This window comes from Psychrobacter fjordensis (assembly GCF_904845995.1).
GTDB lineage: Bacteria > Pseudomonadota > Gammaproteobacteria > Pseudomonadales > Moraxellaceae > Psychrobacter > Psychrobacter fjordensis.
Genome location: NZ_CAJGYP010000001.1, coordinates 1,672,474 through 1,730,144 on the forward strand (window position 1 = coordinate 1,672,474; position 57,671 = coordinate 1,730,144).

General features: G+C 41.7%; 57 protein-coding genes and 1 pseudogene (1 of these 58 running past the window's edge). 39 read left to right on the forward strand and 19 right to left on the reverse strand.

Annotation, left to right across the window (positions count from 1 at the left end):
- Nucleotides 1–232 precede the first annotated feature (232 nt).
- From ispH to JMW61_RS07090, 11 genes are all read left to right on the forward strand, one after another.
- Nucleotides 233–1,189 carry a 4-hydroxy-3-methylbut-2-enyl diphosphate reductase gene (gene ispH / locus JMW61_RS07040; protein WP_201550068.1) on the forward strand — a complete coding sequence of 319 codons (957 nt, stop codon included), beginning with the start codon at nucleotides 233–235 and terminating at the stop codon, nucleotides 1,187–1,189.
- Between the two features lie 59 nt (nucleotides 1,190–1,248).
- Nucleotides 1,249–1,494 carry a hypothetical protein gene (locus JMW61_RS07045; protein WP_201550069.1) on the forward strand — a complete coding sequence of 82 codons (246 nt, stop codon included), beginning with the start codon at nucleotides 1,249–1,251 and terminating at the stop codon, nucleotides 1,492–1,494.
- A gap of 28 nt (nucleotides 1,495–1,522) precedes the next feature.
- A complete protein-coding gene (locus JMW61_RS07050) occupies nucleotides 1,523–2,338 on the forward strand; it encodes a thioesterase family protein (RefSeq protein ID WP_201550070.1) in 816 nt (271 codons plus the stop codon).
- 470 nt (nucleotides 2,339–2,808) lie between these two features.
- Entirely contained in the window at nucleotides 2,809–4,776 is a 1,968-nt protein-coding gene (gene htpG, locus JMW61_RS07055; protein WP_201550071.1) for a molecular chaperone HtpG, read from the forward strand.
- Between the two features lie 421 nt (nucleotides 4,777–5,197).
- Nucleotides 5,198–6,676, forward strand: a complete 1,479-nt coding sequence (locus tag JMW61_RS07060; RefSeq protein ID WP_201550072.1) for a C13 family peptidase — start codon at nucleotides 5,198–5,200, stop codon at nucleotides 6,674–6,676.
- A 39-nt stretch (nucleotides 6,677–6,715) separates the two neighbouring features.
- Nucleotides 6,716–7,606, forward strand: coding sequence for an S-formylglutathione hydrolase (gene fghA, locus JMW61_RS07065; RefSeq protein WP_201550073.1), 891 nt, complete (start codon nucleotides 6,716–6,718; stop codon nucleotides 7,604–7,606).
- A 298-nt stretch (nucleotides 7,607–7,904) separates the two neighbouring features.
- Nucleotides 7,905–8,153, forward strand: a complete 249-nt coding sequence (locus tag JMW61_RS14390; RefSeq protein WP_320158104.1) for a TIGR03643 family protein — start codon at nucleotides 7,905–7,907, stop codon at nucleotides 8,151–8,153.
- A gap of 112 nt (nucleotides 8,154–8,265) precedes the next feature.
- On the forward strand, nucleotides 8,266–8,955 hold the full coding sequence (gene rpe / locus JMW61_RS07075; RefSeq protein WP_201550075.1) for a ribulose-phosphate 3-epimerase: 690 nt from the start codon (nucleotides 8,266–8,268) through the stop codon (nucleotides 8,953–8,955).
- A gap of 140 nt (nucleotides 8,956–9,095) precedes the next feature.
- Nucleotides 9,096–9,452 carry a hypothetical protein gene (locus JMW61_RS07080; protein ID WP_201550076.1) on the forward strand — a complete coding sequence of 119 codons (357 nt, stop codon included), beginning with the start codon at nucleotides 9,096–9,098 and terminating at the stop codon, nucleotides 9,450–9,452.
- A gap of 120 nt (nucleotides 9,453–9,572) precedes the next feature.
- On the forward strand, nucleotides 9,573–9,884 hold the full coding sequence (locus JMW61_RS07085; RefSeq protein WP_110923264.1) for a hypothetical protein: 312 nt from the start codon (nucleotides 9,573–9,575) through the stop codon (nucleotides 9,882–9,884).
- 184 nt (nucleotides 9,885–10,068) lie between these two features.
- A complete protein-coding gene (locus JMW61_RS07090) occupies nucleotides 10,069–10,380 on the forward strand; it encodes a hypothetical protein (protein ID WP_201550077.1) in 312 nt (103 codons plus the stop codon).
- Nucleotides 10,381–10,490: 110 nt separating this feature from the next.
- On the opposite strand, the gene rpmG is transcribed toward JMW61_RS07090, so the two are convergent.
- Nucleotides 10,491–10,646, reverse strand: a complete 156-nt coding sequence (gene rpmG / locus JMW61_RS07095; RefSeq protein WP_010201403.1) for a 50S ribosomal protein L33 — start codon at nucleotides 10,644–10,646, stop codon at nucleotides 10,491–10,493.
- Between the two features lie 133 nt (nucleotides 10,647–10,779).
- Nucleotides 10,780–11,016, reverse strand: coding sequence for a 50S ribosomal protein L28 (rpmB, locus tag JMW61_RS07100; RefSeq protein ID WP_010201401.1), 237 nt, complete (start codon nucleotides 11,014–11,016; stop codon nucleotides 10,780–10,782).
- Nucleotides 11,017–11,471: 455 nt separating this feature from the next.
- On the opposite strand from rpmB, the gene purU reads away from it, so the two are divergent.
- Nucleotides 11,472–12,404, forward strand: coding sequence for a formyltetrahydrofolate deformylase (gene purU, locus JMW61_RS07105; protein WP_227687378.1), 933 nt, complete (start codon nucleotides 11,472–11,474; stop codon nucleotides 12,402–12,404).
- Nucleotides 12,405–12,495: 91 nt separating this feature from the next.
- Here the strand turns inward: purU and JMW61_RS07110 are convergent, their stop codons facing one another.
- Entirely contained in the window at nucleotides 12,496–13,287 is a 792-nt protein-coding gene (locus tag JMW61_RS07110; RefSeq protein ID WP_406947825.1) for a cytochrome C assembly family protein, read from the reverse strand.
- Between the two features lie 385 nt (nucleotides 13,288–13,672).
- On the opposite strand from JMW61_RS07110, the gene ffh reads away from it, so the two are divergent.
- The 7 genes from ffh (at nucleotide 13,673) to JMW61_RS07145 (ending at nucleotide 20,054) form a co-directional block, all read left to right on the forward strand.
- A complete protein-coding gene (ffh, locus tag JMW61_RS07115; protein WP_201550079.1) occupies nucleotides 13,673–15,223 on the forward strand; it encodes a signal recognition particle protein in 1,551 nt (516 codons plus the stop codon).
- Nucleotides 15,224–15,468: 245 nt separating this feature from the next.
- Nucleotides 15,469–16,161 carry a tRNA (adenosine(37)-N6)-threonylcarbamoyltransferase complex dimerization subunit type 1 TsaB gene (gene tsaB, locus JMW61_RS07120; protein WP_201550413.1) on the forward strand — a complete coding sequence of 231 codons (693 nt, stop codon included), beginning with the start codon at nucleotides 15,469–15,471 and terminating at the stop codon, nucleotides 16,159–16,161.
- Between the two features lie 89 nt (nucleotides 16,162–16,250).
- The gene (locus JMW61_RS07125) at nucleotides 16,251–17,093 is read left to right on the forward strand and encodes an undecaprenyl-diphosphate phosphatase (protein ID WP_201550080.1); all 843 of its coding nucleotides are present in this window, start codon (nucleotides 16,251–16,253) and stop codon (nucleotides 17,091–17,093) included.
- A 49-nt stretch (nucleotides 17,094–17,142) separates the two neighbouring features.
- Complete coding sequence (locus tag JMW61_RS07130; protein ID WP_201550081.1) at nucleotides 17,143–18,045, forward strand: class I SAM-dependent methyltransferase; 903 nt, start codon at nucleotides 17,143–17,145, stop codon at nucleotides 18,043–18,045.
- 93 nt (nucleotides 18,046–18,138) lie between these two features.
- Nucleotides 18,139–18,381: a hypothetical protein gene (locus tag JMW61_RS07135; RefSeq protein ID WP_201550082.1), complete on the forward strand. Its 243-nt coding sequence runs from the start codon at nucleotides 18,139–18,141 to the stop codon at nucleotides 18,379–18,381.
- Between the two features lie 94 nt (nucleotides 18,382–18,475).
- Nucleotides 18,476–19,393: a 4-hydroxybenzoate octaprenyltransferase gene (gene ubiA / locus JMW61_RS07140; protein WP_201550083.1), complete on the forward strand. Its 918-nt coding sequence runs from the start codon at nucleotides 18,476–18,478 to the stop codon at nucleotides 19,391–19,393.
- Entirely contained in the window at nucleotides 19,386–20,054 is a 669-nt protein-coding gene (locus JMW61_RS07145) for a DUF4112 domain-containing protein (RefSeq protein ID WP_201550084.1), read from the forward strand. The genes ubiA and JMW61_RS07145 overlap by 8 nt, the downstream gene beginning before the upstream one ends.
- A 99-nt stretch (nucleotides 20,055–20,153) precedes the next feature.
- Here the strand turns inward: JMW61_RS07145 and JMW61_RS07150 are convergent, their stop codons facing one another.
- From JMW61_RS07150 to JMW61_RS07160, 3 genes are all read right to left on the reverse strand, one after another.
- The gene (locus JMW61_RS07150) at nucleotides 20,154–20,789 is read right to left on the reverse strand and encodes a hypothetical protein (RefSeq protein ID WP_201550085.1); all 636 of its coding nucleotides are present in this window, start codon (nucleotides 20,787–20,789) and stop codon (nucleotides 20,154–20,156) included.
- A gap of 67 nt (nucleotides 20,790–20,856) precedes the next feature.
- Nucleotides 20,857–21,294, reverse strand: a complete 438-nt coding sequence (locus tag JMW61_RS07155) for a secondary thiamine-phosphate synthase enzyme YjbQ (RefSeq protein ID WP_201550086.1) — start codon at nucleotides 21,292–21,294, stop codon at nucleotides 20,857–20,859.
- A 7-nt stretch (nucleotides 21,295–21,301) separates the two neighbouring features.
- Nucleotides 21,302–21,934 carry a hypothetical protein gene (locus JMW61_RS07160; protein ID WP_201550087.1) on the reverse strand — a complete coding sequence of 211 codons (633 nt, stop codon included), beginning with the start codon at nucleotides 21,932–21,934 and terminating at the stop codon, nucleotides 21,302–21,304.
- Between the two features lie 149 nt (nucleotides 21,935–22,083).
- On the opposite strand from JMW61_RS07160, the gene yiaA reads away from it, so the two are divergent.
- Nucleotides 22,084–22,644, forward strand: a complete 561-nt coding sequence (gene yiaA, locus JMW61_RS07165) for an inner membrane protein YiaA (RefSeq protein WP_201550088.1) — start codon at nucleotides 22,084–22,086, stop codon at nucleotides 22,642–22,644.
- 22 nt (nucleotides 22,645–22,666) lie between these two features.
- Here yiaA and mnmC read toward each other — a convergent pair whose 3' ends face one another.
- From mnmC to ispZ, 4 genes are all read right to left on the reverse strand, one after another.
- Nucleotides 22,667–24,772, reverse strand: a complete 2,106-nt coding sequence (gene mnmC, locus JMW61_RS07170) for an FAD-dependent 5-carboxymethylaminomethyl-2-thiouridine(34) oxidoreductase MnmC (protein ID WP_201550416.1) — start codon at nucleotides 24,770–24,772, stop codon at nucleotides 22,667–22,669.
- Nucleotides 24,773–24,820: 48 nt separating this feature from the next.
- Nucleotides 24,821–25,261: a hypothetical protein gene (locus JMW61_RS07175; protein ID WP_227687379.1), complete on the reverse strand. Its 441-nt coding sequence runs from the start codon at nucleotides 25,259–25,261 to the stop codon at nucleotides 24,821–24,823.
- Nucleotides 25,258–25,587, reverse strand: coding sequence for a YciI family protein (locus JMW61_RS07180; protein WP_201550089.1), 330 nt, complete (start codon nucleotides 25,585–25,587; stop codon nucleotides 25,258–25,260). Before JMW61_RS07180 ends, JMW61_RS07175 begins: the two co-directional genes overlap by 4 nt.
- A gap of 174 nt (nucleotides 25,588–25,761) precedes the next feature.
- Nucleotides 25,762–26,313 (reverse strand): septation protein IspZ, encoded by a 552-nt coding sequence (gene ispZ, locus JMW61_RS07185; protein ID WP_194197699.1) that lies wholly within the window; start codon nucleotides 26,311–26,313, stop codon nucleotides 25,762–25,764.
- A gap of 369 nt (nucleotides 26,314–26,682) precedes the next feature.
- On the opposite strand from ispZ, the gene JMW61_RS07190 reads away from it, so the two are divergent.
- Together JMW61_RS07190 and JMW61_RS07195 are read left to right on the forward strand one after the other, a co-directional pair.
- Nucleotides 26,683–27,564, forward strand: coding sequence for a PHP domain-containing protein (locus tag JMW61_RS07190; RefSeq protein WP_201550090.1), 882 nt, complete (start codon nucleotides 26,683–26,685; stop codon nucleotides 27,562–27,564).
- Nucleotides 27,565–27,838: 274 nt separating this feature from the next.
- On the forward strand, nucleotides 27,839–29,266 hold the full coding sequence (locus JMW61_RS07195; protein WP_201550091.1) for a GGDEF domain-containing protein: 1,428 nt from the start codon (nucleotides 27,839–27,841) through the stop codon (nucleotides 29,264–29,266).
- Between the two features lie 87 nt (nucleotides 29,267–29,353).
- On the opposite strand, the gene truD is transcribed toward JMW61_RS07195, so the two are convergent.
- Nucleotides 29,354–30,619, reverse strand: a complete 1,266-nt coding sequence (gene truD / locus JMW61_RS07200) for a tRNA pseudouridine(13) synthase TruD (RefSeq protein ID WP_201550092.1) — start codon at nucleotides 30,617–30,619, stop codon at nucleotides 29,354–29,356.
- Nucleotides 30,620–30,841: 222 nt separating this feature from the next.
- Here truD and JMW61_RS07205 point away from each other — a divergent pair, with 222 nt between their 5' ends.
- Nucleotides 30,842–32,515: an FAD-dependent oxidoreductase gene (locus tag JMW61_RS07205; RefSeq protein WP_201550093.1), complete on the forward strand. Its 1,674-nt coding sequence runs from the start codon at nucleotides 30,842–30,844 to the stop codon at nucleotides 32,513–32,515.
- A 365-nt stretch (nucleotides 32,516–32,880) separates the two neighbouring features.
- Nucleotides 32,881–33,504 carry a GNAT family N-acetyltransferase gene (locus tag JMW61_RS07210; protein ID WP_201550094.1) on the forward strand — a complete coding sequence of 208 codons (624 nt, stop codon included), beginning with the start codon at nucleotides 32,881–32,883 and terminating at the stop codon, nucleotides 33,502–33,504.
- A 45-nt stretch (nucleotides 33,505–33,549) separates the two neighbouring features.
- On the opposite strand, the gene JMW61_RS07215 is transcribed toward JMW61_RS07210, so the two are convergent.
- Entirely contained in the window at nucleotides 33,550–33,711 is a 162-nt protein-coding gene (locus JMW61_RS07215) for a hypothetical protein (RefSeq protein ID WP_227687380.1), read from the reverse strand.
- Between the two features lie 502 nt (nucleotides 33,712–34,213).
- On the opposite strand from JMW61_RS07215, the gene JMW61_RS07220 reads away from it, so the two are divergent.
- Nucleotides 34,214–34,675: a DUF2846 domain-containing protein gene (locus JMW61_RS07220; RefSeq protein ID WP_201550096.1), complete on the forward strand. Its 462-nt coding sequence runs from the start codon at nucleotides 34,214–34,216 to the stop codon at nucleotides 34,673–34,675.
- A gap of 139 nt (nucleotides 34,676–34,814) precedes the next feature.
- Here JMW61_RS07220 and gorA read toward each other — a convergent pair whose 3' ends face one another.
- The 3 genes from gorA to JMW61_RS07235 form a co-directional block, all read right to left on the reverse strand.
- Entirely contained in the window at nucleotides 34,815–36,179 is a 1,365-nt protein-coding gene (gene gorA, locus JMW61_RS07225) for a glutathione-disulfide reductase (protein WP_201550097.1), read from the reverse strand.
- A 182-nt stretch (nucleotides 36,180–36,361) separates the two neighbouring features.
- Nucleotides 36,362–36,814 (reverse strand): threonine/serine exporter family protein, encoded by a 453-nt coding sequence (locus tag JMW61_RS07230; protein WP_110923241.1) that lies wholly within the window; start codon nucleotides 36,812–36,814, stop codon nucleotides 36,362–36,364.
- Nucleotide 36,815: 1 nt separating this feature from the next.
- Nucleotides 36,816–37,604 (reverse strand): threonine/serine exporter family protein, encoded by a 789-nt coding sequence (locus tag JMW61_RS07235; protein WP_197101838.1) that lies wholly within the window; start codon nucleotides 37,602–37,604, stop codon nucleotides 36,816–36,818.
- Nucleotides 37,605–37,826: 222 nt separating this feature from the next.
- Between JMW61_RS07235 and JMW61_RS07240 the strand changes: the two genes are divergently transcribed.
- The 3 genes and pseudogenes from JMW61_RS07240 to JMW61_RS07250 form a co-directional block, all read left to right on the forward strand.
- Nucleotides 37,827–39,638 carry a hypothetical protein gene (locus JMW61_RS07240; protein ID WP_201550098.1) on the forward strand — a complete coding sequence of 604 codons (1,812 nt, stop codon included), beginning with the start codon at nucleotides 37,827–37,829 and terminating at the stop codon, nucleotides 39,636–39,638.
- A 632-nt stretch (nucleotides 39,639–40,270) separates the two neighbouring features.
- Complete coding sequence (locus tag JMW61_RS07245) at nucleotides 40,271–41,050, forward strand: M48 family metallopeptidase (protein ID WP_201550420.1); 780 nt, start codon at nucleotides 40,271–40,273, stop codon at nucleotides 41,048–41,050.
- 171 nt (nucleotides 41,051–41,221) lie between these two features.
- Nucleotides 41,222–41,359 (forward strand): annotated as a pseudogene (locus JMW61_RS07250) (DUF503 family protein); the annotation flags it as partial.
- A 128-nt stretch (nucleotides 41,360–41,487) separates the two neighbouring features.
- Here JMW61_RS07250 and JMW61_RS07255 read toward each other — a convergent pair.
- On the reverse strand, nucleotides 41,488–41,982 hold the full coding sequence (locus tag JMW61_RS07255) for an REP-associated tyrosine transposase (protein WP_201550099.1): 495 nt from the start codon (nucleotides 41,980–41,982) through the stop codon (nucleotides 41,488–41,490).
- A gap of 208 nt (nucleotides 41,983–42,190) precedes the next feature.
- Between JMW61_RS07255 and JMW61_RS07260 the strand changes: the two genes are divergently transcribed.
- Nucleotides 42,191–42,376 carry an acyl-CoA thioesterase gene (locus JMW61_RS07260; RefSeq protein ID WP_201550100.1) on the forward strand — a complete coding sequence of 62 codons (186 nt, stop codon included), beginning with the start codon at nucleotides 42,191–42,193 and terminating at the stop codon, nucleotides 42,374–42,376.
- 198 nt (nucleotides 42,377–42,574) lie between these two features.
- Here JMW61_RS07260 and JMW61_RS07265 read toward each other — a convergent pair whose 3' ends face one another.
- The 3 genes from JMW61_RS07265 to uvrA all read right to left on the reverse strand — a co-directional run bounded on the left by JMW61_RS07265 (nucleotide 42,575) and on the right by uvrA (nucleotide 47,341).
- Nucleotides 42,575–43,645 (reverse strand): WG repeat-containing protein, encoded by a 1,071-nt coding sequence (locus JMW61_RS07265; protein ID WP_201550101.1) that lies wholly within the window; start codon nucleotides 43,643–43,645, stop codon nucleotides 42,575–42,577.
- Between the two features lie 150 nt (nucleotides 43,646–43,795).
- The gene (locus JMW61_RS07270) at nucleotides 43,796–44,065 is read right to left on the reverse strand and encodes a hypothetical protein (protein WP_201550102.1); all 270 of its coding nucleotides are present in this window, start codon (nucleotides 44,063–44,065) and stop codon (nucleotides 43,796–43,798) included.
- 369 nt (nucleotides 44,066–44,434) lie between these two features.
- A complete protein-coding gene (uvrA, locus tag JMW61_RS07275) occupies nucleotides 44,435–47,341 on the reverse strand; it encodes an excinuclease ABC subunit UvrA (RefSeq protein ID WP_201550103.1) in 2,907 nt (968 codons plus the stop codon).
- 592 nt (nucleotides 47,342–47,933) lie between these two features.
- Here uvrA and JMW61_RS07280 point away from each other — a divergent pair.
- The 10 genes from JMW61_RS07280 to JMW61_RS07325 all read left to right on the forward strand — a co-directional run.
- On the forward strand, nucleotides 47,934–49,298 hold the full coding sequence (locus tag JMW61_RS07280; RefSeq protein WP_201550104.1) for an MFS transporter: 1,365 nt from the start codon (nucleotides 47,934–47,936) through the stop codon (nucleotides 49,296–49,298).
- A gap of 145 nt (nucleotides 49,299–49,443) precedes the next feature.
- On the forward strand, nucleotides 49,444–50,091 hold the full coding sequence (locus tag JMW61_RS07285; RefSeq protein WP_265090107.1) for a DUF3833 domain-containing protein: 648 nt from the start codon (nucleotides 49,444–49,446) through the stop codon (nucleotides 50,089–50,091).
- 291 nt (nucleotides 50,092–50,382) lie between these two features.
- Nucleotides 50,383–51,018, forward strand: coding sequence for a single-stranded DNA-binding protein (gene ssb / locus JMW61_RS07290; RefSeq protein ID WP_201550105.1), 636 nt, complete (start codon nucleotides 50,383–50,385; stop codon nucleotides 51,016–51,018).
- An 828-nt stretch (nucleotides 51,019–51,846) separates the two neighbouring features.
- Nucleotides 51,847–52,491: a hypothetical protein gene (locus JMW61_RS07295; protein WP_201550106.1), complete on the forward strand. Its 645-nt coding sequence runs from the start codon at nucleotides 51,847–51,849 to the stop codon at nucleotides 52,489–52,491.
- Between the two features lie 106 nt (nucleotides 52,492–52,597).
- Nucleotides 52,598–53,116, forward strand: coding sequence for a BLUF domain-containing protein (locus JMW61_RS07300; RefSeq protein ID WP_227687382.1), 519 nt, complete (start codon nucleotides 52,598–52,600; stop codon nucleotides 53,114–53,116).
- 53 nt (nucleotides 53,117–53,169) lie between these two features.
- Complete coding sequence (locus JMW61_RS07305; RefSeq protein ID WP_110923227.1) at nucleotides 53,170–53,607, forward strand: BLUF domain-containing protein; 438 nt, start codon at nucleotides 53,170–53,172, stop codon at nucleotides 53,605–53,607.
- A gap of 436 nt (nucleotides 53,608–54,043) precedes the next feature.
- Nucleotides 54,044–54,367, forward strand: coding sequence for an H-NS histone family protein (locus tag JMW61_RS07310; RefSeq protein ID WP_201550107.1), 324 nt, complete (start codon nucleotides 54,044–54,046; stop codon nucleotides 54,365–54,367).
- Between the two features lie 924 nt (nucleotides 54,368–55,291).
- Nucleotides 55,292–56,227 (forward strand): TatD family hydrolase, encoded by a 936-nt coding sequence (locus tag JMW61_RS07315; RefSeq protein ID WP_201550108.1) that lies wholly within the window; start codon nucleotides 55,292–55,294, stop codon nucleotides 56,225–56,227.
- 117 nt (nucleotides 56,228–56,344) lie between these two features.
- Nucleotides 56,345–57,223 carry a tRNA threonylcarbamoyladenosine dehydratase gene (locus JMW61_RS07320; protein ID WP_201550109.1) on the forward strand — a complete coding sequence of 293 codons (879 nt, stop codon included), beginning with the start codon at nucleotides 56,345–56,347 and terminating at the stop codon, nucleotides 57,221–57,223.
- Nucleotides 57,224–57,244: 21 nt separating this feature from the next.
- Nucleotides 57,245–57,671 carry the start of a GAF domain-containing hybrid sensor histidine kinase/response regulator gene (locus JMW61_RS07325; RefSeq protein WP_227687383.1) on the forward strand. Its footprint extends 1,391 nt past the window's final position, so 427 of the gene's 1,818 nt are visible here — the first part of the coding sequence; it begins with the start codon at nucleotides 57,245–57,247; the stop codon falls past the right edge of the window.

Consider the following 57,671-nt stretch of genomic DNA (forward strand, 5'->3'; position numbering starts at 1 on the left):
AAGTAAGTCATTATAAACTGCTTTTGTGGCTTTTATTTTAATTAAAGCCACTCTTGTCCAGACGCTACTGTTATATCAGTGAGTTGTATCACTCATTGCTATTAGTACATGCTATTTTCAAGAGCAATAAAAGCAAATTATGCTAAAGTAGCAGAATGAATTCATCCCAATATTTGAATTGAAGCTTTTTAAATAAGCTTTAACTATAAATTATCTAATGATAGGCCTTCTTATGCAAATTTATCTTGCCAATCCACGTGGATTTTGTGCTGGTGTGGATCGCGCGATTGCGATTGTGAACGAAGCATTGACACGTTTTGAGCCACCCATTTATGTTCGCCACGAGGTGGTACACAACAAATTTGTCGTTTCTGACTTGGCCAATCGCGGTGCGGTATTCGTCGAAGAGCTTCACGAAGTGCCAGATGGCTCTATTGTTATTTTCTCTGCTCATGGCGTGTCAAAAGCGGTGGAAGATGAAGCGGAGCGTCGTGATTTGACGGTATTTGATGCTACGTGTCCGCTAGTGACCAAAGTCCACATTGAGGTCGCTAAGTTTGCACAAGATGGAATGGATGCGGTATTGATTGGTCATGCCGGACACCCTGAAGTGGAAGGCACGATGGGACGCTTTAACCGTCGCCATGGTGGTCATATTCATTTGGTTGAAGATGAAAGCGATGTCGCAGCATTGACCGTACAAGATGCTGAGCGTCTAGCATTCGTCACTCAAACCACTTTATCTATGGATGACACGGCGCGCGTCATCGATGCGCTGCGTGAGAAGTTCCCTAGTATCCAAGGCCCACGTAAAGATGATATCTGCTATGCCACCCAAAACCGCCAAGATGCGGTAAAAGACTTAGCCAGCCGCTGTGAGGTGGTCTTAGTCGTTGGCTCACCAAACTCATCGAATTCTAATCGTCTGCGTGAATTAGCAGAGCGTATGAATTGCCGTGCTTATTTGATTGATAATGCCAGTGAAATGGACAGAAACTGGTTGGATGGTGTGCAGAGTATAGGTGTGACTGCTGGTGCATCAGCGCCTGAAGTATTGATTCAAGAAGTACTGCAGCAGCTACAAGACTGGGGTGGCGACCTGCCTAGCGAGTTATCAGGTATTGAGGAAAACGTGATATTTAGTTTGCCTAAAGCGCTACGTATTCCGATTACCCAAGTCGGTAAGTAGCGTAAAATCAACTACTATGAAAGTTCACGATTAAAATAACCTACTATGAGCACAGTAGAATGAACAAGCAAAACAATAAATTTGTACTAGCAACTGCCACTCTCTCTGAAGTTAATAAGCAATTAAAAATTAATATGCTGGTGACTGTGGTAGTAGCATTTGTGTTGTTTATGAACATGATGAAATTTATGTCAGAAAAAACATTTTTTTATGCAGCACTCGTCGTGCTGATGATTTTTTTATTATTTTTTATAAGAAAAGCTCGTAATATCCTCATGCTAAGAAAGCAAGAGCTTACTCAATAGAATAAAAAACAAAAAATATAGGACAGTTATGACCGCTTATTATAAGTTTATCAAACGAGAACAGCAGGATGATGGCGTTAGCGTTGCATACTATCAGCCGACCAAGCATGCACAAGGTGCTTGGAATGAGCATGAGCAACACATGGCACCAGCGACAGGCTTGCTTACTGCTGAACTAAAAGGCTATGCACCGCAAGCAGGTACTCGTATTGCCCGTATCAGTCTCGATATTTTAGGGCTAATACCGCTTGATGATTTTACCATTACCACGCGTTGTATTCGTCCGGGCAAGACCATTGAGCTGGTTGAGGCAGTGATGAGCAGTCGCGGTCGTGATGCCATCATTGCACGAGCGTGGCGACTCATGACGCAAGATACCAGTCCTATAGCAGGGCTTGAAGACCAAAAAGCCAAACATAGACCTGAAGATTTACCAGTTTGGGAAGATATGAAAGGCTGGCCGGGTGGTTTTATCGAAAGCGTACGCCTAGTTGCGGAACCTGACCGTCGCCCTGGTAAAGGGATGGTGTGGATTACCAATGATATGGAAATGATCGAAGGCGAACCTACCGATGACATGGTGCACTTGCTAGGCATGGTTGATACTGCCAATGGTGTCGTACCGCGACTTGGTCTTGGGTTGTCAAAGTTAGAATGGATGTTTCCAAACACTGATTTGCAAATTCATATGCACCGTATACCACAAGGTCGTTGGCTCGGTATCGAAGCGGTGCAGCAATACGGCGATGATGGAATAGGGCTGACCAGTGCGGTGTTACATGACGTACAAGGGCCGTTTGGTCGCAGTGAGCAAATTTTAACGATTCGTCCGATGCCGCGCTAAACGTTTAATGATTTTTATTGTTTTAAAAAACAAAACAAAAATATGTATTTAATATATTTTACATAATCATAGTAATCGGTTGTAATGGTGTCTACCAAGACAATATTACTGCACTGAAGGTTACTATGGAAAAGAACAATCGTTTTTCAAAAAAATTAACTACTATTCTGGATATATTGCTAGAAGCTTATTCAGAGTAAGCTGTGCAACTTGAGTTGTTTACTATTGGAAGAAAGCTTTTATGAGTACTGAGCAACAATAAGTACTATCTGAAAACACCGCTTTAGGAAACTAAGGCGGTGTTTTTTATTGAATAACCTATTTACGCTTGAAATTTTCTTCTATGCCCCTATTAGTATAGACAGTTTAACGATATTGCGCACGGCAGGTTTTCTAATATTAGTAGGTCAGCTCTGGCAAATTTATCGTTATCTTATAATAGGTCTTTCATAGAATTTAAAGGAGTTTTTATGAGTGAAGCAACTCAAGCTGAAGGTCTGAATCCAGAATTAAAAAAACATACGTTTGAAGCGGAAGTGGCGCAGTTGCTGCATTTAGTGACGCATTCACTGTATTCTAACGCTGACATCTTTGTCCGTGAGCTAGTATCTAACGCCTCTGATGCTTGTGACAAATTGCGTTTTGAAGGTACCAATGATGATAGCCTTTATGAAGATGATGGCGAGTTAAAAATTCGCATCGCTGTTGATGAAGATGCTAAAACCATTACTTTTACCGATAATGGTATTGGTATGAATGAAGCGGATGCTATCGAAAACTTAGGTACGATTGCCAAATCAGGTACCAAAGCATTTTTAGATAAACTTTCTGAGTCGCAAAAGCAAGAAGGCCAACTAATCGGCCAGTTCGGTGTTGGTTTCTATTCAGGCTTTATCGTGGCAGATACCATCAGTGTTGAATCACGCAAAGCAGGCGAGCCTGCGGATACAGGTGTACGCTGGGTATCAGATGGTACAGGTAGCTTCACAGTTGAGCCTATCACCAAAGCCGCACGCGGCACTGCGATCACTTTGCATTTAAAAGAAGAGTACTCTGAAGGCGAAGACAGCTATTTAGATCGTGGCAAAATCAAGCGCTTGGTGAATAAATATTCTGACCATATCAGCTTACCGATTCAGATGCGTAAAGAGATCTGGCAAGAAGATGTAGCCGAAGACGACAGCACTGATGATCAGGCGCCTGCTGGTGGCGAGATGGTATTGACTGACGAATGGGAAACCATTAACAAGGCCAGTGCACTATGGACACGTTCAGCATCTGAAATTGAAGATGATGAGTATGTTGATTTTTATAAAAACATCTCGTATGACATGGATGCGCCGCTTACGTGGACACATAACCGTGTAGAAGGCCGTGTTCAGTATACGCAGCTTCTGTATATCCCTAAGAAAGCACCAGAAGATTTGTACACTAGAGAGCAGCAACATGGCCTCAAGTTATACGTCAAACGTGTTTTCATTATGGATGAAGCAGAGCAGCTGCTACCGATGTATTTGCGCTTTGTTAAAGGCGTTATCGATTCAGCAGACTTGCCACTAAACGTCAGCCGTGAGCTGTTACAAGAGTCACGTGATGTGAAGTCTATCCGTGATGGTAACGCGCGTCGTATCTTGACGACATTGGCAAGTTTAGGCAATAGCGAAGATAGCGATAAGCAAGAAAAGTTTGCACAGTTCTATGCAGAGTTTGGTGATGTTATCAAAGAAGGTCTTGGCGAAGACATGGGCAATCAAGAACGTATTGCCAAATTGCTTCGTTATGCCACCAGCACGCAAGACGGTCTAAAAACCAGTTTTGAAGATTATAAAGGCCGTATGAAAGAAGGCCAAAAAGCCATCTATTATCTAACAGCTGATAATTTGGCTGCGGCAAAAAATAGTCCGCAACTTGAGCTGTTCAAAAAGAAAGGCATCGAAGTTATTTTGATGACCAGTCGTGTCGATGAGTGGGCGATGAACTTCTTAACCTCATTTGATGAGACACCGCTGCAAAACATCGCGAAAGGCGCAGTAGATTTAGGTGACTTGCAAGATGAAGCAGAGAAAGCGGAAGCGTCAAAAGCAGAAGAAACCTTAAAGCCAGTAGTCGATAAGCTCAAAGCAGCTCTAAGCGAGCGTGCTAAAGACGTTAAAGTGTCTACTCGTTTGGTTGATAGCCCAGCTTGTTTGGTTGTGGGTGAAGGCGAGCTGTCACCGCAGATGATTCAGATGCTTAAGCAGATGGGACAGGACGTACCAGAGAGCAAACCAACGCTTGAGGTAAACCCTGATCATCCATTGATTAAGAAGCTTGAAAGCAGCGAACAGTTTGATGATTTGGCGCAAGTGATTTTTGATCAAGCATTGCTCGCAGATGGTGGTCAATTAGAAGATCCAGCCGCTTATCTAAAACGTGTCAATGAGTTATTGATGAGATAATGACTGGTATTTGATAAAAAAAGAGGTCTTGTACGCAAGGCCTCTTTTTTGTTGGTTTTTCAGCTCAAATATGAGCAAATTTTACAAATCAGCCTTATCCTCTTGACCGACAATCCGTTACAATCGCGATAGATTAGCGAGCTAAACTATTAGGCAGTATTTAATGCCGCTTATAATCATTTCATAGTGAATTAAATATAAAATTGATATTTATATGCCATGCAAAAATGTAAATTAATGGCATTAAATGGCTAACATATCAAAATATAGTCAAAGTATGAGTAGGTTGATACGGTGCTAATCTTGTGTGTGGTACAGCTGTACTATTTACACTCGGTTGCCTTGTACTAACTCTAAATTACCCCGACTATACTTATCATTGACTCACTTTATTTTCTCGGCTGGCTAGAGGTCTAAGTCTTTGTCACTTGCGTCGTTAAAAACCGTATCTCTTCAGCGCTTTTCGCTCAACTTCGCTGCCAATATTATTGCAACCTTATGGATGCTGGTAGGGTCGACGCGTGCGTTTTCTTGGGTCAAGCCCACTTTTATACAGTTTGCCGTGTTTGCGCTATTAGCACTCGGTAGCAATGTCTTGTTTTCTTGGTTGGCTGCCGAAAGTGGCAGTATCTTTAATGAGCAAGGGTTGGTCAGTTATCTAATTTGGCCGATGATTATCCTATTGAGTGGCATTATTCTGGCACGGCGTGCTGGTAATCAAGCGCTGGTTTTTGTGCCCGTGGTGTTGTGGTTGGTTGCTGATACATTGTCAGCGCTATTACAGAGCTTGGTGCAATACTTGAGTAGCTATGGTTGGTTGCCCAATTGGAGTTATTCATTTTTACCCGTCTTATTTTTAGTGCTGTTCTTATGGCAGACGTTAGCGTTGATGTGGATTTTCTTCCATCGCTTGCGTATACCGTGGTGGGAGCGGGTTATCGTACTGGTAGGTGCTGTTGCACTTCTCACGATTTGGCAGCGTAATGTCGCTGACCAACCGATATTTAAGCAGATTCCTGTAGAGCCTGTTTTAGAAGAAGCGGCATTATATGAGCAGCCACGTTTATTACAGCAAGCATTAAACAGCATTGATCCAAGTACGCCAGGTAAGACCGACTGGTACTTTATGGGCGTTGCAGGCTTCTCTGATCAAAACGTTTTCCGTTCTGAGATTAATAAGGTGCGTGAGCTGTTCGATGTGCGTTTTGGCACCAGCGGACACTCACTATCACTGATCAACAACACCTATAGCTGGATGGATGAGCCAATCGCTACCAAGACAAGTATTTTGCGTGGTCTGAAAAGAATCGGTCAACAGATGAATGCCGATGAAGATGTTTTATTTCTCACGCTATCTTCACATGGCAACGAGGACATCGTACAACTGGCAAATCCACCGATTGAGATGGATAATTTAGATGCCGCTTGGCTACGTGAGGCGCTAGATGCGTCAGGTATTCGCTGGCGTGTAATTGTAGTATCCGCTTGTTATTCAGGCTCATTTATTGATGACTTAGCGTCACCGACTACAGTGGTGATTACCGCATCTGCTGCTGATAAAGCCTCATTTGGCTGTACCAATACAGCAGAGATGACTTATTTTGGACAAGCATTTTTTGCTGAGAGTCTGCGAAGTAACACCAGTTTTGAGACAGCATTTAAAGACGCGAGATTGCGTGTTAGTGAACGCGAGAACTTAATGGGCTTTGAGCCATCAGAGCCGCAGATGGTCATCGGCAGCCTCATGGAAACAGCATTGCCTGCATTTGAGCAGGTATTATTTGATAACACACGACCATCCGTCGCTAGTATCACTAACGAGTCTGATACGGCTATTAATATCGTTAATGATAACGATGGTAATCAGCCAGTCGTTGAGACCGCCAGTACTACAAACTAAATATTGTGTATTTTGCTTTGAACAAAAGGAACATCACTCATGAATCATTCTTATAATCACAGTTTATCCGCCAATTCACCGCTGACAAAGAAAAGTGTGAATCGCTGTTTTGATGGCGAGCAACACTATTATAGTCATCAATCAACGTCTACCAAAACGCCAATGACGTTCAGCATCTACCTGCCTGACGAAGCGCTTGCGGGCCGACTTTGCCCAGCGATTCTTTACTTATCAGGTCTTACTTGTAATGCTGACAATGTCACGCACAAAGCGCATTTCCAGCAGAAATGTAGTGAGCTTGGCATGATATTAATCGCGCCTGATACTTCTCCTAGAAGCAGTGAAGGCCATGACGTACCCAATGATGAACGCTATTTTGTGGGTCAAGGGGCTAGCTATTATGTCGATGCTACTCAAGCACCTTGGGCAGACAACTTCAATATGCAAAGCTATATCGTCGATGAGCTATATGACTTGCTGCGCTCAGAGTTCCCAATCCATAGCATTGGTATCACAGGGCACTCAATGGGTGGTCACGGTGCTTTACTACTAGGATTCAAATTCCCAAGTAAGTTTGTCAGTGTTTCTGCACTGTCGCCAGTATGCGCTGCCAGTGAGTCAGCATGGGGTGAGGCTGCTTACACTGAGTATTTTGGTAAGGATGAGTCACTATGGTCGCAAGCAGATGCCTCAAAAATGATCGAAAAAGTCGGTCAGCAGTACTCTAGTATTTTGGTTGATCAAGGCGGGGCTGATAATTTTTTAGCAGAAGGTCAGTTGCAAACTGCTAAGTTACAACAGGCTTGTGAAAAAGCCAAACAGCCTTTAACATTGCGTTATCAGGCGGGTCACGACCACAGTTATTATTTTATTCAGAGCGTTATCAACGACCATATCGAACATCATTGGCGCATGGCACAACTTAGCTAGGCATTGAAGCGGAAATCTTTTCACTAAGCCGCTCAACACGCGCTAATGTTTAAAAGGTAAAATTATGGCAAGTTATCAAGATTTAACAGCATCTAATTCCAATGCGAATTCAATACGTGAGACCCATTCAATACGTAACACCCACTCAGAGTCTAAAAGTGCGCCGTCAGCACTTGCGACTATGCAAGCTGATATGGATGCCGCTCTAAAAAATAAGCAGCATAGCAACAGTGAGCAAGTCTCTAAAGCTAACTCAGATGAGTTTGTCGCAAAAAACATCAATGACGCTGGTGATAGAGTGCTTGATGAGATTCAAATCTCGCGAGTGATAGAGATGGCATGGGAAGACAGGACACCATTTGGCGCTATCGAGCACAGCTATGGTCTCAATGAAGCAGGGGTTATTAAACTCATGCGCCAAGAGCTCAAGCCGTCGTCTTTTCGGTTATGGCGTCAGCGAGTGAGCAACCGCGCTACCAAACATCAAGCGAAACGAGATTTTGGCGTTGGGCGTGCTTATTGTAAAACTCAGTACAAGCAGCGCTAGTCATTTGCACTCAATATCAGTCGCTTGATGCCTGCTATAATAGACACACCAGTTGCAAGTTTCTTTCTATTTTATTAATACTTTATTTATACATCAATTAGGTAGCTCAATTATGATTAGTCCTTCTAAACCATATCTTATTGCACCATCGATACTCTCAGCTGATTTTGCACGTTTAGGCGAAGAAGTTGAAAAGGTATTAGAGTCAGGTGCCGATGTGATTCATTTTGATGTGATGGACAATCATTACGTACCCAATTTGACGTTTGGTAGTATGATCTGTAAGGCACTGCGCGATTATGGTATTGATGCACCTATTGATGTACACCTGATGGTGTCACCTGTCGATAGTATGATTGAGCAGTTCTTGGAAGCGGGTGCGAGCATTATTACTTTTCATCCAGAAGCCAGTGGACACATTGACCGTTCGTTACAGCTCATTAAAGATGGTGGTGCTGAATGTGGTCTGGTATTAAACCCGGCAACGCCATTACATTATTTAGATTATGTCATGGATAAAGTGGATCAAATTCTACTGATGAGTGTCAATCCTGGCTACGGTGGACAGTCGTTTATTGAAGGTACTCTAGACAAGGTACGCCAAGTTCGTCAGCGTATTATCACCAGTGGCCGAGACATTAGATTAGAGGTTGATGGTGGTGTCAAAGCCAGTAATATTCGTGCGATAGCTGAGGCAGGTGCTGATATGTTCGTCGCGGGCTCTGCGATATTTAATCAAGAAGACTATAAGTCTGCTATCGACGCGATGCGTGTAGAGCTTGCATTGGCTAATAACTGTTAATAATTGCCAATAGCTGTCAGTCACTGCCGTATAGTGTGATAGCGAAAATGCCCCAATGCTATTGGCGCAAAAGAGTCTTAAAATATGCTGTATAACTTATAACGATGCCTAACAGCAAGTTACGTAAAGGTAGGTGGAATATGGACATAAAAAATTCAATCAACTCGTCAGTGTCGCCGGAACCAGCAGCAAGCACAGCGCAGCAACGTAGCTTAGTTCCGAAAGGTATCACTATTGGCCTAGCGGTGTTTGCGCTCGTTTTGAGTCTAGCAGGTTATGGTTTTCGTCTAATGGTCGGCGATGATGTCGGAGAAGTATTGCGTCATGCAGCCGTAATCGTGCCCTCATTTGTACTGGGTATTCCCCTGTTGTTCTGGGTAGGATCACGTATTTTTAACAAGGTTAAAGGTATGCATATCGAGAGCTGGAATGCTATTAGTTTGGGCTATTTGACGTCTTGTATTTCGATGCTATGGTTGATGGGTACTTATAGTTAAAGGCTTTAGCAGCAAAGACGATGCTACTTAATACAGGTAGCGTTGTCATATTTTATAAGCTGTTTTCTATACACTTTTTAATCATGAAGTCATGCTATATAAGTATGACTGGGATTTTACATGCGAATTATGCCAGCCAGTATTGCCAGAATTATTTACCCAAAAGATTTACCAAACGGTTTGTTTACGAGCTTAATTATAGCGTGTTTGCTATTGGGCTTGGCTTCGTTACGTAATGGTACGGATTTACAAGGTTGGCTAAATGTCATTGAAAACTGGCTACTCATGCTGTTGATACTGCCTACCGCGACTGCCACTGTTGCACTACCGTTCAAATATCGAGATCGCACGCTTGAGCTAAAGCTTGTTTATTACCTTGGCATGTTTGTGGCCTTCTTATTTACCTTAGGAAAGCTGCGTTACTGGCATTGATTTTATAAGAAACATCTCATTTAAGTGCTCATCTATGTAGAAGACTTATGTGACAGCCCTTGAATTCCAAGGTGAAAGCGTCCATTGTATGAGTAAGACAGTTTTACCCGTATTACTGCAAAACAATAATGTGGCTATATGCGATTTTTTGCCAGTATTGGACGGGATAATAAGGAGCAAATTCATGCCATACGATATCGATAACGATATAGAAGTAGATAACGAGAGTACCGATCAACTTGCAGGATTTGCCAAAGAGACCACACTTGAGCTAGTAGAAGCGGATGATGGTAGGTTGCTTTTGCGTGATGCCGAACAAGATGAAGCACCATTGATGACCATTGATTTTTCTGAAAAACTCAAAGAGCTGCTTGGTAGTGACACTCAAGCGATTGGTCAGCATATGATTCATGCAGCGATTCAGGTCATTATGCAAAAGCAGATGAGCCAATGGCATGCACATGTCTATGACAAAGAGCCAACGCACTACAGCTGATAAGTGATTTGATTAGTCGTCAGTGATGGATAATTAATCAAAACGAAAAAAAGGGTTTATCAATTGATAAACCCTTTTTTTTCAGATAAAACCATTGATAAAAATGGTAATTATTTGATTTTAGCTTCTTTAAAGATTACATGCTGGCGTACTTTTGGATCAAACTTTTTGATTTCCATTTTGCCAGGCATAGTGCGCTTGTTTTTAGTAGTGGTGTAGTAATACCCAGTACCAGCTGTTGATACTAACTTAATTTTATCTCTCATGATAGCTTTCCTGTAAATGAGGGGTCTTCAAACGATAGGTACGGATCTAAAATATTAAGTAGCTACATAAGATGTAGCAGAAAAGCAGCTCAATTGCTGAAAATCATCAACATATCAAGCTGCAAGTCTTAACTTAAACTTTTTGACCTTGTGCGCGCATATCTGCTAACACTTTATCGATACCAAGTTTGTCAATAGTGCGCATACCTTTGGTAGACACACGTAGACGTACAAAACGATTTTCAGACTCTACCCAAAAACGATGGTTATGAAGGTTTGGTAGAAAGCGACGACGGGTTTTGTTGTTTGCGTGCGAAACATTATTACCCACCATAGGGCGCTTTCCAGTCACTTGGCAAACTCGAGACATGGCGAACTCCTAATCTATGAGGTATGAGTTTTTCTCATACCAGTCTGGGCAAGTTGCACGTTTTTGCGGCATGGACACAGCAAGCGGCAGCTTTGCACCAAACAAAACTATATGAATGTTGAGTTGATATTACTGTTATCTAAAGGCAAATAACAAGCATACCAATTCAGAAAATTTTAAAGCCGACATTTATACCATAAAAGAGATGAATACTCAAATATTTTTATGATTATTGTTGGTTTAAAGGGTGGTCATTATACCCTGAAATGAATGGGCTATGTTGTTGATTGTTTAATAGTAAAGATTAATTTTCACTTGAGGTTATTTTGTATCAGTTATTATAAAAAATCATCAACTCAGTCAGCAAAGACTCGCAAAAAAGACTAAAATAGCCAGTTTCCTGTGCTACTAGCATTTGAACCTAGTAGCGAGTTTTATTTTTAATTGGGCTTACTATGTCAGATAATACAAAAACGGTTTCATCATCGAATATACAGTCGAGTACCACTTCTATAAATACAGCCGCTCCAGTTGCTATCGATACCGCGACATTGCTGATTAAATGCAAAGATCAAGCAGGCATCGTACAAGCTGTATCTGAGTTTATACATCGATATGGCGCCAATATCATTACTCTCGATCAGTATTCAACTGCCCATGAAGGCGGTCAGTATTTTATGCGTTTAGAATTTGCCTTAGCAGGACTGAGCGATATTATTGATAATTTTGAAGCCAGTTTTGGTCATACAGTAGCCAAACGCCACAGTATGGAATGGCGACTACACAATAATGCAATTAAAACCAAGGTCGGTATTTTGGTATCGAAGTTTGATCACGCGTTATTAGATTTGTTATGGCGTCATCAGCGCGGTCTTCTTGATTGCGAGATTACCTCTGTCGTCAGCAACCATCCTGACTTACGTCAATCGGTAGAAAACTTTGGTATTACTTTTCATCATGTACCAGTGACTAAGAATAATAAAGCTGAGGCAGAAGAGCAGATTCATAAATTGATGGCAGGCAATGACTTGCTCGTATTGGCGCGTTATATGCAGATATTGTCGTCTGACTTTGTGAAGCGTTGGCCGATGCAAGTTATCAACATTCATCATTCATTTCTACCAGCCTTTGTGGGGGCAGATCCTTATCGTCAAGCCTATGATAAAGGCGTGAAGCTGATTGGTGCAACGGCGCATTATGTTACTGCTGAACTGGATCAAGGGCCTATCATAGAGCAAGACGTGCATCGTGTGACGCATCGTCAAGGTGTGACGGAGCTGCGTGCTATTGGCCGTGATATCGAGCGTAATGTACTGGCGCGCGCTGTGAACTGGCATGTGCAGAACCGTGTGATTGTGGCAGGGAACAAGACCGTAGTTTTTAACTAAGACAAAGCGAATAGAGAACTCATGTAATGTGATGGTGGTCGGCAGTAATAACTATTGCTGTCGACCATGATGCCTTTGCTGATTTTATCTTTTATAGCAGCATCTCTAAAACAAACTTGCTACCGACAAAACCAATGGCCAGTAGAATAAAGGCATAAATGGTAATATTAGCAGCACGCTTACCACGCCACCCTGCGCGCCAACTACCAAATAGTAGTGTGCCAAACAACAACCATGAAAGCAGGCTAAAGACGGTCTTATGGACAATGTGCTGAGCCATCAGGTCTTGCACATAAATAAAACCAATGCCTAGCGCAATACTGAGCAAGACAAAGCCCACCAAAAGCATATCGAACAATAAGCTTTCCATACTTTGTAGTGAAGGGAGTTTGTTGACCCAAAACCGATGAATCGTATGATGCTTAAGCTCGCGGATTTGTAGGCGTAAAAATAGCGCTTGCACCGCTGCCATCAGCAGCACACAATAGGCGGCGAGAGAGAGCAGTATATGAGCCTCAAGCCCGATACTGATATCAGTAATGGGCTGATAAGGGGCACGACCAACATAACCAATGGTCATGCCCATAAGTGCCGTTGGCGAAGCTAAGATGCCAAGGCTAATGATGGGGCGATAGAGACTAAATAGCATATAGAAAAACAAGAAAAACAAACTAATCAGGCTAATGGTATTAAACAGATTAAAATTTAGACCATAAAGAGTTACGACATAGGGATAGAGCAGCACTGCGTGCGCGACCATGCCAGCCGTCAATAGACCCAAGCTGATGTCTTTCCGAATAGGTGTGCTTCGAATCAGCGCCCAACCGATGTAAATGCTGACTAAGATATAAGCTAGGCTAGCAAGTAAGAATGCAAGGTGCACAGACATAAAGCCTCGTCTCATACTGAGTGAAAATAGCCGCTCAGGTGAATGCTAAAGTGGTATTATTGGAATGATTAGAATAATTATCCAATTTATCATAAAATGGCAGCCAATTGAGTACCATCTTGCGTATTCCTTATAAATGTTTAGCCAGAGTAAGTTAAATAGAACAGATAGCTCTAAATGATATATTTAGGAGTGAATGATTTTGCAAAAACCCTATAAGTTTTGCGCCTGCTTGATGCTATAGTATTGATAATACGATTTTTTATAGGGCATTTTTAGAGAATGTGAGCCAATGGCTAACATCTCATAATGCACCCTAATATTATTTATAAGCCATTCAAATGGTTTAACCGAGAATTATTTTAACTGAGAGTTATTTATGTTTGATACCTTAACAGAACGCTTATCGTCTAGCCTGCGTAATATCGTGGGTACTGGACAGCTGACCGAAGACAATATCAAAGACACTATGCGTGAAGTGCGCATGGCGCTACTGGAAGCTGATGTGGCACTACCTGTCACTCGCGACTTTGTTAAGCGTGTTAAAGAGCAAGCACTTGGTGCTGAGGTGCTTAAAGAGCTTGCCCCAGGCCAAGCATTTGTCAAAATCGTCCATGACGAACTGACTGAGATGATGGGCAGTGCCAATCAACAGTTAGAGATGACGGGTAAGCCACCTGTTGTTTATTTGCTTGCAGGTCTGCAAGGTGCGGGTAAAACCACTACTGCAGGTAAGTTGGCTAAGTTTTTACAAGAGCGTCATAAGAAAAAAGTCATGTTGGTTTCAGCTGACGTCTATCGTCCAGCCGCCATCAAGCAGCTTGAGCAAGTAGCAGGTCAGGTCAACGCCAAGTTTGTGAATTCAAGCGCTGACGAAAACCCAATCGATATCGCGCTACGTGCTATCGAAGAAGCAAAAATCCAATATCAAGATATTTTGATTATTGATACGGCTGGTCGTCTACATATCGACGATACAATGATGGATGAGATTAAGGCGCTAACCGCTGCTGTCAATCCGTCTGAGACGCTATTTGTCGTTGATGCAATGACAGGTCAAGATGCTGCCAATACCGCCAAAGCCTTTAATGATGCGCTGCCGTTGACAGGTGTTATTCTGACCAAAACAGATGGTGATGCACGCGGCGGTGCGGCACTTTCTGTACGTGCGATCACAGGTAAGCCGATTAAGTTTTTAGGTCGCGGTGAGAAACTAGATGAGTTAGAGCTGTTCCATCCTGAGCGTATTGCTCAGCGTATTCTTGGTATGGGTGATGTACTGAGTTTGGTGGAAGAAGTCGAGCAAAAAATCGACCGTGATAAAGCCGAAAAAATGGCGAAAAAGATGCAAAAGGGCGGCGAGTTCGACCTTGAGGATCTCTTGACGCAGTTCCAGCAAATGAAAAGCATGGGCGGCATGGCAGGATTTTTAGACAAAATGCCAGGCATGGGCGGCTCTGATATGCAAAAAGCAGTCGAAGATGCCAAGCCAGAAGAAAAAGTGCGTGAAATGGAAGCGTTAATCAATTCTATGACACCATTTGAGCGTAAAAATCCCGATAAGATTAACCCAAGCCGTAAGCGCCGTATTGCTGCGGGCTCTGGTCGTGAGATTCAAGATGTCAATCGCTTGCTCAAGCAACATAAGCAAATGGCAAAAATGATGAAAATGATCTCCAAGCCTGAAGGCATCAGTAAAATGATGAAATCTATGCAAGGACTGATGGGCGGCGGCGGAGCAGGTGGCGGCGGTGGTGGTCCACTATTCGGTGGCGGTGGTCAACAAGGCAGCCCAAAAGATGTGAATCCAGAGCAAATGGCAAAGCAGATGGGCCTTGATCCAAATAACATGCCAAGCACCGAAGAGATGCAAAAGCAGATGCAGGAAATGCAGAATCAAGCGCCAAAGAAGTTTAAAACGCGCTTTTAAACCATAGCTGTCTGTATTGTCTATGACTTTCTGATGGAAGCCTCAAAACTGATATGGTTTTGAGGTTTTTTCTTTTTCTCTAATTCAATTCAGCGCTCATGGATAAAGTATGGAAAACGCAGAAAGTAATAAAATTCGTCAGTCCTAAATGCTATGATAGGCGCTATTTTATGAAGCTAGCACGCTTTTATAATATTCAGTTATCAAGTTACTTTAAAATGCCCAGACTATAAGCCGAGGTTATGATGTTTTTAGCAATGGATACCGTGTTTGATCAGTGCTCAATCGCAATTTTGGATTCGAATGGTCAGGTACTATCGAGTCATACCGAGACTGGTAAACGTCAGCAGACTCAGCAGATTCTGCCAATGATTGATGCGGCTTTATCCGAAGCGCAGTTAAAGCTTGCTGATATACAGGCATTGATATTTAATCGAGGTCCTGGTGCATTTAGTGGTATTAGAATCAATACGGCAGTGGTGCAAGCGCTATCTGTGGCACATGATATCCCATGTGTGGGCATATCTAGCTTGCAAGCAATTGCGCAGAGTGCGTATCAGCAGTATGGTCTGACGCAAGTATATAGCGCGCTTGATGCCCGTATGCAGCAAGTGTATTTTGGACAGTATGCAGTAATTGATAGTGAAGCAGCCATTATGCAGCCAGTGCTGATTGCTGATAGTGATAGCACTGAGCAGCTGTTAGATTATGACAGTCAGACTACGTTCGATATAGCTATTGTTGGTAATGGCTCAGGTCTATTAACGTTGCATGATAATCAGATTTTTCATGAAGACGTGTCGCCGGATGCAGTAGTTATCGGTCAGCTCGGTATTGCCCAGTTTATGGCGGTAGGTGGGACCGAAGCATCGCAAGCTTTACCAAAATACTTACGTAACCAAGCTTGGAAAACCCTTAAAGAGCAAGGTAAAGCGTAGTCAACCCCCATCATTTTTAGCGCTACGTAAAATACAACAACACACTAAAAACTGTACTAACCAATAGGTCTGTATCTAGGAAAGCCACCGTGGATATCATTTTATTAATTCAAGCTGTCATCATGGGTATCGTTGAAGGTATCACTGAATTTTTACCCATTTCTAGCACTGGCTACCTAATTTTATCAGCAGATGTAATGGGATTTTGGACCAAAGAAAAGGTCGATTTGTTTGTCGTCGTCGTCCAATTGGGTGCTATCTTGGCCGTTATCTATGACTATTGGGGCAGACTATGGCAAGCGCTCATGGGTTTGCTAACGGGTAAAGCAGAAGGCATGACCAATCCAAGACAGCTGGGACTTAGCTTAATTGTCGCCACCATTCCTGTGATGATCGTTGGCTTTACCTTCGCTGATGAGATTAAAGCTTATTTATTCAATCCTATCGTCGTTGCGATTATGCTTATCATCGGCGGTCTGCTGATATTTTATGTAGAAAAACGCCCTAAGACGGTCATTGCAGAAGAAGCAGAAGACGTCAGTCTAAAAACTGCGCTGATGATTGGTCTGCTTCAATGTCTAGCTCTCATACCAGGGACCTCACGCTCGGGTGCGACTATTATTGGTGCACTGTGGCTTGGTGTCTCGCGCAAAGCGTCAGCAGAGTTTTCATTCTTTTTAGGTATCCCAGTTATCGTAGGCGCGGCATTATTAGACTTAATCAAACATGGTGACGTATTGACCAATAGTGAAGACTGGCTAGTACTAGGCGTTGGTACAGTCGTATCATTTATCATCGCTTTACTCTGTATTCGCTTGCTAGTAGCATGGGTGAGCCGTCGTGACTTTACGATCTTTGCTTGGTTACGCATTATCACTGGTATCATTGTATTGGTCGCCGCTTGGGGCTTTGGTTATCAAATGGCAGGTTAAGCCATTATGATGGTTGATGGCCTTATGAGTAGTAAAAAAGAGGGTAGTCATGAGTAGTTTGCCACACGCTTCTAAACAGGCTAATGCCTTTATGCAATGCCAGTTACTCTATGTTAATGAGTCGCAGCAAGACCAAGTAGATAGCTTGCAAGTATTGATAGAGCAGCACCGATTACCCATCGAATTAAATGCTGAGTTGTCTGTCGATAAATTAACGCAAAAACGTCGTCAGCAATTAAGCCAAACAGCCATTCAACCTATCTTGTTATTGGACGATAAAAATAAACTATCATGGCTTAGTGATGGGTTAAGTGTCGCACCAGAGTGGGACAAACTGCAACGTCGTGTGGTGAGTGCAGGACGAAAGTCTGAATTGCTATTACAAGCTACCAAGCTCACATCGGATAGCTGCATCATTGATGCGACGGCGGGTTTTGGGCATGATAGCTTGATATTGGGTAGTACGGGCGCCCAAGTCATCATGCTTGAGCAGCAGCCTTTGATGGCATTGCTCTTACTTGTAGAGCAACAGCGCATGAGTACGTTGCCGAATTGGCAAAAGCTGATGTCACGTTTACATATCATAAATACGGATGCGCTTAGTTATTTTGAAGGACTAGACGTTGAGTCAGATGCTAGCGAGAGTAACGTCATCGATGTCGTCTATCTGGACCCTATGTTTCCAGAGGATAGCTATCAAGATAGCAAGACAGGCAAGGGCGCTAAAGTTGGTAAGCACATGCAAGCATTGCATCAGTTGGCAAGCCCTCCAACATTGGACGAAGAATGCCAGCTGCTAGCATCCGCAAAAGCTATTGTCAGTAATAAACCTGCACAGCACTCTGGGCGCGTTATCGTAAAACGACCTCAGCATGCACCATTGTTAGCAAGCCAACAACCCGATGAAAGCTGGCATAATGAAGCAGTTCGTTTTGACGGTTATTTTGTTTAGAATGCTTTAAATGTGGTATTTGGTGATAAGGACGAGCCTTAGTTAGCAGGTTTATAATCATTAAGTTTAAAAAAATGGATTTAGGAGCAAGGAATGTCAACGCTAATTATTTGGGCCATGGGTGCAGTGCTATTATTGATCAATATCATTTTGCGTACCCGAATCCTTCGGCTTGAAGCGCGTCTAAAAGAGCTGAGCAATCCACAAGAGCAATTGGCATTTTTGCGTCAGCAAGCAGCAAAGAAAAATAAGATTCCGGCGATTAAAGCGTTACGCAAACAGTATCCTGAGCTGTCACTGGTCGAAGCCAATCGATTATGGCAACAAGTTCAGTAGCCAGCAGTCAGTTCATTAAGCAGTCATTCTAGGCGCTCTTAGCAAAGTCTATAAACACGCACACAACATATTATATTGATGATAATAGAAAGCCATGACATTTAAAGACAAATTACAGGCCTACATCCAACTAACCCGTTTTGATAAGCCAGTGGGCATTGAATTGCTGCTATGGCCAACATTATGGGGCGTGCTGCTGGCTGCGATGGGTCAAGCACAGCAGCAAGGAGCAACGGCAGCGCTGCCAAGTCTCAAAATATTTATAATATTTGCATTAGGCGCAATCTTTATGCGGGCGGCCGGTTGTGCGATTAATGATTTTGCTGATCGAAAGGTAGATGGCCATGTGACCCGTACCAAAGGACGCCCATTAGCTGACGGGCGCTTATCAGGTAAAGAAGCCGTCGCTGCGTTTTTGGTGTTGGTGTTATTAAGTGCCAGTCTGTTATTTTTCTTACCTATTGCCGTGTTTTATTGGTCGTTTGGTGCCGTTATATTGGCATTTATTTATCCCTTTATGAAACGTTATACACATTTGCCGCAAGTATTCTTAGCAGCAGCTTTTGGTTGGGCGATACCGATGGCTTATGTGGCGGTACAAGGTGCTCCTGACATCTGGTGTTGGTTATTGTTTTTAGCCTATATGTGCTGGACGGTGGCTTACGATACGCAGTATGCAATGGCTGACCGCGAGGACGATTTGAAAATTGGGGTGAAATCAACGGCGATATTATTTGGCCGTTATGATGTGATTATCATCTCGCTATTACAAACGTTGTTTTTGCTTATTATGGGCGTGGTCATGTGGCATTATTTTGCGCCGACTACGTTGGGTGTCATACCAGTATTTGGTTTGGCATTAGTCGCTATGATGTTTGCCAAGCAAAACAGTGCTTGTGCTAGCTACAATGCATTGGCTTGCTTTCAGGCATTTTTGGCTAATATTTGGGTAGGACGTTACGTCTTTGCTCTCATTGCCATCGCTTGTATATGGACGACGTTCAATGGATAAATTGTCGAAATTAAAAGCGAAAGGAAGTTCTGCCGCTAATACGCCTATTATCGATTATCAGGCAAGACTGGCTGAGCATGGTCTCACACGCGAGCAAGTCATTGCGACCGAGCGTAAATTGGCAAAGTTTGCCAATACAATGGATTCGTTGGTACGGATACCGTTTACCAAACAGGGTATGGGTGCGGATGCGGCGCTTTCAACCATTCCATTGGCGGGCGATTTAGCAGGACTGGCACTGACGAGCTATGCATTTATATTGGGTCGTCAATTGGGTGTGCCAGCACATAAGATGACGCCAGCAGTTAGGCTAGCACTTATTGATATGGTAGTAGGTATCGTGCCTGGTATTGGGACGCTGCTCGATATATTCATTCGTCCGAGTCGTAAGACATTGGGTATCGTGCATGAGCATCTACATGATGAGTATGGCATCACTGAAACCATGCATATGGATCGACCATTTTTACATCAATCGCTAGAAGATAAGCAACAGCAAAGTCGTTTTGGTTTTTTTTGGCGTAATCCAATCGTTGCTTGGCTGTACCTGCATATCCCTGATATTTTAGGATTAATCGTCATTGTGGTGATTGGTTTGGGATTATGGGCAATGATAAGTTGGTTGGTCAGCCTATTCGGGAAAACCACAGGGTTTGGCTAAAATAAAAGAATAAGTAAAAAGGCGGCATACGTTACTATTTAATCGTAACGTATGCCGCCTTTTTTATGGCAAATTTTTATAAATGTTAAGGTTCAGATATTACTCAGTGATGACTTCTGCTTCTGCACTGACAGCATCAAAGCTAGTGATTTTGTTATTTTGGACAAGGTCGATAGTACCACCACCAGCATGACTGACAAGCTCGATACTGCCATCATTTGAGCGATAGGTGGGGTTATTACCTTGGCCTTCTGGTGCACTTAGCGTCAGCTTTGGTTTATTGGGCAAGGTGAGGATAGCATTAAGCATACCTGCTGCCGAGGTTTGAAAGACAACGGATAGGGTTTCACCTGCTGCACTTTTATAACGGACATCCGTTATTTGTGCACCCGTAATGGCTTGCTCAGGATTGGGTGCTACAGCAGCACTGTTTGCTAATGTATTAGTAGTATTAAGATCACCCTCTAACTCACTCAAGTTAATATCACTCTCTGAATCGGTTGGTTGCGCTGTGGTACTGTCGGTATTGCTGTCTAAGTTTTCATCAGCATCAATGCCGTTGATATTAGTCGTGACGGGCGTTGTTTGTACCGCTGTCTCCGTCTGTACTTCATTAGCGGCTTCAGATTCTGGATTTTTTTGGCAGGCAGTCAGTAGCAATGCACTAAAGAAAACAGCAGGGATTACTTTATAGTAAGACTTGGATTTTAGTGGGTTTAAAGTAAGGTTGTTCATAATAGGGTAGTTATCCAATAAGCGTACTTTATTTAAGCACAGTAAGATGCAAGAGTCAGTGGTGCTGTTAAATATTAACCGTAATAACCAGCTTTCGCTGCTCACCATATTTTTCAAGATGGTATCTATGCTCACACAAGTAAATACCTTGCCACGACCCCAATCCTAGCGTTCCATTAATAAGTGGAATGGTCAAACTCACGCCAAACAGCATACTTTTAAAATGGGCTGGCAAGTCATCTGAACCTTCTAGGGTGTGGCGATACTCTGGTTGATCAGCGGGTGCGATTTTATTAAGCCAGTCTTCGGCATCTAGCCTGACATCTGGATCAGCATTTTCGTTAATGGTTAGGCTAGCAGAGGTATGCTGCAAAAACAGATGTACCAATCCTGCATTGTCAGAGTGAGGTATCAGCTGGTCAATCGCGTCTTCAACTATCGGAGTAATGATGTGAAGACCGCGTGCATAAGCAGGTAACGTAAGAGTGGTTTGGTGATAAGACATACGAGACTCACTTTATCTTTAGACTATCGGCTGCCATGCCACTTTCTTTATAGACATCATCCAGATATCGGCGGCTAGCCAGTAACTTATCAACGACCCCATTTTGGCTTTGGGTATTCAGCTTTTGTGAAAAGTCCAAAATTGAATTTAACTGACTTAACACGACGTCATAGCTGGTATTTTGTTGATTCTTGTCGATGATGACCGTTTTTGCATAGTGCTGATCAAGGCTCAAATAGTCAGTAATTAATTCTGGCACACGTGTCGCGATGAGCTTATTAAGGGTGAATAATTGCGATTCAGTGATTTCATCATGATGAGTAGATTCATATTGCTGCCCAATATCATCCATCGTGGCTCGAAAGACCTTAGGAACTTGCTCATCATAGAGCAATTTAATAAAAGGGTGGTGAGCTGAAAAATTAATAACGTCAAGTTTGTTAGTTTGGCTATTCTCTACCTTTTCTCTTAAGGCTAGCTCTGCTTGAGACTGGATCGCGATATGATGTGCAGATGCTAGATACTCTTGATGACGTTGTATAGAGTCATTCTGAGTGTGCTTAGATTTTTCTTTCATCACAAAAAATATGGGCACGATGAGAATTAGACTAAGCAAGATGAGTAAGGCAAAAAAAGACATGTCGGGACTCTGGCATTAAAAAGGCTGTTTATCTTAAAAATAATTTTAGATTACAATATAACACGCTTGTGTTATGTTAAGGCAAAACAGAGGTCGATAAAAGTTGCCCCTCTTTACCGAATATTTGCTTATTTTAATTAAGGACCATGATGAACAATGACACGATTACTAAGAGTCAGCTAGCTGCGTATAAGCCGACAACTGCATATGTCGGGACGTCTTGGGCAGTCATGCTGGTCGGTGTGCTTGCGTATCTACTGGGACTATGGAATGCACAAAGTATGTTATTGAATGAAAAGGGCTATTATCTAGCAGTGCTGGCGCTTGGTCTTTATTCGGCGATCAGTTTGCAAAAAACCTTGCGTGATCGTAGTGAGGGTATTCCAACGACGAATATGTATTACTTAATCAGTTGGGCAGCTTTAGGATTGTCTATTGCACTTATCGTGATAGGTCTAATGAATGCGGGAGGCTTAAGTCTCAGTGAAAAAGGCTTTTATATGATGGCATTTACCATGAGTTTGTTTGCTGCTGTGACCATTCAAAAGAACACGCGTGATGAGGCACAAATTCGAACCTTGACTGCTAGCCCCATGGCTACAGTAAAAAATGATGGCAGCGCTAAAATTGCTCATCAAGGGGCACCTGAATCTGATTCTGGCAAATCCCTCTTCGGTTCGGTTAAATCTAGAATGGAGGGCAATGATTAAAGCTTTCCATTAAAAGAAAAAATTAAGTCAGCGGTGTTTGCAAACGCGTACGATTTGGTGATAGGCGTGCTAGCATCGCGGTTGATATAGGTGTAAACGAGCCTAGCATCATATCTACTAATGCCTCAGCGCATAGTGGCGCAATAGCATAGCCTTTAGCACCCATCGCACTCATTACCCAAACGCGTTCGCTATCAATCAATTGTCCAACGATGGGGTGGTAGTCAGGTGTTTGGGTACGAACGCCAGCACGTCCTTGCCATAAGCTCATATCTGTTGGAATGACCGAATCCATCTCGGGAATAGCAGTAACTAGTTTATTACGGCTAATCTGATGCTCTTCCTCACGGATGTCCGTGTCCGTATCATTACGTATAAAGCTTGCCCCTAGTAGAAACTGAGGGCTGCACTCTATAACATCGTTTAATTGCCCGTCATCTACTTGGGCAGTGAATGGCGTACAGTAACCACTATATTTGAGCGGTATTTTAGGTAAGCTTGCGAATTGTTCGGCTGTAGGCGTAAACCAAGAAAGCTGCCCACGAATTTTACGACAGTCAAAAATACGCTGATCTAACTGATGGCTCTCAAATGCCGCACAAACCACCACATTATCAGCAGTTATAGATACTAATTCTTGATTTTGATTATCCCCTTCAACACAAACATGACCTTCCATCTCGCTAATATTATTGACGGCTAACTGTTGAAAGTGGATGAGCGGATGGTTCAGAATCGTATCTTTTAAGGCTTGTGGATTGACCAAGCCGGACTGCGGTAGATATAGATTCTCCGATACATCCTGTGTTCTTAACCCGCTGGCATCTTGCGCCTGTAAAAGCGATAACGTGGTTGCCATGTCATCAGGATAGTCTGCAATTTTCTCTGTACCGATATTGGCTTTTATCAGTAAATCAAGGGCGCCTGTTGGCTCTAGTATAGGCGCTATATTTTGCTGTGCAGCTGTTTCATTTAGCACACGATACAGCCTGCTGCTGTAGAGATAACCCATGGTATGTAAATGTTCATCGACATGATGAATAGGCGTCATTTTGGGAGCAAGTAAGGCGCGGGGGTTGCCTGATGCGCCTGCTAAGGGTGCTGATTTGTCTAACAAAGTGACTTGGACGCCACGATTAGCCAACGACCAAGCCGTTAGCAATCCTGAGACACCAGCGCCAATGACGATACTATGATCAGGCTTAAGGTTGCTATGAGTAGGAGTATTATGTGTGCTGTTAGCAGGCTTGCTCTGACTATAATTTTCAGATAAACAAGCAGCCTCAGTCATGACGGCTGTTAGCATTTGGTTTTTTCGCCCAAAGCCTTTTACTTTGCTAATCTCAAAGCCATTCTCTCTTAGCCCACGTTTCACAATACCTGCACTGCTATAGGTCGCAGCGGTAGTGTTTGGGCATGATAAGCGTTGTATCTGAGCAAAGATATTTTCTGCCCATAAAGTGCTATTACAGGAAGGGGCAAAGCCATCTAAAAACCATGCATCAACGTAGGGTGTAGGTTTTATAGAAATGTCTAATGCTAACCTAGCCAAACTCTCAGCAGCATCACCAAACCACATATCAACGGTTAAATTATCATCAAAGAAATTCAGACGATGAGAGCCAGCGATAAGGGGTGGGTAGGCGGCCAAAAGAGGCGCAATCAATTCTGCAAGCTCAGGCGCACGCTGCGCCCACAGTGTAAGGATGTGTGTTAAGTCTGCAAGGGGTATAGGAAATTTTTCGGTGGTAATAAAATGTAGGCGAGCCGTTGCTAATTGTGGGTGATTCTCGCGTAACTGTCGCCATAGCAGCCAAGTGGCTAATAGATTAAGTCCTGTACCAAAGCCTAATTCAGCGATCGTAAAGCATTGTCTTGGGGCAAGGTTTGCCAGTCGCTCTGGCAGTTGGTTGTATGCCAAAAACACATATCGCGACTCTGCTAGACCATCCGCATGTGAAAAATACACATCGCCAAACTCACCTGATACGGGTACTTGATTACCCGTATCGTCTACCTGCCAATCAATCTTGGCAGGAGTAATAATGTTTAGTGAATTAGCAGTTTTAGATTGCGCAGGAGAATCAGGCGTTTCTTTGGGTGCAGACGTGGACTTAGACGTGAACATAATAGACATAGACACTCACATAGGACAGAGCAATAAAGAGAGAGTGTGCTACCAGCGCTCGCGGCGTACAAACACTAGCCATGAAATAAAGATACCAACCAATAGACTGATCAAGACTGTAAATGCCCCGTACAAGAAAATCTGACCCTTACTTTCATAAACCAAAACGTTTGCTTGAGTCTGCAAGTCGTTTACTTGGCGCTGCAGCTGGGCATTACGACTTAGTAACTCTTGATTGGCATCAGACAGCGCCTGTTTAGACGGCTGCAGTTGCGCTGCTAAAGTACGATTGATATCCAATGCCGAGTTACTGGTTGGTGGCGCGTCTAGTGCTTCAGGTTCTGTCACCGGTATCGTTGCTAATGGGTCGGTCACATCCATAGTAGTGACTGTTGGTGCAGCTTGTACCGATGCAGCAGCCATAAGCATTAGGGTAGCTATGCTGAGTTTATAATGACGTGTATTCAAATAAGAGACACGCTGACTCACGACGCTGCTACTTTGTCTGATGTGCTGTCATCGGGTTTTGGTAGTGCTTGAATGAATGGCTTGATATCTACATGGCTGTACACACCATCGCGCAAGTAAGGCTCTTCGTTTGCCCATGCTTGTGCAGCCTCAAGAGAGTCAAAATCAGCAATGATTAGACTGCCTGACATAGCGCTTTGACCATGCTCGATAGGGTTTGGACCTGCAATAATGAGTCGCTGCTCATTGTTCAATACTTTAAGACGTTCAAGATGTTCGATACGAGTAATCTGACGTTGCGCGCTGCTCTCTGCAACATCGTGACCAATAATGGCAAATAAGGACATAAGACTTCCTCAATAAAGTGATGATTGATGTAAAGTGTGTTTAGGGTCTATTGAATGTTCAACAGACCCTAATCAATAAAGCTCAATTCATAGCGACTAATGCCGTTGCTATAAATATTTAAAATACTATGGATATTCAAAAATCGTATTTATTATAAAATAATAGCTTAAGTATTACTTAGTGGTTTTGTTTGTCAGTTCTGGATTTAAGTAATTTTTTAATACTGCAAACTGAGCCACAACGAATACCAACATAATTGGAATCCAACCGTACGTTTTAAAGTTGATCCATGCTTCATCTGACATCGTAAACGCTGTGATATAATGTAAGACGCCCATCATGGCAAAAAACAATGCCCAAGCGATGGTGAGTTTTTTCCAGCCACTCATCGTGAGCGAAAAAACATCCTTCATTGCTAGCTGCATCAGAGGCTTATTAATCGCGGCACTTACTAATAGCGTCAAAGCAAAGATACCGTTGATAATTGGTGACTTCCAACGCAGATAGATGTCATCACGTAAGATTAAGGTACCACCACAAAACAGAATGGTTAATAGTAAAACAACCCATTGCTGCTTATCAAACTTGCCTTTTTGGCGGATAAAATGAATCGCATAAACGATAATCGTGGCGATGAGTAAAGCACCGGCCCCTGCCAAGATGCCACTGTGACGCGCACCAATGAAAAAGGCAATTAAAGGAATAAAGTCTAATAGGGCTTTCATAACAAATAGGGTGTCCACCAAAAACGTATGGGGTAGTTTACACGTCTACTGCACCAAAAAAAAGCAATCAACGCGATAATCGTTCTACATGATGGGCTTGCTTCGTAATACTCTATGATTATGGCTCATGAGCAGCGCTGCTACCAAATATAACGATTCGATAATGTCAATAGTTCTATATATTAAATGCAGTCATTCCATTATAAAAGCGTTACCGCGTCAACCTCGCTTGAAGTATTTAATATACATCGACACTCGGTTTGCTTGAATGACTTTCATATTGAATAGACTACACAACGGCTAGCTACTACTGTATTTCTCTTTTTACTCCCTTTAATGCTTATTATTTTAAAATGCTAAGGCTTATTTATGAAATTCGATCTACATTGTCACAGTACTTGCTCTGATGGTACTTATGGGCCAACGGAAGTAATACAACGCGCCCACGCGGCTGGTGTCAATGTATTGGCTCTGACCGATCACGATACCCTCGCAGGAATTGATGAGGCGAGAGTCGCTGCGACGGCCTGTGATATGCAACTTATTAATGGTGTTGAGATCAGCTGTGAGCATACACTTAGCGGTGGTTATGGTAAAAACAAATCGACCAACAAGATTATCCATGTACTTGGTCTTGATTTTACTGATCTTGAAAAAATGCATGCAACATTGCAGCAGCTGCAAGACAGTCGTGCCACGCGTGGTCAGAAAATTACTGAAAAGCTCAGTGAATTGCTAGATATCAGTTATGACGAGTTGTGGCAAGCTGTACTTGTGAAAGCAGGTGGCAATCCACAAGCAGTAGGGCGTGCGCATATTGGTCAAGTATTGTTTGAGCGTGGTGAAGTAAAAACCGTACAAAAGGCCTTTGATAAATATCTGGCGGATAATAAACCTGCTTATGTGGCAATCGAGGCGCTAACGATGCAGCATGGTATCGAGCTAATTCATGCTTGTGGTGGCAAGGCTGTACTGGCGCATCCGACTCGCTATCAACTCTCAGCCACTCGTGTGCGTAAACTGATCGAAGAGTTTGCCCAGTTAGGCGGTGATGCTTGTGAGCTGCCCGCCAATAGTGAGCCAGTTAGCACTCGCAGAATGGTCGATCGTAGTATCGCTGAGCACGATCTTGTCACATCAATTGGCAGTGACTTTCATGGTAGTAATATGCCGTGGCGACGTTTGGGCGATGTACCGACGTTGAACCCTGAACAGCAAGGGGTTTGGCAGTCTTTTAAGATGTTTGCTTAATCTGTGTTACAACTATTCAAAAAATACCTATAAAATTCACTGAAAAGTGGTTGATTATCGGTTAATCTTGGAGGCTGCCTGAGTTAATATATATATTTAAATAATGTTTAAAACAAAGCGTCAGGTATTGACGTGTGAATCCATCAAATGAATTGATAACTCAGGCATAAATGGCCACACTGAATAAGTAGTTTTGGTTTCAGTAGTAATCATGAGTTGTCAGTTATTGTTCTGGCTTTAGCTCCATCATTTTTTTTATTTCCGGTAGCCCATTATGGCTGTATCTAAGTTTTATCTAGGCTACAAACAGCTTTCTAAAGCAGTTTTTGAATGGCAAGCAGCTGATAGGACGGCACTACTGGCAGCATTCATGGTAATGGATGTTTTTTCGCATTGGCTGTGGTGCTTATTTGTTTGGTATCGCCGTGATACTTATAGTAATTACATTGATATGAATCTGCTGTATCCAATATGGATTGGTGTGTCCATGGTAGGTGTGTTTTTGCTATGGATGTCCAGTCGTTTTTCACCGGTTAGAAGTGCCAATAGCAATATCTATACATGGCAAGCGATACTTATTACTATTTATAGTGCCTACATTACCTTTATTGTCGCAGTATTGGGACATAGTAGTTTGGTAGCGGGTGTCTCGTTAGTAGGTGGTACGATGTTGGGTATGATGCTCATTAGCCGGCGGTATGTATGGCGAGCATTTATAGGGCAAATCATTGCTATTTTGGTGGTAACACTCATTCCTTATGCTGGTATTACGATACCCAATCTACGACAAATGGTTGCCACGACGCTGCCTCCTAACATTCATAGTTATATGACTTATAATGAAATGGTTATAATGAGGAATCAGGCGTTAAACTGGGATGATATCAATTATCTACGCCAGTCTTCTAATCTGTTGTGGCGTTCTACACATATTTATATGTCGCTACCAAAAGCTATTTTTATTATTTATATGTTCCGTACTTTGTTGGTGATATTAGATGACAGTAGAAAAGAAACCTTACAACATGCCAATCAAGATGAGCTGACACAACTAAAGAATCGTCGTTATGGTCTGATGCAAATGAAGCAAGCATTGGTGACGATAAAGGAGTCTCAAGATATCAGCGTGATCTTATTGGATTTGGATTGGTTTAAGGAAGTTAATGACAATTACGGTCATGATGTGGGTGATCGAGTCTTGAGCACAGTGGCACAGACGCTGTCGCAGTCTTTAACGGATGATACAATTGTTAGCCGATATGGTGGCGAGGAGTTTTTGATTGTACTGGCAAATACAAAGCATGATAGTGCGATGGTCATTGCTGAGCAGCTACGGCTAAGCATTGCTGAACAAACCATTGTGGTCGATAACAATATTACCTTTAACGTGACCGCTAGTCTCGGATTGTATACGCTGACTTATAAAGAATGCATGTCTTTTAAGAAAGCGAATCGAGCGGCAGGCAAAACAGAAACGGGATGTCAGCTTGATCATTCACAGCTAAAAAAATCGTATATTGGAAGAACGTTTGATAACCAAACCGAACTCACACAATTGCCTCAAGATATTTGCCAGCGCTTGATCTGTAGGGCAGATAAGGCTTTATACAAGGCTAAGGGCCGCGGGCGTAATCAAGTTGTGAGTGCGAATGAGATGTTAAAATCAGGCGATGACAAGATAGATTCGCTTTATAGTCATTAGAAAGTAATCAAGCAGCTGAACATTCATAGATGACTACTGCCATCGATATGAATGTTCTAATCTGTACCTACCGATAACTATAGTTGATTAAAAAACTAACTGCTGTACCAAACTCGCCAATACACTCGTTGCAAAGCTGCCAGTCGTTAGCGTGAAATCCAACACGAGTGTCTGAGACTCCTCTTCTGAATCACACCATACCCACGCTAACGCTTCGATAGGTAAACGCAGCGCTCGTCGTTGTGCCTTTATATCTCGTTGTTCTAAACCAGCAGCTAACTGCGTCAATAAAGGGCTATGTTGTACGGTATCATTTTCAACGTCTGCCGCCGCATTACTGACTTTATCATTGTCTATGCCCCACATCACAGCCGTTGGATGGATATCACCACTAGCCATTCGTTCACGTAATGTGTCGTCTACCTCTTCACTCGTAAAGATTGATCCTGAGCCATCCAAATTAAACACTTCACCGGATAGACCAGTATTCCAGCTACCATCTCGTACGCGTGCTGCCAAGATCTCATTAAATATCAAGCTACGCGCTGCAGACAGCTCCATCGTGTTTTGCTCTCGCGGTGCACGCTTGCTTTTGCTTTTTTTAGACGATGGGCGAGGCGCTCGTAGTGGACGGGCAAACAGTGATAATGCCTCTCTGATGTTATTGCCTTGACGACCAAAACGCTGTGGACCAAAATAATTGGGGACACCACTTTGGCTAATATTCGATAAATACTGCTCGACTGCTTCTTTTGCAGACAATAGCTGCTCAGATTCTGGTGTCTCAGTATCGATATTTTCAAACTGAATATCACGTAAGGTAATTACGAATTGATTGGCACGATGCGTACCACGATTGAGCTTTTTGTTATGCCAATGCTGAGCGAGAATAATGACTGACTCTGTCTCTCCGATATCTATCGGTGCAAACTCAGTGGCCGGTAACTGCTTCTTGGGTATTCGTAGGCTAAACCACTGTGTTGTTAGTGCATGACGGTCTTTCAGTCCTGAATATCCAACATCACGTAATGGAATCTCTGCCCACTCTGATAATAGTTTGGCCAAATAAGCAGTGTTCATGCCTGATTTCTGAATATGCAACCATAGGTGCTCACCTTCATTGGTGAAGTCTAATGGCAATATCTCATTGACGATAAAATCCGTAGTATTGGCCTTATAAGTTGCCCGTTTTAATGGTGGCTGCATCGGCTGTGGCAATTGCTCAGTATCCGCGGCAGCTGAAATATCGATATCGGCCACATCAACGGATGCACTCGTAATTGGCTTGCTCTCCAAATGCGGTTCAGAAGTAGAGGTCGTAGGCGTTTCGAGATGGTTGTCTAGATAAGTCATAAAGTAATCTTTTATTTTGATTATAAGTTTTAAATGGAAGTCATGGTAATAGAGGGTTTTAGATAAAACGTGAAAATTACGTTTTGCAACGCAGTAAACATACAAAAAAACAGCATGTGCTAAATGGTCTTGCTACTATCGATGAATAGGGTATGAAAAGATCATAGAGTTGTTTTCATACCGTTTTTATTAGAAATCTATTATAACCGTTAAGGAAGACTTATGACCAATGCAACGATTAACACAGTTACTATCAGCAAGGCGGACATTCCTAGTGGCGGTATGAAATCATACAAGCAAGAGGATGATAGTATCATTTTAATCACCCGAGACGACGACGAGTTTCATGCGTTTGATGGTAAATGCCCACATGCAGGGGCAGATTTAGGCAACGGGTTACGCTGTGGCAACCGTGTGGTTTGCCCATGGCATCATGCTACTTTTGATAGTCGTGATGGCACATTGTTAGAGCCAATCGCCACCGAAGGCTTGACCCAATATCAACTGACTGACAATAGTGATGAGTTGATTGTGACGACATCAGCCAAAGAAAAGACTGATATACCAAATGATAAATTGACAGACACTCATACCGTGATTGTGGGCGGCGGTGCGGCTGGGTTTATGACGGCACATTATTTGCGTAATACTGGATATGGCGGTGATATCACATTGATTAGTGCTGACAACAGAGCCCCTTATAATCGTCCGTTATTGTCTAAAGCTTTTTTGGCAGGGAATATACCAGAAGAAAAGCTGCTGCTTGGCGGTAGCGACTGGGCCAAAGACAACAATATTGATTTGCGCTTGAATCAAACGGTGAGCAAAGTATTGCCTAATGAGCGTACTTTAATGGTTGTTAGTGATAGTAGTAACAGCAACAATGATAATAGTAGTGATAAAACCATATCTGCCGATTATTTGGTGGTGGCCACAGGGTCGTCACCTACTATACCGCCTATTATGGGAGTAGAGTTAGATGGCGTATATACCTTACGCAGTATGGATGATGCCAAGTTGATTAAAGCGGCCAGTCATGATCAGCGCGTGGTGATTATCGGTACTGGGTTTATTGGTATGGAGGTCGCCTCAGCCTTAGCGCAGGCAGGCACGACAGCTTCAATCACAGTGGTTGGGCAGTCTGACCGTGTAATGGGTAATATCGTCTCAGAAACCGTTAGTAATGCGCTTATCAAGTTGCACGAAGAAAACGGCGTTAACTTTGTATTTGATGCCACGGTCAATGCAATTACTGAGGTTAAGAGGGTTGTCAATCAGTCTGAGAATGAAGAAGAGAACCAAACCTTTTCACAAGTGGGCGGTGTGATACTAGGAAATGGTGAGCAGATTGATGCCGACATTGTGATTTTAGGCACAGGAGTATCTGCCAATACTGCGCTGTTAGAAGAGGTCAATGATCCTGATGGTGTACAGGTCGATAGCAAGCTACAATTGCGTGATGGGGTATATGCACTGGGCGATATCGCAAAAGCATCTGGGCAGATGGGACGTATGCGTATTGAGCATTGGCGTGTGGCATTACAGCATGGGCTCGTGGCGGCAGCTGCGATATTAAAAGACGACACAGTAGAGACGTTAGATGCCCGTGTGCCGTTTTTTTGGTCCATGCAATATGGCAAAAGCCTACGCTATAGCGGCCATGCGCAAACGCCAGATAACAGTATATTGCTTGGTACGCCAGATACGCTCGATTATATCGAGTACTATTTCGATGACGCAGGAGAGGACAGTCGTGCCAGCGCGGCAAGTACGCTTGGTCGTGACAAAGAATTGGTCGCTTTCTCTGAGCTACTTCGCTGTGGTCATGCACCGACGCGCGCGCAGCTCCATGCAGGGTTTGATATTATCAAGCAAGCACAAGCATTATCGCTCTAGCACTACAAAGTAATAAGTATTAGTATCTTGGGCATGTCATCAATTAGCACATTAATACATTTAGTGGTCTTAAAATGGCTAAATTTTGATAAATATCGTCAGGAATTTTGTCAATATGTTCATATTCACGGCAATTTCTTCCTCATTTATCTACAATTTTTCTCATTTTAAGCCTCACAATCTAATTGATGACATGCCCTAGGCTGGCTTAGGAATCTAAGTCAGTTTTTATATAGTCAAATCCATATAAATCCGCTACATCATCATCCTCGTTAAGTATACTCATGTATAACTTGCACTCGGTTTCCTTGTATCGAAATTATTTGAATTCAACTATACATAGACGAAAAAGGAAAAATTCTAATATGAGCGAAAATAATATAAATCAAGGCCATACAAAAACAGACCGATTTGATAAAGACTCTGTATTTTTACGTGAAGCCACGTTAGATGATATTAGCGCACTTGAGCAGTTATTGAATTGCTGCTATCGCGAGACAGCAGGTTGGACCAATGAGGCAGATTTGATTGGTGGTATTAGAACCACAGCAGCTGAGCTTGCTGCCGTTATCAATGACCCTAATCACTATTATTTTGTCTATCCAAAAACAACAACGGGCGACCGTGATGGAGAAGAAACAGGTGAGATACTTGGCTGTATCGCTGTTGATATCAAAACCAATGCTACCTCAAATAAAAAAGCTTATATCGGTATGTTTGCGGTACATCCTGTGCTACAAGGGCAAGGCGTTGGTAATGTTATCTTACAAGCAGCAGAGACCTTTGCAGATCGCCATTTACAGTCACAGAATCAACCGAGCCGTTTGACCATGTCTATTCTTAGCCATCGTCCTGAGTTATTGGCCTACTATGAGCGCCGCGGTTATCAGTTAAATGGTAATAAAATGCCATTTCCAAACGATGGGAATAATGGCGAGCCAAAGCGTGAAGACTTAGAGCTATTAGAATTAGAAAAAATCGTTAGCTGATTATATTATTTTAGCGAAAAGACACTTAAAACTATAATGTCTGAATCAACGCCAAAAATATCTAAAGGTCATAAATAGCCCCACGCTCAACAATAAAAATGCCACGATGATTAAGCGCTTAAACCAGTTAAAGGCTGGCAAGCGTGTGGCATTGTCATCAGACATAAGATAAGCAAATAAACAAAGTAAGCTCGCTGCCAAGGTCATAATCCCTAAGCCAATTGGTAATATAAAAAAGTACACCTGCCACACAGTCATCTCTCAACGGACATTATTAAATGCATGATAGCAGTACTAGGATTGTGCTGTCTGTATGAAGGTGACTTCACTTAGAATTTTTAGAGCTATTCAAACAGAGGTGATTCAATTATAAAAAAGCAATATCAAATAAAAATAGGCAAATATCGAGAATTAAGTTGGCTTCTAAGATATAATTCTATATAGTTCTAGTAACTTTATAGACACATTAAGAACGAGGGGATTAGTGGTAAAAAATCAACGAAAACCTCAATTACATAGTCATATAGATGTCACATATCAAATGACTGTTACTGATAATTGAGGTACTTGCAAAACCAGTTTTAAGGTTTATCAAGCGAGTGACGAGTTGGTTTTGACTATTGAAACTGGGGTATGTTTCTATAAGTTATTCGTAATAAAGTTATTGAAATATATTAAATAAAACTATCCTTATTCTTAGAGAGACAACATGCTAAAAAGAATCGCTTTTCTAACGGTTACATCAATACTATTTGCTGGTTGTGCTTCTGTACCCACTGAAAATGTTGAAGTATCTAATGTACTCAAGCAAGTTAAAGTACCAAGTACAGATAATGCTGGTCTATATATTTACCGTAGCAATAGTGTGGTGGGTGCAGCTTTGAAGAAAGATATCTGGGTAGATGATGAGTGTATTGGAGAGACTGCGCGTGGAACATTCTTTTACCATGAGGTGCTAGGAAATAAAGAGCATAAAGTTTCAACAGAATCTGAGTTCTCACCAAATGATTTAATGGTAATGACTGAAACAGGTCAAAACTACTTCGTCAAACAGTATATTAAGCCTGGTCTTTTTGTCGGTGGTGCTGGTTTGAAGTTAGTACCTGAAAGTGAAGGCAAAGAAGCGATAGCTGGCCTTGAGCTCGGTATTAAGGGCAATTGTAGTAAATAGCTAATTTTTATCATCCGAGTGGTTCGTAGTATCGATGACATTTAGATATTAACTCACTGAAAAATTGGCTGAGATTGGATTGATAACGAAAAAGAGGGTGCTTATAAAGCACCCTCTTTTTCGTGTTCAGTCTACGTAACTAACGCATCGTCACAAACTCTTCCGAGCCTGTTGGGTGAATTGCAACAGTATTATCAAAGTCAGCTTTAGTCGCACCCATTTTAATCGCGACTGCAAAACCTTGAATCATCTCATCGACACCAAAGCCAATACCATGTAAGCCAATGACTTTTTCGTCATCGCCCAAGCACACCAGCTTCATGGTGCATTTTTGGCGATGCTGGGTCACTGCACTATACATAGAGGTAAAGCTCGATTTATAGCATTTGATATTGTCTTTGCCATAGCGTTCAATCGCGTCGATTTCAGACAAGCCAATCGTACCAATCGCAGGGTGGGTAAAAATAACGGTCGGTATCAACGTATAGTCTAAGTGCTCATTAGGCTTATTATTAAATAGACGCTCTGATAAGCGGCGACCTGCGGCAATCGCCACTGGAGTCAAATCAACACTGTTTTCGATAATATCGCCGACTGCATAGATGTTGTCGATATTGGTATTTTGGAACGCATCGACTTTGATTTTGCCAGTCTCAGTCGTCGCGACCCCTGTCACTTGCAGGTTGATACCGTCTGTTGATGGCGCACGACCAATGGCCCAAATCAAGCAATCTACTGTGTCAATACAGTCTTCGCCACCACTATTGGTAGATAGGTTCAGGCTATCATCGTCATTTTTATTGACTTCATTGATGGCAGTGTTGGTGTGCAGATGAATACCATCTTGCTCCATCTCTATCAGCAAGGTTTCTACAATAGTATGGTCAAATGCGCGTAGTGGCGAGTGTTTGCGCACATATAAATGCACCTCTGCACCTAGACTGTTTAGTACGCCTGCGATTTCGACAGCGATATATCCTGCACCCACAATCGCCACACGTTTTGGCAAATGGTTCAAGGCAAAAAAGCCATCAGAATCGATACCGTATTCTGCGCCTTTGATATTTGGTTGAATCGGGTGACCGCCCGTGGCAATCAAAATATGGTCAGCGGTAATGAGTTCGCCGTTCACTTCTATGGTATTGGTATCGACAAATTTGGCAAAGCCTTTGATGACTTCTACGCCATTTTTGGCCAAGTTGTTGTCATAAGAGCGGTGGATATTTTCGATGTACTGTTGACGGCTCTGCACCAGTTTTTGGAAGTCAAAACCTTTAAACTCAACATCAAAACCATAATCGGGCGCATATTTATGAATGGCTTCGGCAACTTGCGCGCCATACCACATCACTTTTTTGGGAACACAGCCCAAATTCACACAAGTACCACCCAGTTGATTGGCTTCGATAATGGCGCATTTTTTGCCATAGCTTGCTGCACGGTTGATTGAGGCAATGCCGCCGCTGCCGCCGCCAATGGCGATATAGTCATAATGTTTGGTCATAATCAGGTCTCTTTATTAAATTGTTATTGGTACAGTTTTAAGGTTTATTGTTTTGAATGCTCTTGTTTTGGACTCTACTGTAATGGGTCTTATAATCCATCTTACAAGTTTTTTATGGTTAAGGTGTGTTGAGTTGCTTCCATGTGGTCAGTATTTATATAGCTAAGCCTATCTAAACCCACTTAAACAATAGCACGACGTCTATAAAATAACAGCCCAGGAATTGACAAACCCAGTACCAATCCTGAGGTCACAAACAAAGCCTCAAACAAGTACACCATCATTTGACTAAATAACTCGTCTGAAAAACCAAAATAGCCAATCTGCACCATGCTGACCATCGCCTTATACGCGGCGATACCGGGCATCATACAGATGACACTTGGCGAAATGAGCGCTTTAGGCGGTAGGGTATATTTCTTAGAAAAATACACGCCCAAAAAACTGGCAAGCATCGCTCCAAAAAAGCTGGCTACTACAAGATGTACTTGCTGATGGACAAGTGCAGTCTTTAGTCCAAACCCAAAAGCAGTCATGAGCAAACACGGCAGAATGTAGCGTTTGGGAACAGTGAACATCAGCGTCCAACCAAGGGTGATGATGCAAGACAGTACAACGGTTTCTATAAACCACATGTCAAAACCCCCAGTGCTGTATTTGAAGTAAAACAAGGGCCATCACGATGCCAACGCACGCGGATAAGGTCAACATATAGGTAAACACGGCACGTCCAACCCCGATATTGACATAGCCTTTTAAGATATCCGAAAAAGAATTAATGAGGGGGAAGCTTGGCACCAGTAGCAGCACACTGGATGCAACGGCGATATCGGCATTGTTCCCAATATCAAAATAATACGTGGTTGCGCCAATGAGAGAGGCGATAAATGCCGTCACGATAACCGTAATAAAGGGGTTAAAGTGATGTTTGGACAGATAAATACGAGTGAGCATCGCCACCATACCAGCGACAAATGTCACCGCCGTCATCAACCAACTGGCACTGTTAAGATAAGCAAATGCGGCACAAGAAATGCCCACAAATATGCCGACTAGCCATGTTGGATAAACCGTCTTGTCTAACTCATCAAAGGCAAGCGTAGTCAGGTCTATCAAATCATCATTATCTATGGTGTCTTCGGTCTTATTAACGATTTGCTGAATTTGTACCAATAAATTGACGTTGATGCTCTGATTGATTGTGTCTCTGGTAGTGGTGATACAGCGCTCATCACAGATAGTGGTCAAGGTAAGGGCATTAAAATTGAGCGAGCATTCTACGCTGTTCATTCCCAAAGCAATGCCCAAGCGCTTGGACAAGTCCACCACGATGGCAGACTCAGCACCATACTGCATAAGAAGTAGGCCGCAGCGCACGCATAGTCGGGTAATGCGCTGCTGCTTTACGTAACTGATAGAGGTCATTGTGGAAGTACGCATATTGGTTATTGATACGCTATTATAAAGGGTCTGAGTGCTGACGCGCAGGCATTATTGGACATTATATTGAAAGCTAAGATAAAGTATAAGATTTTTTGGCAAGGAGAATAATGAACGAATATCGCTTATTGTATCAAAAGTTACTATAATGTTATTTATCTTATCTAAATGATACTCTACGATAACTATACATAAGCTAAACACACTATGATTATTAAACAATTCTTTGCTGCATTCACTTATATCTCGCTACTTTTTATGATGCCGTTATCTTTGATAGGCTGTGATAAAAGCTCTGACAGCAATATTAAAGACAACAATGAGACAGTAATAGAATGTTCTAATGAAGTGTGTGATGAACGGTTTTCTGTACTGCCTGCTGATGCTGACATAACCAATGTTGAAGATCCAACCAGTTATTTTTTAGCCGACATTAGACAGAAGTATCCGGATGCAGTTGCACTATATGTAGGCGCTTATAACTCTAGTGGACGAGAAACAACTATTGATATGCCTGATATAAAAGAACCTGTCATTTTATATCTAAGCTCGTATAGCCCAATACATTGGAACATCAATACGACCGTTATCGATAGCGAGAATAACGAGTACGAATCCAATGTAATTGGTGTGGTATATGGCAGTTATAGTGAAGGTTCACAAGTTAGTGGCGTGAACAAAAAACTGACTTTTGATCATGGTCATAGACTGGGTAACTATAACTCCGATGTTAGCTGTAGCTGTGCTGGTGGCAATTTTCGCTGTGATGGTAGCGATGTCATCTTAGACATCGGCTCATTGCAACATAGGTATGGCTTTAAAGTGATAGGTTATACTGGTGCATCTTCAGTCGATAAAGTGTCTTTTAGCAACACTAACCGTTCTATAAATTTTGCAAAATTGGCTACCGTTAATTATAGAAAGATAGAAGCAAAAAAAAATCAGTGTACAAATAGGGTCCATTCTAATTTTGAGGATACATATACAAATCTAACCGAAAATCATCAAGACAGCCTCACCTTTTATAGTGATACTTCCTCTTATCTTATTCAAACAAAGTCAAACGCAGGTCAGGTGCAAACTAATGACTCGCAAATGTTTGATAATCATCTATACAAGTTTCCTTTCACCACTAATACCTGGGGCGACTTTCTAAATCCTAAACGTAAAGTACCTGACTCGGGTTACATGGCTTATTACATTGATGCGAATAACGTAGAAAAGGTAGTCAAAGCAATGCCAGTTTCTGCCATTCAAAAAAAGTACGCTTATGATGAGTTTTTAGGGATTCCTTCGAGTAATTTGAATGCGTATTGGGTCGGGGTGTTAAACGCGCCTAAATCAGAGTTTTATAATATATTGATGAATAAAAGCTGGTCTGGTGGCAGGGTTTCCATTGATAGGCGCGTCATTCTTGAGCAGGGACTTCATGATGTTGAGCAAAAAGTATTTATTCCAAAAGGCAATCACATTATTGAGGTTGAGTATTCAAACAGTTGGCATACCACTGATGTCAGCGTCATGCTAACACCAATATCAGAAGTGAAACAGCCCACAGACTCTAGTGACTTTTTAGTAGACATCAAGACTCAATATCCTAATGTCGTCGCGTTATATGCTGGTGCTTATGAAGCGGATAATCAAGCGGTTGTGCTCGATATCCCAAAGAGTACAGCGCCTATAGTTTTATATCTAGGGTCTTATCGCGCGATCAAGTGGCAAGTCAATAATCCACATAAAACAAAAGTTGTTGGTGTGGTCTATGGTAGTTATGACGACGGTACCAAAGTACAGGGTGTCTCTCAAGATATGGTGATCAATACAGGTAAGCAGTTTGGTAGCTATGCAACCAATGAGGTTTGTCACTGTGTTTCTGATATGGATGAATGCATAAGCCAAGGGAAATCTACCAGATTCAAAGCATACAAATCCTATAATATTCCAGTCGTGGAGTTTGTTGGTGATTATTCGACAGACTATCTATCTTTTAATAAATATACTGGTAATCAGTGCTCATGAGCGCTTAAATATACATGAGTTAAAGTAGTACGTGATCGGTATGATGCCAGTGAATGGACCTTTGTAATAATTGGTCTGTTTAAATGTGAGGTTGAATCGTAGTGTAGTCAGATTGAAGAGAAGCTAGAACGTACGGTAGACACGCTGCTGCTTTACGTAACTGATAGAAGTCATTGTGGAAGTACGCATATTGGTTATTGATATGATACGCTATTATAAAGGGTCTGGATGCTGACGCGCAGGCATTATTGGACATTATATTTGATATGACTACAAAGGATAAGATATTTTAGACAAGAGAAGATAGAGACTAGCGCAGATGCGTGGGTGATGACTGTAGACAGGGTATTTGTTTAGGTAGGTTTGGGTTATAAGATGCTCGCTAAGCAGTGACTCAAATTAAAATAATGACGTTATATACTTCAGATGCATGTTGGGTATGACTTACGACGGAAAATAGGCGATAGATTGTAAAATTAATAGACTTTTGTTTTCTATGGTGATAATCTCTTCCTCGATAATTCAGACACATTACTTACATCTTGGTTACATTCTCAATTCATTACCTTTATCTAGCTATCTACTTCAACTGTATCTTTTAACTTGGACGTCTAATGACCACTTTTAATAAAATGAAAAATGTTCTATTGCTTACCACCATTACTACGTTGGCGGGCTGTACTACAGTAGCCGATATGGCAGGATACGATACTGCTACCTTAAATAGCGATGCGGCAAAAAGCTACTCTCAAGTGGTTTCTAGTGCTAAGAGTCAAGGCGCAGTAGACAATACTTCTTCGACCGCCATTCGAGTTAAAAAAGTCTTTAATCGTATAAAGCCTTACGCCGTTCAAGCCAATACAACAGGCGTGCCTTTTGATTGGCAAATTACGGTTATAAAGTCACCTGAATTAAATGCTTGGGCAATGCCTGGTGGCAAAATGGCCTTTTACACAGGTATTGTAGAGACGTTAAAGTTAACTGATGCAGAAATCGCTGCAATCATGGGACACGAAATGACCCATGCATTGTCTGAGCACAGTAAAAAGGACGCAGGGCAAAAAGTTCTGACTGGTTTAGCGATGCAGTTAGGTGGTGCACAACTACAGTCAAAAACAGGATTAAGTGATAATGCATTGGGCTTAATTAATGACCTAGGTATTGATAAGCCGTTTTCTCGTAGTCAAGAATCACAAGCCGATGCGGGTGGTTTGCGTTTGATGGCGCAGGCAGGCTACAATCCAGCGTCTGCAGTGTCAGTATGGGAAAAAATGGAGGCCGAAAATGGTCGTAGTAGCGCCTTAGTTACTTTGACGTCTACGCATCCAAATTCTGGGCAGCGTATCGCTAAAATCAAAGCACTCTTGCCTGAAGTTACGCCAATTTATCAAGCGGCTGCTAAAGCACCTTAATAGATCGGTACAATTAGATAAGTACGATACTATTAAAAGAGCATAGAAAATAAAAAAAGCAAGTCGAGAGGCTTGCTTTTTTTGCAAAGAAATATCGAAAAATGACTGGTTTAATTTTGAAATTACGTCGCATGCTATACCCAACTTAGGGGCTTTGGTAATACGCCCAACGTCGCGGTATATGAAAGCGGCGAGCGTGATCGGCATGAAGCCAGCGAATGGACGTTTGTGGTCGTTGGATTGTCTAAACGAGAGGTCGAGTCGCAGTGTAGTCAAGTTGAGGAGAAAATAGAACACAGCATAGATTAACGGGTGATGAGTGTTGAGAGGGAATTTATTTAAGTTAATTGGTTTTATGTCTTAACTCTGAAAAATGTCTAACTTGTAGGTTGGGTGGAGCTTGCGACACCCAACATTTACTTCAAAAAAGAATATGCTCATCCGCCCCAATTGATAGGAAGCAAACCATCCGTCACAAATCGATGAAATGAGGAATATTGCCAGTCTTTAACTTGTTTCACATACTCATGTTTAATAGGGTTCATATGAATATAATCAATATGTGCTCGATAGTCTGATTCATCGCGAATACAATGCTCCCAAAATCGACGTTGCCAAATACCACGCTCACTTTTTTTAAGTCTACTACTCGAAATAGATTCTGTTTTGGCAATATTATAAGAAAAGTAATATTTAATGAGTTTTATTCGTTTAGAGAAGTCTGCATCATTATTTGGCATAGTACATAACATATGCAAATGGTCTGGCAAAATAACAATGGCATCAATGTAGAAGGGGTGTTTTTGTTTAACGAGTTTGAAGGCGCGTCTAAGTGTTGCAATTTCTTTGACTAGCAAATCGCTAGACCTATCAGCTAGGTTGACAGTGAAAAAGTAGGTTGCTCCTTTTTGATAGTGCCTTCGATACTGCATGCTATTCTGCAAATTATAACTAATAGCTGATATTACTTAATTTTGTTGGGTATCGCAAGCTCCACCCAACCTACGGATTGTAGGTAATTCCGCGTTTAAATTGTAGGTTGGTGTCGAAGGATGAGACCCAACGAGTTGGTTTTGATGAATATGAGACAGTTGGGTTTCCTTCGTCAACCCAACCTACGAGCTAGAAGTCGGCATTGGCGTGACTAAAATTGGTAACTCTTCGGTCAGATATCTAGTCGCGGTTTTCAATGCTGATGAAAATGATGTTGAGGCAACGGCGGTGGCGCAAGGTCGATTCGTCCATGTGTATGTCGATGCTGAAACGAGAAAGCCGACTGCTATCTCAGATAAAATGCGTTTAAGCTTGGAGAAATTGTTGGTGTAGGGAGGGTGGGTAGCTCATTGGTTGGCCGTTTATCTAAGTGGCTCAAATCAGCTAAAACCATACATAAATTTTAAGAGACATTGAAATTTTGAAAGCTAATTATAATGAGGGATAGGTTGGTACCGAGATATGAAATCCAAAAAATTAGTCTTAAAACTCAAGAATAGCAGAAGTTATAAGCTCTGCTTAAACTGTCTACTAAGTTTTCAACCTTCCGACAATAATCTGACTAATTTTGATTATTGCTGTAATGAGCACTACAATCAAAAAAAACTGTAAGAATAATTGCCATATATATAGCCATGTACTAAGTAGGATTTTTCTAACGATTACATAAAATATGCTAAGTTTTTCGCCTTCTCTATTAATATAAAAAGTCTTGCCATCTCTTTTTACTTTAGCCAGTTCTTCAGGATATAAACTAATCTCATTTAGAATTTTTTGATCTATAAATGCTCCTAAGGTTTCATACTCTATAGGTATTACTACTTGTCCTTGTAGATCTAGATAGCCAAACTTACCGTTCTTCATTACCTGTGCAAGACCATTATCCTGCTCAGTAAAAGGACGAGCTTCATCATATATAAATGGTACTATAATTTCACCTGTTCTATCTGCATAACCCCATTTATCTACTTTTTGTAAAGCTATTAATTCGTCACCAACGCCAGCAGGGTACGCTTTGTTATATTCAATCGGTATAATTAACTGTCCTTGCGGATTGATCATGCCGACTTTTTCATCAAGTCCAACCAGCGCTAAGCCTTGTCTAAAGTCCCAGGCTGTATCATATATCAGAGGTATTATAATTTCCCCTCGGGTATTAAGAAAGCCATAATTTTCTGCCTTTTCAACGACGGCGAAACCGTCTGAAAATGATCTTGCAGAATCATACTCAATGAGCACAAGCGGTTCACCCTTAGTATTGATAAAACTAAATTTATTTTGTTTCTCAACTTTAGCAAAGCCTTCACTAAACGAAGAAGCGTTATCAAATTCGAGTGGAACAATTATGTCACCCTGTTTATTTGCAAAGCCATATTTATTGTTTTTGCCAAATACTTCGCCTTGCTCGACCACTACTAGGCCTTCAACGAAACCATGATGATAACACTCAAATAGCTCTACTCTAGTATCTTCAGGTAGACTGTAGCCTTTATCTATTTCGCATTCCTCACGTATGGCATAACAATTGATACTAACCAAAATTAAAGCCAAGCTAATGACTATTAATTTAAAATTTAGTTCTAGGCCACTAGAAATTCGCATTAAATCTTTTACCTTAAAAGCTAATTGCCACTTATAGATTGCAATAGTCAGTTTAAAGTATTCATAGGATTTACGCTAACTCTAGAACAAACAAAAAAGGCCACTCCCTAAAGAGTAGCCTTATATCATCAATTATCTAAAAAATACTAATTAGTGAGAATGACCTTGACCATGTCCTTCAGGTTTTTTATACCCTTTTGCAGTCATACATGATTCTAGTTTCTTCATGTCGCTTTTACTTGGGCGACTGTCCTTATTCATTTTTACGCCAGTTCTCTTAGCACAATCATCCATTGCTTGCTTCATGTCAGCTGACATCGCTGGTTTTTTGTGGTTGTGGCTGCTATTTGATGTTCCGCTTGATGCACAGGCAGCAACGCCAACAGTAGAGGCTAAGACAATAAATAGTAATTTTTTCATGGAAAGTCCTTAAATTTTTTAAAGGTTGTATAAAAGGGAATAGCGTCGATTCGTGCACGCTATATCGTTCTCAACCAGTTATTTCTATATCGTATGCGTTTGCGCATGATGTTGTACCATTTAAATATTAATACAATCAAAGTTTAAGTATCTTTAATAAATATTAAGAAAGGTAACGCAATGTAGCCGTACAGGTTGAAATTTTACACACATAGATCATTAAGGCTTGCAACTCATGGACTGGGTAGCGCTTTATAGTATTACAATAAAATAGTACCTAACAAAACAGTATCTAACAAAATAGTACCCAACAAAAAAGGCCACCCTATTCAGTAGAGTGGCCTTTTATCAATAGTTCATTAACTGGTATCAGCTTACTTCTTTCATGCCTTGTTCAAGCATCGGCTTTAAGAATATACCCGTGTAAGATTCTTCGACCTCTGCCACTTCTTCAGGCGTACCTTCTGCGATGATCATGCCGCCACCTTTACCGCCTTCAGGGCCAAGATCAATCACCCAATCCGCCGTTTTGATGACATCCAAGTTATGCTCGATGACCACGATGGTATTACCTTTATCACGTAGGGCATGCAAGATATTGAGCAGCTTATCGATATCATGGAAATGCAAACCAGTAGTTGGCTCATCCAAGATATAGAGCGTCTGTCCCGTATCACGTTTAGCAAGCTCACGTGCTAACTTGACTCGCTGTGCTTCACCACCTGATAGCGTGGGCGCAGACTGTCCGAGACGGATATAGCTTAGTCCAACATCCATCAGCGCTTGCAGGCGACGATAGATCGCTGGTATCGCTGAGAAGAACTCAGTCGCGTCTTCAACGGTCATATCGAGCACGTCGGCGATGGCTTTGCCTTTATAGTGAATCTCTAAGGTCTCGCGGTTGTAGCGCTTGCCTTCACAGGTATCACAGGGCACATACATATCCGGTAAGAAATGCATCTCAACTTTGATGAGGCCATCACCTTGACACATCTCACAGCGTCCACCTTTTACGTTGAAACTAAAGCGACCGGCCTTATAACCACGTGCGCGCGCTTCTTGCGTTTGCGCAAACATCTCACGTACTGGGGTAAACACGCCTGTATAAGTCGCTGGGTTTGAGCGCGGTGTACGACCAATTGGGCTTTGGTCAATATCGACCATTTTGTCCAAATGCTCAAGACCGCTAATGCTTTCAAATTTATCGGCAATCAGCGTTGAGGCATTATTCAACTGAGTCGCGGCCAATGGCATCAGCGTACGGTTGATCAAGGTTGATTTGCCCGAACCCGATACGCCAGTCACGCAAGTCATAATACCAATGGGAATGGTCAAATCCACATCATGTAGGTTGTTGCCTGAGGCACCTTTTAGCTCAATCGTCATTGGTGCTTTTTTCGGTTTGGCTTTTCCTTTGACTTCCACATCTATCATTTTTGGCTGATGACGAATGGTTGGAATCTCGATTCTCTTTTTACCAGACATGTATTGTCCAGTCAGCGACTCTTTATTTGCCATGATGTCATCGACTGTACCTTGAGCAATGACATGACCGCCATGTATACCTGCGCCGATACCGATATCGATGACGTGATCCGCTTGGCGAATCGCATCTTCATCATGCTCAACGACCAGTACGGTATTACCCAAATCACGCAAGCGCGTCAGGGTTTTGAGCAGGCGATCATTGTCACGTTGATGGAGTCCAATAGAGGGCTCATCGAGTACATACATCACGCCCATCAGACCTGCACCGATTTGGCTGGCAAGACGAATACGCTGTGCTTCACCGCCCGATAGCGTTTCAGCAGAGCGGGCAAGAGATAAGTAATCCAGTCCGACACTCACTAGAAAGTTCAGACGCTCATTGATCTCTTTAAAGATTTTTTCTGCGACTTCACCTTTATGACCGCCAATCTTTAGCGTTTTATAATACTCTGCGGCATCACCGATAGACAGTTTGACGATTTCAGCAATGGTTTGATCATCAACACGGACATTGCGTGAGATTTCATTCAGGCGCGCACCATCACAGACGTTACAAGTGGTATCAGCTAAGTATTTGGCCAGCTCGTCACGGACGAGATTGCTTTGCGTCTTAGCATAACGACGTTCTAGATAAGGAAGCACGCCTTCAAATGGTACGGTCTTATTGGTTTTACGACCGCGCTCATCAGTAAAGTTAAAGGTTAGCTTTTCTTTACCAGAGCCATTCATGATGAGATCTTGCTGCTCTTTTGGCAGGTCTTGCCACGGCGCATCCATATCAATTTTAAAATGATTGCACACAGTTGACAGCAGACCGAAGTAATAAGCATGACGCTTATCCCAGCCATTAATAGCACCTTGGTTGAGCGATTTTTCATGATGGGTAATCAGTTTCTCAGCAGAGAAGTACTGACGTTTACCGAGACCGTCACAGCTTGGACAAGCGCCGTATGGGTTGTTAAAACTGAACATACGTGGCTCAAGTTCAGAGACGGCACGATCACACACAGGACAAGAATGCTTGGCTGACATGACTTGGTTGTCATCGCCGCCTTCTTTTGGATTGCCATCCATAAAATGCAGCGTGACCAGACCTTGACCTAAGCGTAGGGCAGTCTCTAAGCTTTCTGCAACGCGGTTACCCAAGTCATCACGGACTTTGAAACGATCAACCACCACTTCGATGGTATGTTTTTTCTTTTTATCTAAAGTTGGTAGCTCATCGGTGTCATACACATCGCCGTCAACGCGCACACGCACAAAGCCTTGGCCAATCAGCTGCTCTAGTAAGACGGTATGCTCACCTTTACGCTCACGAATGACAGGTGCCAAAATCATGATTTTGGTGTCATCGGGTAGCGCCATGACTTGATCGACCATTTCGGTGACCGACTGTGCGACCATTGGCTCGCCATGCTCAGGGCAAAACGGTGTACCAATACGCGCATACAGCAGCCGCAAATAATCATAAATCTCAGTAATCGTACCGACCGTAGAGCGTGGGTTATGGTTGGTTGATTTTTGCTCGATAGCAATCGCAGGGGATAGACCTTCGATACTATCGACGTCAGGCTTTTCCATCTGTGAGAGGAACTGACGTGCGTAGGCCGATAAGCTCTCGACGTAACGGCGTTGCCCTTCAGCATACAAAGTATCGAATGCCAATGATGATTTACCAGAACCTGATAAACCAGTGATGACCACGAATTTATCTCGTGGTATGTCTAAATCAATGTTTTTTAAATTGTGCGTACGTGCGCCGCGTATTGCGATATGGTCATGTGCCATCGGTGATAGGTTTCCTATTTGCTAAAATTGTATTTAAAAAAATGTCTAAACGTTGAAAGCGTCAATGAAGTCGAAGTGGTTTATTAAAATTGTGGATAATGCTGTCATTCATATCGCTCTATAAAGGCATTGATAGTTTTATAGAGCGATACAAACGAAACGATGTAAACGACAGTCGGTGTGCTCTTGTTTTAGTTTCTGATTTTAAGTTTTTATTTTGATAAGTAAATCTAAATCAAATCAGCAGTGAGTAACAGGTATGGTTTGTTATAGATTTTGCCAAACAATGTCATTTTATGAGAGGTATTCGTTATGTGGTCAATTCTGTACAAGCTAAAAGTGCTGCTCTGGTAATGTTTGCGCCGTCTTACTTTATTGTCATGATAGTGGCATTATTCAAGGTACGGTTGCTATTAGATGCACTTAATAACAAAAATATGGCATCACATTTACCGTTAAGTCTGGGCGCAAAAAGTAAAAGTTTCGGCAACCAAATGACGAATGTCTTATACTAGTGGGCTTGATTTATAGGCTGATGACTCGATAAAAGCAGCAGTGATAAACTAGCTAATGATCAACCAGTGAGGCGAGTATGAATAGCGTAGAAAAACGGGCAATCCTCGGGGTCGGTGGTATCTTTGCCTTACGGATGGTTGGTTTGTTTATGATTGTCCCGGTATTTTCTGTATACGGTAACAATTATGCGCATGCGACGCCATTTTTGATCGGTTTGGCAGTTGGTATTTATGGGCTTGGGCAGGCTATTTTTCAGATACCGATGAGCCTTGCTGCTGACAAATTCCCGCGCAAACCTATTATATTTTTAGGGTTAATCTTATTTGCTATCGGCGGTATCATTGCGGCCAACGCGACAGATATTTATGAGGTCATTATCGGTCGGGCGCTGGCGGGTAGTGGCGCTGTCTCTGCCGTACTGATGGCATTACTGGCTGATGTGACTCGCGAGGAGATGCGTACCAAAGCGATGGCTACGATGGGTTTGACCATTGCGACCTCCATTATGCTCGCTTTTGCCTTTGGCCCGCTGTTGGTTGGTTCGCTTGGCATCTCTGGGCTGTTTTGGCTCACCGCAGGCTTTGCTATTTTGGCAATGTTGCTATTAATGATAGTACCGACGCCGCTAAGGGTGCTCAAGCATAATCTAGACAATAAATCGATCGGTCAGCAATTAGCGACAGTACTCAAAATTGGTGATTTAAATCGCTTACATATCGGTATTTTTGCGCTACATCTGACCATGACTGCGATATTTGTTATTTTGCCGCATCAGCTCAATGAAGTGATGGGATTATCGGTACGCCAGCAAGGTTTGGTTTATTTGCCGTTATTGTTTATTGGTTTTGCGGTAGCGATACCTTTTATTATCATCGCTGAAAAGAAACGCAAAATGCGTCAGGTATTTTTGGGTGCATTGGCATTAATAACCGCAGCTTTAGCCATACTCGCACTTGGCAGTCAGGCTGGTATTGGTATTATTTTAGGCTTATTACTGTACTTTATGGGCTTTAATCTCATTGAGGCGACCATTCCTTCATGGATTTCTAAGCGCGCGCCAGTGGCCAATAAAGCGACGGCCATGGGAATAAGCTCATCTAGCCAGTTTTTTGGTGCGTTTGTAGGTGGGGCAATGGGTGGGCTATTATTGAGTCAGCCTAGTCTGTTGGCATGGGGTATATTGGCGGTCATTATGGGTATCGCTTTGCTGCTTATTATACCGATTGCGCAGCCACCATACCTATCAAGCACGACCGTTAGTATTCCTAAAAATGTCAATATGCAAGACTGGTCACGCCAGATGCTAGCAGTAGATGGCGTCGATGAGCTAGTCGTGATGGCAAAAGAGAAAGTGGCCTATCTTAAATTGGATAAAACCCAGCTGACGGACGATTCAAGGGAGCAGCTATCAAGTTTGGCACAGAGTCCGCTAGATATATAATAGGCCATACATAATGGTATTAAGTTTGTCGAAAAAGTCTGGGTAGTCAAAAACAGAGTAGACAATAACTGTATAGACCGCCACTATTATGAGGGGCAATCTAAACCTCTTTACTTAAATCTATCTCTATTTAAAAGGAATTAATATGAGTAAGTTTACGATGCTGTCTAATGGTGTTGTTATTGGTAAAGGTGCTCCTCAAACAGCCAAACCATCTACTTTTTTATCTTTGATGCCTCGATCAGTAGCCAAGGTCATGGTAGGTGCAGGGCTATCAGCCACTTTATTCATCTCTGGCTGTGCCACCCAAAATATTCAAGCCTATCAAAATACTACACCAATGCTTGATATGCATGAGTTTTTCTCAGGTCAGATTGATGGTTGGGGGATGTTTCAAGGCCGAAATGGTGAGGTTAAGAAACGTTTTTATGTCGATATCGATGCCACTCACGAGGGTGAGAATGTTATCGTTTTAGATGAGAGGTTCTCGTGGGCAGATGGGTCAAAATCGCAGCGTATATGGCGATTGACCAAGCAAGTTGATGGTAGTTGGAAAGGTACTGCAGGGGATGTCATCGGTGAAGCTACAGGGGAAGTCGTTGGTAATACGCTCCATTGGAATTATTTATTAGAATTGCCTGTTGAAGATAAGACCTACAAAGTTAATTTTGACGATTGGATGTATCTTATTAATGAAGATGTCATGCTGAATCGATCTGTAATGAAAAAATTCGGCGTAGAGTTGGGTAGTGTCACTTTGAGTATGCATCGTCATCGCTCTGACGTTAAGTAGAGTAATAGGTCGCAGCGCTATCCTAATAGTCAATGAAGGTTGATGGTGTTAATCCACTGATTAAAGTGGCAAAATAGCACTATTACTGTCTTTTGATAGTAGGGACTGCGATAAATGTATTTAGAACAAATATATCTAGGCGACATAAGGTGTCGCCTTTAGTAGATAGTCTGTAGATATTTAAACTAAAATTGGTTAAAGTAAAATTATATGACTAATAGTATTAATCGATACTATTAACGAAAAATTAGAAAGATTCATCAAATTATTCATAAGCAAAAGGACGGTATCATGCGCGGAGTTAATAAAGTTATCATCATCGGTAACCTTGGAGCAGACCCTGAGGCACGTCAATTTAGTAATGGTGGCGGCGTGACCAATATCTCGGTTGCGACATCAGAACAATGGACAGACAAACAAAGCGGTGAAAAAAGAGAAGCCACTGAATGGCATCGTATTGCACTTTTCAACCGTTTAGGTGAAATTGCGGCACAATACCTGCGTAAAGGCAGCAAAGTTTATATTGAAGGCAGCTTGCGCACACGTAAATATCAAGATCCCAATGGTCAAGACCGTTATATCACCGAGATTCGCGCTGAGCAAATGCAAATGCTAGATGGTGCAACTGGTGGTGGTCAAGACAATGGCGGCTTCAGTAATAATAACCAAGGTGGTCAGAATCAAGGTCAAGGTGGTGGCTATGGCAATCAAGGTGGTCAAAGCAATCAAAACAACTTCGGTCAGCAAGGCAACAATCAGCCAGCTCAACAAGGTGGCTACAATCAAGCTAATGGTGGTCAGAACAGCTTCAATAACAATCAAGCACCTGCCCAGCAAAACCAGTTTAATCAACCTGCGCAGAAACCTGCTCAATCTAAGCCTACGGCAATGCCAGACGGCCCTGTAGACGACGATATCCCGTTCTAAGTCTTATAAGGATCAAAGTGTAAAGGTAGTTAGAAACCCCGTTAATAGCGGGGTTTTTTGTATGTGACAATAAATAATTTGAAAAAGTCGTTTTATTATATTGCCAAAAGCCATATGGGAATTAATTAGACTGTCTTTATCTATATATAGTCATTCCGCTATAAAAACGTTACTGCGTTAACGTCGCTCGAAGTATTGAATATCTATCTAGACTCGGTTGCTTTGCAGCAGAGTCAATCCTCTATAAACTGGATACAGTTTCAGTCTCGCTTAGTCTGCTATTTGTAGCACTTTCACTCGACCTCCTTGTGTCCAAGTTATATTAAATTAAATATGCTTTTAAATCGAATCAACTGTAAGTGCTAATTACTAAATGAAATAAAACGTTTGTCTGTTTCTGATTATACTAATGGTATTAAAAACTCTAATTCTCAAAATAATAAAAATTAAATGATTGGTTGTTGAGTATTCAAAAAGGTTAATAATCGAATAGGTATTGGTTAGAATAATTAAATTTATAAGGTTTATTTCGCTTATTATTTCGTCAATTTATATGTTGAAAACGATAAAAACTACCTTTCATATCCTATATCAACCGTCTGTTCTATTAAATCAAATTAATGCTAACAGTCTATTGGACAGGTTGATATAATCCACTTGAATCAATGATTTATACGATATTAAACGTTCGGCTTTCGTTTAAAGTGATTTTTATTAGCAAATGAAAAGTCAGGGTTTGGCCATTTAATGGTTTAAAACATAAAAACTTACTTGGTCGGCATCTTAAAATAAGAATGCCCACCTCACTGCTAGTATTGAGTATACATAATGAATTATGGTGATGTGTTTCGAAAAAGTGATTTAGGTAGAGAAGAGATTAAATCTCAGAGTCTAGGTGTATTGCCGCGAGAAGCTAGAACATTACTCATTATGATTGATGGCAGACGCACGTATCAGAGCTATCTTAATACACTCGACAGTAGCAAGATGTTTGCTGAGTTTGGTGGTATTACACCGCTATTTGAGCTGCTTTTGAGCCTTGAGTGTATTGAAGTAGCAGTGGCTGGCAGTGCTGAGACAGAAGTGCCCACGCCTGCTCAGACGACGACAGCCGTACCTGTCACTACTCAGTCTCAACCAGCCGTACCTGTCTTTGATGAGAAGTCTGAAATAGAGTTCAATAATACGTTCAATAATAAAAGCACCACTAACGTAAAAGAGTCAGAAAAAAAATCAATCAGTAGTATGTTCAAAACTAAGCCATCTAGTGCAAACTATGAAACGATAAAATCTGATTTAGCTACCTATATTGAAAAGAATGCACCACCTGTAGAAGCCTGGGGTTATTTATTAAGTTTAGAGCAATGTGGTAGTAGTACGCAATTATTGATCTTAGCAAAAGAAATACAGAATACGGATAGTGGTAATTTATCACGTGGTATGAATGACTTTATCAAAAGAATTCAACGTTAATGTTGACGGTGTTTATATAGTAAAAACGGATATGACAAATATTTAGTTATGAAAAATAACGGTGCTGTCATTGTTGAAAAATCTAGCAAACTAATTGGAGTTTCTTGTGGAATCAGCTGAGCTATCGGAATTAGATCGTCTAAAAATGCGTCATGGTGAGCATGTTATTTTACGTTTGACTTATATTAGCCGTTATAACAGTGACAACCCTACTGGTGAAGTGACACGTATTCTCACCCAAGCGCAGCAAAATAATGAGCGTAATGGTATTACGGGTGCTTTGGTGTTTAACCACAATTACTTTTTGCAAAGTATTGAAGGGGCGAGACCTGTTATCAATGAGCTGCTTAGAAAGTTGGTCGAAGACGATCGACATTATGCACTGCAAGTTATCGAGTGCCGTGAAGTTGAGCAGCGTCATTGGAGTAAGTGGTCAATGAAATATTTAATCCCAAGTGATGAAAACAAGGGGCTGGCACTCAAGTTTTCGACAGGCAATCAGTTTAATCCGTATTTGATGAATACCAATCAAATTATGATGCTGATTGATACGTTATCAGAACTTCAAGAGCAAGAAGAAATCGATGCTTCTAAAAAGAAGAAATCTTGGTTTTCTTTGAGTTGATGGATGTTTAGAGAAGCTATCAGACCCTATAACTTTATTATAAGAGATACGATATGACATCAATAATGGAAGATGCGCCCATTTTAATGAGCATGACATATGCGAGCCGTGCCAATCCAGGCGTGTCAGCTAAAGATTTCAATGAAATATTGAAGCAAGCACAGGTGAATAATGCCGCCAACGGTATCACTGGTATGCTGACATTTAATAAAGATTATTTTTTGCAAACAGTAGAAGGTCCGAGAGCGCAAATCAATCGTCTATTGTATAGCTTAATCGCTGATCAACGTCATTACGATTTACAAATTATTGAAACACGCGAATTAAAGTATAGAACGTGGTCCAAATGGTCTATGAACTATGCCACACCGACTGAAAAAAACGCTGCCATTTATTTAAAATACTCTACCACTGTTGATTTTAATCCGTACTTATTAAGCGCTGAATCAGCCCGTGAATTGATGAATGAGCTTAGTGACCAACGCGACTGATTGAGTAAAATTTTTGTTTGAATATTACAAATTTAAAAATAATTTTCAAAACTCAAGATCTATATCAATATATGGATTTATGTTTATTAAGTATGCGACCAATTAGCTTTGAAGGGCACTTTATAAGCAGTTCTTCAATGAAATATATAAACAAATATTGATTTATAAACGAATATTTGAATCTTCAAACTTTGCCCATTTACCAAATTTTACTATCCGTTGACTTTTGATATATAAGATCTGATAGTTTGCGGTTGTGATAGCATTGCTTTTTGTTTATATTGTCTCCGCCCATAGATATATTGGCTAAACATATTTTTATTACAAAGAATATCTATTTATGACTTTATCGAATAATGAATAAGTCATCTCGGTTCTTAATGGAGAATATAATCTCTATTGAGGTTGCACCTTTTATTTTACAGTTGGATTTACTATGAGCAAAAATAACGCAATTGATTTAGAAAATCTGAACGTCGATGAGCTACGAGCTATTACTGAAAATGCTCAGCAGCTTATTGCTAAAAAACAACATCAGCGTCTGTATGATGCTTATGTAAAGTTCGAGGAAATTGCAGAAGAAAGCAATGCCTCTATCGAAGAAATTTTAAAAGCGGGTGAAACCCTAGAGAAAAAACGCAGTATTAAATATCGCAATACTGACAACAATGAAGAAACTTGGACTGGTCGTGGTCGTAAGCCTACGTGGTTGGTTGAAGCATTAGCAGCAGGTCGTGATATCGAAGATTTTGCTATTTAATATTGTATTAACTAATAAGTTTTCTTATTAAGTTTGATAGTGATATCGCTGATTATAGTTATTCCATTATGAAAGTATTACTGCGTTAACCTCACTTGAAGTATTTAACATACATCTACACTCGGTTGCCTAGTACTACTTTTAAATTGAATCGACTACATTAGATGAAAGCCAGTATCTTTTTTGCCATTATTTGGTAAGAAGCTACTGGCTTTTTTACGTCTTCTATACGCCATATTTTTAGTATTATTGATGCGTTGATGGTTTGTTAGCCCGACTAATACCAACAGTAGCAGCGGTGTTCTCAAAGAGTAGGGCTATACATTAGCTTGCGTATTCATAACACAGATAAACATAGGACTTATCTTATCTGAGTATAATAAAGCAGTGACGACGTGTTAATAAATATCCATTGTGAACAATTGCTGATAAAATAGATGAATAATGATATAAAGGTATAAGGTAGATAAAGTGACAGGAAATATAAAAGTAAAAAAATGGATTTCTTTGGGAATCATTGCAACCACCCTGTTGCTCGTACCTCGGCGCAGTAGTCGAAAGTCTGATACGGAACTATCTCATAAGAAAAACGCAAAACCTGATAGCACTAGTATATAAAGTGCTAATAATTATAAAGAAATGAAATAAAGACTAAATTAAGGATTAAATATTTTTAATATAAGTTATTCTGATTATTTATACAGTCATTGGTAGAATAGTTATCTGTTAATGATGGCATACAAAATGCCGAACGATAGAACTCTCAATTAAAAAACGTTAATTTTGGAGTCTATTAATGATCCTTATAGTTTCACCTATAGTCGGTTCAATATAATTTGGATACAAGGAAGGCGAGTGAACGTACTACGCATAGTAGACTAAGCGAGACTGACAGATTATCCAATTTACAGAGGATTTGACGATATGATATCTAAACAGACATTACCCAAGACTTATCCTCTCATTGATACCCATACTCACTTCGATGCTCCGGTATTTGATAGCGATAGGGAATTGCTGGTACAGCAAGCTTATAAGCGCGGTGTACGCCATCTCGTGTTGGTGGGGTATTCACACCAGTATTTTGAGAGGATGTATAATACTGAACAGCTATTGAACAAGCTGGTACCGCTGACTGCCAAAAATGTCGATAGCGCAAATTTATCACAAATTAAGAGTCATACCGCGATAGGTCTACATCCTTTTTATATCGAAGATCACAGCGAAGTTCATCTCACAAGTATGGCGAATATGATTGCTAAGCGGCGCCCAATAGCAATCGGTGAGATTGGATTGGATACTTTCACGGAATCTATGAGAGAGCCTGAAGTATTTGCCAAACAAAAACGGTTTTTTAAGGCGCAATTGGACATAGCAGTTCTTCATAAGTTGCCAGTGATGCTACATATCCGAAAATCACATGCAGAAGCACTGGCAATACTGAAGGCACACGATTATGATGCACACCAGTTAGGTGGTATCGCACATAGTTTCAGTGGTGGTGAACAAGAGGCAAAGGCGTTTGTGAGGTTAGGATTTAAGTTAGGTGTTACTGGTCAGATCACCAATCCGAATGCCAAAAAATTGCGCCGTGCCATTCATGCCGCTGTCGATAGTCATGGTATAGAGTGTTTGGTCATAGAGACAGACTGCCCAGACATGACGCCTATCCAGTGTCAGATGTCAGACAATAGTTGTGCTGATAAGCAGTCACATGATCGTAACGTACCAGCTAATTTGCCATGGGTACTATTAAGCTTAAGTGAGTTGCTCAATGTGTCGCCAGACAGACTTGCTGAGCAATTGTGGCACAACAGTTGCAACGCTTTACATAAGACATGGGATTATCCTCCAGTATAGTTATACCTATTATAGGCCATTATTATTTACTGCTAACTTGTACAATAGTAAATAAGTTATCAGTAAATAACCGAAGCACCTATAGATAAAACAATTTAAAAGAGCATTTAATCTGTTATGAATGAAACACAACAATTTGAGCCAACAGAGGCAGAGTTTGTCACCACTGAACACTCTATAGTAGAAGAAGCGATTGTAGAGGATGAGCAGTATGAGCGTCGTTTTCAAGGTACACGAACACTTTATGGCACCTCAGCAGTTGACACTTTCGCTGCTGCCCATGTCTATGTTATAGGCGTAGGGGGTGTTGGCTCTTGGGTAGCCGAAGCTCTGGCTCGGACGGCAGTGGGTACTATTACTTTGATTGATTTGGATGTTTTGGTTGCTTCCAATGTCAATCGGCAGTTACCTGCCCTAGATAGTACTTTTGGTCAGAGTAAAATCGGGGCAATGGCGACTCGTGTTCATGAGATTAACCCCAAGGTCACGCTCAATTTAATTGATGATTTTTTGACAGTAGAAAATGTAGCTGCTCTATTACCCAGTCGTGAAGAAGCAAAAGCGGCTATTGCCCAAGGTAAACCTATTGTTATTCTAGACTGTGTAGATGACATGAGTGCTAAGCTGGCCATTGCGCTGCATTGTCGTTTTAATAAACTAAAACTGGTCTGTGCAGGTGGTGCAGGTGGCAAAATAGACCCAAGCCAAATTAAAGTGAGTGACTTAAAGGACAGCTATCAAGACCCGCTGCTTGCTAAATTACGTAATAAACTGCGCCATGAAAAAGGCATCAATAGTGCCTTAAAAGAAAAGTTCGGTATTAAATGTGTTTATTCGACAGAGCCACCACGGGTAGATAAGAGCTGTCAAACAGGCGGGTTGCACTGTGGTGGTTACGGCTCGGCAGTTGTCGTTACATCAGTCGTCGCGATGATTATGGTGAGTGAAGCTTTGCAATTATTAATAAAACAGACGGGTATCAAACAGAGCGTCTGATCTTATTTAATGGAGTCTATTTTGTCTATATCTAACGCACCTAAACACAGCTATCCAGTAGCAGCGGATGAAGTAGAACGTATCCATAAGCTCAGAAAGTATAAAGTACTGAATAATAATAATGAGCCTGCATTTGAGCGCCTAATCAATCTGGCTAAGCGGTTTTTTGATGTATCCGCCATTACTATCAGCTTTATGGATGAAGAGACACAATATCTAAAATCTGCCTACGGCCTTGACGATGTATGCCAAACAACACGTGAAGTCGCTATTTGTAATTATACGGTGCTCTCTGATGAAGTTTTTGTGGTGCCAGATTTAACAGCAGATAGCCGCTTTAGCCAAAGTCCACTGGTGACGGAGGCTCCTTACTTACAGTTTTATGCTGGTGCACCAATTATCCTCATTGAGGACAATAAAAGCTACAATTTAGGCTCTTTTTGCTTGA

Excerpts from the sequence above, each read along its gene's own strand:
- ispH (WP_201550068.1), top strand. The coding sequence starts at position 233 with ATGCAAATTTATCTTGCCAATCCACGTGGATTTTGTGCTGGTGTGGAT.
- JMW61_RS07045 (WP_201550069.1), top strand. The coding sequence starts at position 1,249 with ATGAACAAGCAAAACAATAAATTTGTACTAGCAACTGCCACTCTCTCT.
- JMW61_RS07050 (WP_201550070.1), top strand. The coding sequence starts at position 1,523 with ATGACCGCTTATTATAAGTTTATCAAACGAGAACAGCAGGATGATGGC.
- htpG (WP_201550071.1), top strand. The coding sequence starts at position 2,809 with ATGAGTGAAGCAACTCAAGCTGAAGGTCTGAATCCAGAATTAAAAAAA.
- fghA (WP_201550073.1), top strand. The coding sequence starts at position 6,716 with ATGAATCATTCTTATAATCACAGTTTATCCGCCAATTCACCGCTGACA.
- rpe (WP_201550075.1), top strand. The coding sequence starts at position 8,266 with ATGATTAGTCCTTCTAAACCATATCTTATTGCACCATCGATACTCTCA.
- JMW61_RS07080 (WP_201550076.1), top strand. The coding sequence starts at position 9,096 with ATGGACATAAAAAATTCAATCAACTCGTCAGTGTCGCCGGAACCAGCA.
- JMW61_RS07085 (WP_110923264.1), top strand. The coding sequence starts at position 9,573 with ATGCGAATTATGCCAGCCAGTATTGCCAGAATTATTTACCCAAAAGAT.
- JMW61_RS07090 (WP_201550077.1), top strand. The coding sequence starts at position 10,069 with ATGCCATACGATATCGATAACGATATAGAAGTAGATAACGAGAGTACC.
- rpmG (WP_010201403.1), bottom strand. The coding sequence starts at position 10,646 with ATGAGAGATAAAATTAAGTTAGTATCAACAGCTGGTACTGGGTATTAC.
- rpmB (WP_010201401.1), bottom strand. The coding sequence starts at position 11,016 with ATGTCTCGAGTTTGCCAAGTGACTGGAAAGCGCCCTATGGTGGGTAAT.
- purU (WP_227687378.1), top strand. The coding sequence starts at position 11,472 with ATGTCAGATAATACAAAAACGGTTTCATCATCGAATATACAGTCGAGT.
- ffh (WP_201550079.1), top strand. The coding sequence starts at position 13,673 with ATGTTTGATACCTTAACAGAACGCTTATCGTCTAGCCTGCGTAATATC.
- tsaB (WP_201550413.1), top strand. The coding sequence starts at position 15,469 with ATGTTTTTAGCAATGGATACCGTGTTTGATCAGTGCTCAATCGCAATT.
- JMW61_RS07130 (WP_201550081.1), top strand. The coding sequence starts at position 17,143 with ATGAGTAGTTTGCCACACGCTTCTAAACAGGCTAATGCCTTTATGCAA.
- JMW61_RS07135 (WP_201550082.1), top strand. The coding sequence starts at position 18,139 with ATGTCAACGCTAATTATTTGGGCCATGGGTGCAGTGCTATTATTGATC.
- ubiA (WP_201550083.1), top strand. The coding sequence starts at position 18,476 with ATGACATTTAAAGACAAATTACAGGCCTACATCCAACTAACCCGTTTT.
- JMW61_RS07145 (WP_201550084.1), top strand. The coding sequence starts at position 19,386 with ATGGATAAATTGTCGAAATTAAAAGCGAAAGGAAGTTCTGCCGCTAAT.
- JMW61_RS07150 (WP_201550085.1), bottom strand. The coding sequence starts at position 20,789 with ATGAACAACCTTACTTTAAACCCACTAAAATCCAAGTCTTACTATAAA.
- JMW61_RS07155 (WP_201550086.1), bottom strand. The coding sequence starts at position 21,294 with ATGTCTTATCACCAAACCACTCTTACGTTACCTGCTTATGCACGCGGT.
- JMW61_RS07160 (WP_201550087.1), bottom strand. The coding sequence starts at position 21,934 with ATGTCTTTTTTTGCCTTACTCATCTTGCTTAGTCTAATTCTCATCGTG.
- yiaA (WP_201550088.1), top strand. The coding sequence starts at position 22,084 with ATGAACAATGACACGATTACTAAGAGTCAGCTAGCTGCGTATAAGCCG.
- mnmC (WP_201550416.1), bottom strand. The coding sequence starts at position 24,772 with ATGTTCACGTCTAAGTCCACGTCTGCACCCAAAGAAACGCCTGATTCT.
- JMW61_RS07180 (WP_201550089.1), bottom strand. The coding sequence starts at position 25,587 with ATGTCCTTATTTGCCATTATTGGTCACGATGTTGCAGAGAGCAGCGCG.
- ispZ (WP_194197699.1), bottom strand. The coding sequence starts at position 26,313 with ATGAAAGCCCTATTAGACTTTATTCCTTTAATTGCCTTTTTCATTGGT.
- JMW61_RS07190 (WP_201550090.1), top strand. The coding sequence starts at position 26,683 with ATGAAATTCGATCTACATTGTCACAGTACTTGCTCTGATGGTACTTAT.
- JMW61_RS07195 (WP_201550091.1), top strand. The coding sequence starts at position 27,839 with ATGGCTGTATCTAAGTTTTATCTAGGCTACAAACAGCTTTCTAAAGCA.
- truD (WP_201550092.1), bottom strand. The coding sequence starts at position 30,619 with ATGACTTATCTAGACAACCATCTCGAAACGCCTACGACCTCTACTTCT.
- JMW61_RS07205 (WP_201550093.1), top strand. The coding sequence starts at position 30,842 with ATGACCAATGCAACGATTAACACAGTTACTATCAGCAAGGCGGACATT.
- JMW61_RS07210 (WP_201550094.1), top strand. The coding sequence starts at position 32,881 with ATGAGCGAAAATAATATAAATCAAGGCCATACAAAAACAGACCGATTT.
- JMW61_RS07215 (WP_227687380.1), bottom strand. The coding sequence starts at position 33,711 with ATGACCTTGGCAGCGAGCTTACTTTGTTTATTTGCTTATCTTATGTCT.
- JMW61_RS07220 (WP_201550096.1), top strand. The coding sequence starts at position 34,214 with ATGCTAAAAAGAATCGCTTTTCTAACGGTTACATCAATACTATTTGCT.
- gorA (WP_201550097.1), bottom strand. The coding sequence starts at position 36,179 with ATGACCAAACATTATGACTATATCGCCATTGGCGGCGGCAGCGGCGGC.
- JMW61_RS07230 (WP_110923241.1), bottom strand. The coding sequence starts at position 36,814 with ATGTGGTTTATAGAAACCGTTGTACTGTCTTGCATCATCACCCTTGGT.
- JMW61_RS07235 (WP_197101838.1), bottom strand. The coding sequence starts at position 37,604 with ATGACCTCTATCAGTTACGTAAAGCAGCAGCGCATTACCCGACTATGC.
- JMW61_RS07240 (WP_201550098.1), top strand. The coding sequence starts at position 37,827 with ATGATTATTAAACAATTCTTTGCTGCATTCACTTATATCTCGCTACTT.
- JMW61_RS07245 (WP_201550420.1), top strand. The coding sequence starts at position 40,271 with ATGAAAAATGTTCTATTGCTTACCACCATTACTACGTTGGCGGGCTGT.
- JMW61_RS07255 (WP_201550099.1), bottom strand. The coding sequence starts at position 41,982 with ATGCAGTATCGAAGGCACTATCAAAAAGGAGCAACCTACTTTTTCACT.
- JMW61_RS07265 (WP_201550101.1), bottom strand. The coding sequence starts at position 43,645 with ATGCGAATTTCTAGTGGCCTAGAACTAAATTTTAAATTAATAGTCATT.
- JMW61_RS07270 (WP_201550102.1), bottom strand. The coding sequence starts at position 44,065 with ATGAAAAAATTACTATTTATTGTCTTAGCCTCTACTGTTGGCGTTGCT.
- uvrA (WP_201550103.1), bottom strand. The coding sequence starts at position 47,341 with ATGGCACATGACCATATCGCAATACGCGGCGCACGTACGCACAATTTA.
- JMW61_RS07280 (WP_201550104.1), top strand. The coding sequence starts at position 47,934 with ATGAATAGCGTAGAAAAACGGGCAATCCTCGGGGTCGGTGGTATCTTT.
- JMW61_RS07285 (WP_265090107.1), top strand. The coding sequence starts at position 49,444 with ATGAGTAAGTTTACGATGCTGTCTAATGGTGTTGTTATTGGTAAAGGT.
- ssb (WP_201550105.1), top strand. The coding sequence starts at position 50,383 with ATGCGCGGAGTTAATAAAGTTATCATCATCGGTAACCTTGGAGCAGAC.
- JMW61_RS07295 (WP_201550106.1), top strand. The coding sequence starts at position 51,847 with ATGAATTATGGTGATGTGTTTCGAAAAAGTGATTTAGGTAGAGAAGAG.
- JMW61_RS07305 (WP_110923227.1), top strand. The coding sequence starts at position 53,170 with ATGACATCAATAATGGAAGATGCGCCCATTTTAATGAGCATGACATAT.
- JMW61_RS07310 (WP_201550107.1), top strand. The coding sequence starts at position 54,044 with ATGAGCAAAAATAACGCAATTGATTTAGAAAATCTGAACGTCGATGAG.
- JMW61_RS07315 (WP_201550108.1), top strand. The coding sequence starts at position 55,292 with ATGATATCTAAACAGACATTACCCAAGACTTATCCTCTCATTGATACC.
- JMW61_RS07320 (WP_201550109.1), top strand. The coding sequence starts at position 56,345 with ATGAATGAAACACAACAATTTGAGCCAACAGAGGCAGAGTTTGTCACC.